38 protein-coding genes, 2 tRNA genes and 1 pseudogene (1 of these 41 running past the window's edge) are annotated in these 42,367 nt (G+C 41.0%); 22 read left to right on the top strand and 19 right to left on the bottom strand.

All coding sequences use genetic code 11. The annotated features are described in order from the left end of the window. Positions 1 to 48: 48 nt before the first annotated feature. The 3 genes from PJ15_RS08415 (at position 49) to PJ15_RS08405 (ending at position 913) form a co-directional block, all read left to right on the top strand. A tRNA-Asp gene (locus tag PJ15_RS08415) sits at positions 49 to 125 on the top strand. 140 nt (positions 126 to 265) lie between these two features. Beyond that, positions 266 to 341 (top strand) — tRNA-Val (locus PJ15_RS08410). An 89-nt stretch (positions 342 to 430) separates the two neighbouring features. Beyond that, positions 431 to 913 (top strand): DUF2750 domain-containing protein, encoded by a 483-nt coding sequence (locus tag PJ15_RS08405; protein WP_004775348.1) that lies wholly within the window; start codon positions 431 to 433, stop codon positions 911 to 913. Positions 914 to 933: 20 nt separating this feature from the next. Here PJ15_RS08405 and PJ15_RS08400 read toward each other — a convergent pair whose 3' ends face one another. The 4 genes from PJ15_RS08400 to yccS all read right to left on the bottom strand — a co-directional run bounded on the left by PJ15_RS08400 (position 934) and on the right by yccS (position 7,389). Further along, positions 934 to 1,719 (bottom strand): YdcF family protein, encoded by a 786-nt coding sequence (locus PJ15_RS08400; RefSeq protein ID WP_047429759.1) that lies wholly within the window; start codon positions 1,717 to 1,719, stop codon positions 934 to 936. A 130-nt stretch (positions 1,720 to 1,849) separates the two neighbouring features. Continuing rightward, complete coding sequence (locus PJ15_RS08395) at positions 1,850 to 4,393, bottom strand: PepSY domain-containing protein (protein ID WP_047429756.1); 2,544 nt, start codon at positions 4,391 to 4,393, stop codon at positions 1,850 to 1,852. Between the two features lie 158 nt (positions 4,394 to 4,551). Beyond that, complete coding sequence (locus tag PJ15_RS08390; protein WP_005259343.1) at positions 4,552 to 5,136, bottom strand: YcxB family protein; 585 nt, start codon at positions 5,134 to 5,136, stop codon at positions 4,552 to 4,554. A gap of 78 nt (positions 5,137 to 5,214) precedes the next feature. After that, positions 5,215 to 7,389 carry a YccS family putative transporter gene (yccS, locus tag PJ15_RS08385; RefSeq protein WP_004775341.1) on the bottom strand — a complete coding sequence of 725 codons (2,175 nt, stop codon included), beginning with the start codon at positions 7,387 to 7,389 and terminating at the stop codon, positions 5,215 to 5,217. A gap of 143 nt (positions 7,390 to 7,532) precedes the next feature. On the opposite strand from yccS, the gene PJ15_RS08380 reads away from it, so the two are divergent. Continuing rightward, the gene (locus tag PJ15_RS08380) at positions 7,533 to 8,747 is read left to right on the top strand and encodes a multidrug effflux MFS transporter (protein ID WP_032811056.1); all 1,215 of its coding nucleotides are present in this window, start codon (positions 7,533 to 7,535) and stop codon (positions 8,745 to 8,747) included. A gap of 26 nt (positions 8,748 to 8,773) precedes the next feature. Here PJ15_RS08380 and PJ15_RS08375 read toward each other — a convergent pair whose 3' ends face one another. Beyond that, on the bottom strand, positions 8,774 to 9,478 hold the full coding sequence (locus tag PJ15_RS08375; RefSeq protein WP_047429753.1) for a nitroreductase: 705 nt from the start codon (positions 9,476 to 9,478) through the stop codon (positions 8,774 to 8,776). A gap of 425 nt (positions 9,479 to 9,903) precedes the next feature. Here PJ15_RS08375 and PJ15_RS08370 point away from each other — a divergent pair. From PJ15_RS08370 to PJ15_RS08345, 6 genes and pseudogenes are all read left to right on the top strand, one after another. Continuing rightward, positions 9,904 to 10,335, top strand: a pseudogene (locus tag PJ15_RS08370) (hypothetical protein); the annotation flags it as partial. A 237-nt stretch (positions 10,336 to 10,572) separates the two neighbouring features. Beyond that, positions 10,573 to 11,808: a sodium/glutamate symporter gene (gene gltS / locus PJ15_RS08365; protein WP_004775335.1), complete on the top strand. Its 1,236-nt coding sequence runs from the start codon at positions 10,573 to 10,575 to the stop codon at positions 11,806 to 11,808. Positions 11,809 to 11,902: 94 nt separating this feature from the next. Beyond that, on the top strand, positions 11,903 to 13,384 hold the full coding sequence (locus PJ15_RS08360; RefSeq protein ID WP_004775334.1) for an alanine/glycine:cation symporter family protein: 1,482 nt from the start codon (positions 11,903 to 11,905) through the stop codon (positions 13,382 to 13,384). Positions 13,385 to 13,543: 159 nt separating this feature from the next. Further along, entirely contained in the window at positions 13,544 to 14,524 is a 981-nt protein-coding gene (locus PJ15_RS08355) for a patatin-like phospholipase family protein (protein ID WP_047429769.1), read from the top strand. A 228-nt stretch (positions 14,525 to 14,752) separates the two neighbouring features. Then, complete coding sequence (gene sbmA, locus PJ15_RS08350) at positions 14,753 to 15,946, top strand: peptide antibiotic transporter SbmA (RefSeq protein WP_004775330.1); 1,194 nt, start codon at positions 14,753 to 14,755, stop codon at positions 15,944 to 15,946. Between the two features lie 215 nt (positions 15,947 to 16,161). After that, positions 16,162 to 18,213: a M13 family metallopeptidase gene (locus PJ15_RS08345; protein WP_047429747.1), complete on the top strand. Its 2,052-nt coding sequence runs from the start codon at positions 16,162 to 16,164 to the stop codon at positions 18,211 to 18,213. Positions 18,214 to 18,268: 55 nt separating this feature from the next. Here PJ15_RS08345 and PJ15_RS08340 read toward each other — a convergent pair whose 3' ends face one another. Beyond that, the gene (locus PJ15_RS08340) at positions 18,269 to 18,784 is read right to left on the bottom strand and encodes a chromate transporter (RefSeq protein WP_004775328.1); all 516 of its coding nucleotides are present in this window, start codon (positions 18,782 to 18,784) and stop codon (positions 18,269 to 18,271) included. After that, positions 18,781 to 19,353: a chromate transporter gene (locus PJ15_RS08335; protein WP_004775326.1), complete on the bottom strand. Its 573-nt coding sequence runs from the start codon at positions 19,351 to 19,353 to the stop codon at positions 18,781 to 18,783. The genes PJ15_RS08340 and PJ15_RS08335 overlap by 4 nt, the downstream gene beginning before the upstream one ends. A gap of 100 nt (positions 19,354 to 19,453) precedes the next feature. Here PJ15_RS08335 and PJ15_RS08330 point away from each other — a divergent pair, with 100 nt between their 5' ends. Beyond that, complete coding sequence (locus PJ15_RS08330; protein WP_047429744.1) at positions 19,454 to 20,353, top strand: LysR family transcriptional regulator; 900 nt, start codon at positions 19,454 to 19,456, stop codon at positions 20,351 to 20,353. A gap of 13 nt (positions 20,354 to 20,366) precedes the next feature. Here PJ15_RS08330 and PJ15_RS08325 read toward each other — a convergent pair whose 3' ends face one another. Further along, complete coding sequence (locus tag PJ15_RS08325; protein WP_047429742.1) at positions 20,367 to 21,116, bottom strand: DUF4850 domain-containing protein; 750 nt, start codon at positions 21,114 to 21,116, stop codon at positions 20,367 to 20,369. Positions 21,117 to 21,245: 129 nt separating this feature from the next. Here PJ15_RS08325 and PJ15_RS08320 point away from each other — a divergent pair, with 129 nt between their 5' ends. The 3 genes from PJ15_RS08320 (at position 21,246) to PJ15_RS18205 (ending at position 24,365) form a co-directional block, all read left to right on the top strand. Beyond that, positions 21,246 to 22,016 (top strand): hypothetical protein, encoded by a 771-nt coding sequence (locus PJ15_RS08320; protein WP_047429738.1) that lies wholly within the window; start codon positions 21,246 to 21,248, stop codon positions 22,014 to 22,016. Positions 22,017 to 22,169: 153 nt separating this feature from the next. Then, entirely contained in the window at positions 22,170 to 22,691 is a 522-nt protein-coding gene (locus PJ15_RS08315; RefSeq protein WP_047429735.1) for a hypothetical protein, read from the top strand. 270 nt (positions 22,692 to 22,961) lie between these two features. Next, positions 22,962 to 24,365 carry a putative phage abortive infection protein gene (locus PJ15_RS18205; protein WP_171248579.1) on the top strand — a complete coding sequence of 468 codons (1,404 nt, stop codon included), beginning with the start codon at positions 22,962 to 22,964 and terminating at the stop codon, positions 24,363 to 24,365. Positions 24,366 to 24,447: 82 nt separating this feature from the next. On the opposite strand, the gene PJ15_RS08305 is transcribed toward PJ15_RS18205, so the two are convergent. The 3 genes from PJ15_RS08305 to PJ15_RS08300 form a co-directional block, all read right to left on the bottom strand. Then, positions 24,448 to 24,927: a hypothetical protein gene (locus PJ15_RS08305; protein WP_047429732.1), complete on the bottom strand. Its 480-nt coding sequence runs from the start codon at positions 24,925 to 24,927 to the stop codon at positions 24,448 to 24,450. A 111-nt stretch (positions 24,928 to 25,038) separates the two neighbouring features. Further along, entirely contained in the window at positions 25,039 to 25,128 is a 90-nt protein-coding gene (locus PJ15_RS18350; protein ID WP_081402763.1) for a hypothetical protein, read from the bottom strand. Between the two features lie 6 nt (positions 25,129 to 25,134). After that, positions 25,135 to 26,001 carry a metal-dependent hydrolase gene (locus PJ15_RS08300; protein ID WP_047429730.1) on the bottom strand — a complete coding sequence of 289 codons (867 nt, stop codon included), beginning with the start codon at positions 25,999 to 26,001 and terminating at the stop codon, positions 25,135 to 25,137. A gap of 111 nt (positions 26,002 to 26,112) precedes the next feature. On the opposite strand from PJ15_RS08300, the gene PJ15_RS08295 reads away from it, so the two are divergent. Beyond that, positions 26,113 to 26,733 carry a TetR/AcrR family transcriptional regulator gene (locus PJ15_RS08295; protein WP_047429727.1) on the top strand — a complete coding sequence of 207 codons (621 nt, stop codon included), beginning with the start codon at positions 26,113 to 26,115 and terminating at the stop codon, positions 26,731 to 26,733. A 43-nt stretch (positions 26,734 to 26,776) separates the two neighbouring features. On the opposite strand, the gene gatB is transcribed toward PJ15_RS08295, so the two are convergent. Genes gatB through gatC form a run of 3 tightly spaced genes read right to left on the bottom strand, consistent with a single transcriptional unit; the run spans position 26,777 to position 30,095 of the window. Next, the gene (gene gatB, locus PJ15_RS08290; RefSeq protein WP_023271527.1) at positions 26,777 to 28,246 is read right to left on the bottom strand and encodes an Asp-tRNA(Asn)/Glu-tRNA(Gln) amidotransferase subunit GatB; all 1,470 of its coding nucleotides are present in this window, start codon (positions 28,244 to 28,246) and stop codon (positions 26,777 to 26,779) included. Then, entirely contained in the window at positions 28,246 to 29,724 is a 1,479-nt protein-coding gene (gene gatA, locus PJ15_RS08285; protein ID WP_047429722.1) for an Asp-tRNA(Asn)/Glu-tRNA(Gln) amidotransferase subunit GatA, read from the bottom strand. Before gatA ends, gatB begins: the two co-directional genes overlap by 1 nt. A gap of 53 nt (positions 29,725 to 29,777) precedes the next feature. Continuing rightward, positions 29,778 to 30,095, bottom strand: coding sequence for an Asp-tRNA(Asn)/Glu-tRNA(Gln) amidotransferase subunit GatC (gene gatC / locus PJ15_RS08280; protein ID WP_004652310.1), 318 nt, complete (start codon positions 30,093 to 30,095; stop codon positions 29,778 to 29,780). Between the two features lie 132 nt (positions 30,096 to 30,227). Between gatC and PJ15_RS08275 the strand changes: the two genes are divergently transcribed. From PJ15_RS08275 to PJ15_RS18820, 6 genes are all read left to right on the top strand, one after another. Then, positions 30,228 to 31,268 carry a rod shape-determining protein gene (locus PJ15_RS08275; protein WP_004775309.1) on the top strand — a complete coding sequence of 347 codons (1,041 nt, stop codon included), beginning with the start codon at positions 30,228 to 30,230 and terminating at the stop codon, positions 31,266 to 31,268. 17 nt (positions 31,269 to 31,285) lie between these two features. Then, positions 31,286 to 32,143, top strand: a complete 858-nt coding sequence (gene mreC, locus PJ15_RS08270; RefSeq protein ID WP_004775307.1) for a rod shape-determining protein MreC — start codon at positions 31,286 to 31,288, stop codon at positions 32,141 to 32,143. Beyond that, positions 32,130 to 32,621 (top strand): rod shape-determining protein MreD, encoded by a 492-nt coding sequence (mreD, locus tag PJ15_RS08265; protein WP_005259310.1) that lies wholly within the window; start codon positions 32,130 to 32,132, stop codon positions 32,619 to 32,621. Before mreC ends, mreD begins: the two co-directional genes overlap by 14 nt. Next, positions 32,609 to 33,169 (top strand): Maf-like protein, encoded by a 561-nt coding sequence (locus tag PJ15_RS08260; protein WP_047429719.1) that lies wholly within the window; start codon positions 32,609 to 32,611, stop codon positions 33,167 to 33,169. Before mreD ends, PJ15_RS08260 begins: the two co-directional genes overlap by 13 nt. Before the next feature lie 63 nt (positions 33,170 to 33,232). Continuing rightward, on the top strand, positions 33,233 to 34,687 hold the full coding sequence (rng, locus tag PJ15_RS08255) for a ribonuclease G (RefSeq protein ID WP_004775302.1): 1,455 nt from the start codon (positions 33,233 to 33,235) through the stop codon (positions 34,685 to 34,687). 135 nt (positions 34,688 to 34,822) lie between these two features. Continuing rightward, positions 34,823 to 34,996 (top strand): PA1571 family protein, encoded by a 174-nt coding sequence (locus PJ15_RS18820; protein ID WP_004775299.1) that lies wholly within the window; start codon positions 34,823 to 34,825, stop codon positions 34,994 to 34,996. A gap of 35 nt (positions 34,997 to 35,031) precedes the next feature. On the opposite strand, the gene PJ15_RS08250 is transcribed toward PJ15_RS18820, so the two are convergent. Continuing rightward, positions 35,032 to 36,420, bottom strand: coding sequence for a WS/DGAT/MGAT family O-acyltransferase (locus PJ15_RS08250; RefSeq protein ID WP_004775297.1), 1,389 nt, complete (start codon positions 36,418 to 36,420; stop codon positions 35,032 to 35,034). 181 nt (positions 36,421 to 36,601) lie between these two features. Continuing rightward, positions 36,602 to 37,222 carry a phosphoadenosine phosphosulfate reductase family protein gene (locus PJ15_RS08245; protein ID WP_005259304.1) on the bottom strand — a complete coding sequence of 207 codons (621 nt, stop codon included), beginning with the start codon at positions 37,220 to 37,222 and terminating at the stop codon, positions 36,602 to 36,604. A gap of 208 nt (positions 37,223 to 37,430) precedes the next feature. On the opposite strand from PJ15_RS08245, the gene thrH reads away from it, so the two are divergent. Further along, positions 37,431 to 38,048 (top strand): bifunctional phosphoserine phosphatase/homoserine phosphotransferase ThrH, encoded by a 618-nt coding sequence (gene thrH / locus PJ15_RS08240; RefSeq protein WP_004652299.1) that lies wholly within the window; start codon positions 37,431 to 37,433, stop codon positions 38,046 to 38,048. An 80-nt stretch (positions 38,049 to 38,128) separates the two neighbouring features. Here thrH and PJ15_RS08235 read toward each other — a convergent pair whose 3' ends face one another. The 3 genes from PJ15_RS08235 to PJ15_RS08225 all read right to left on the bottom strand — a co-directional run. Continuing rightward, on the bottom strand, positions 38,129 to 39,358 hold the full coding sequence (locus PJ15_RS08235; protein ID WP_047429716.1) for an OmpP1/FadL family transporter: 1,230 nt from the start codon (positions 39,356 to 39,358) through the stop codon (positions 38,129 to 38,131). 254 nt (positions 39,359 to 39,612) lie between these two features. Beyond that, the gene (locus tag PJ15_RS08230; RefSeq protein WP_005288703.1) at positions 39,613 to 41,142 is read right to left on the bottom strand and encodes a hypothetical protein; all 1,530 of its coding nucleotides are present in this window, start codon (positions 41,140 to 41,142) and stop codon (positions 39,613 to 39,615) included. 526 nt (positions 41,143 to 41,668) lie between these two features. Continuing rightward, positions 41,669 to 42,367: the final stretch of a coniferyl aldehyde dehydrogenase gene (locus tag PJ15_RS08225; protein WP_047429710.1), read on the bottom strand. It continues 762 nt past the right edge of the window; only the last 699 of its 1,461 coding nucleotides appear in the window; the start codon falls outside the window, past its right edge; it ends in the stop codon at positions 41,669 to 41,671.

Genomic DNA, 42,367 nt, shown 5'->3' with positions numbered 1-42,367 from the left:
CGCCCACCATAATTTGTGACATTTACTTCTTTATGGAAGTAATACAGTGCAGCGGTAGTTCAGTTGGTTAGAATATCGGCCTGTCACGCCGAGGGTCGCGGGTTCGAGCCCCGTCCGCTGCGCCATTCTCTTGATATCGGTTTAAGAGAATGTTTGTTTTAAACAAGTATTTGTATACTTGATCTCTGATACGAGATGCCATTAGAAAAATCAAAGATTTTTCTCTTGCGCTCAGACAAAGCTTCGCTTTGTTGATCCTCGCTCAGGGCGCTTAGCTCAGTTGGTAGAGCGTCTGCCTTACAAGCAGAATGTCGGCGGTTCGATCCCGTCAGCGCCCACCATATTTCTTCCCCAATCTCATATCATTGTAATCAATACAAAGTTATTTTATGATTAGCATCAATATAATGATTCTAATATGAAGTACTTTATGAGAAATCCTTATCAACGCAAGGCTGCGTCGAAATCTCAAGCTACACCTGCCAATTCTTCGCTCAAAGACACCTATCGTCAATTTATTCAAAATATTATTATGCAACGTCACGTGATCGCGCTCTATCATGACGGCTGGGCTTTATGTTCAACACCATCGGGTCAGCATGCGTTATCTGTATGGCAAAATAAAAGCTTGGCGAAATTATTGATTAAAGACAATTGGGCGCAATACGAAATTCAGGAAGTACCCTTATTGGCTTTTATTGAGAAGATGATTCCCTTTCTAAAAGAAAATAACACGATTTTATCTTTGGATTTAACACCTGAAGGGAATAACCTGCTGGTTACCCCTGATGCTTTATTATTAGATATTAAGAATTTTTTATACCAGATTTACTTACAACGACCAGATGTGTTTGCTGAGTTAAAGCTTCCGTTGCCTCGAGATATTCGTTTGCATAACTCAGCTTCATCATAATTTGAACAGAAAAACCTTAATCAATATTCATTCAGCAACCAGCCGCTGGCATAAGCAAAATATTCTCTTAACCAAGCGTTATAGCGTGTAGCTAAAGGCGTGGTTGCACCGAGCAAGATAATATCTCGGTAGCCTTGTTTCTTGGAAATTGCAGCAGCTCTTAAGGTGTGGAAATCACTGGTCACAATTGCAATCGGTTGCTGGATATTGATGTGTTTGGCTTGTAATAAACCTTGACTGTTTTTCAGATTGAGTTCAGTACTGGTACTTTTATCTTCCAGAATGATTTGTGACACAGGAATATTATATTGCTTCTGTAGATAACGAGACATCACCACGGCTTCGCTATCTGTTTCACCATAGTCAATCCCGCCTGTCAGTACCAGTTTCGCATCTGGCTGAGCTAGGGCAACAGGAGCCGCACGGTCTAAACGTTTTGCTAGCGTCGCCGACGGTTCTCCATTTTCTACACCGCTACCCAAAACAATAATCGCCTTTACAGGTAAAACATGTTGTGTTTTTGCATTGTTGTCAGCAAGATAATCAAAGAAATAGCCTAAGCTAATTAACCATGCCCAAAAACAGAGCCAGCCAAAACGCCAGATTGAATGCAAACGGAAGTGGTAGAAAAAGAAACGCTCAATATGATAATAGAAGTAAGAATATAGGCAGAAAAATAATCCAAGCAGGAGAGGGAGTACTGTACCAATATGAATCTTTTTAAATGCGATGAGAATAGCGCCATCTAAAAATAAAACTGAACCAATAAGGGCGAGAAAAACACGAACCCATGAACTTATTTGCATAATCTTAATCGTAGTCGATTTGAACCGTGCTAAGTGTATGCAAAATTAAAAGAAAGGCAAACTCTCCGATTGTCTTAGGAAAATAAAAAAAACGAGTGACTGGCACTCGTTTTTTTAGGAAAGATGAATATTAGTAAACGTCGCGGCGATAACGACCTGCTTGTCGTAATTCATCCAACCTTGCTTCACCGAGAATATCCGTTAAAGCTTGGTCTACACCTGAGGCCATACCTTCAATACTACCGCAGACATAAATCACGGCACCTTGCTGAACCCACTTCAGCAGTTCTTCTGCATTGTTACGCATGACATCCTGTACATAGATACGCTGCTGCTGATCTCTTGAAAAAGCGAGATCAACTCGTTGCAATGTGCCCATGTTTTTCCACGCTTCAATCGTTTCCTGATAGAAGAAATCATGTTCGCGTTGGCGTTCACCAAAAATGAGCCAGTTGGCCGTGTAATTTTGTCGGTTACGCTGCTGTAAAAGGCTCATTAAACCTGCGATACCAGTACCATTACCAATACAGATAATTGGACGGTTATCATCGATTAGATGGAACGACTCATTGGTGCGGATACGTAATGCAATCGGTTGTTTAAGTGGCGCATATTCGGTTAACCAGCCAGAACCTAAACCGAGCTGATTATTTTCATCACGGTTTTGACGTACCACCAGTCTTAATAGCTGTTGAGCAGGAATACTGGCAATTGAATATTCACGCGTTGGCAATGTTGGAAGCTGAGCTAATAATTCTTCTAAAGTATTGAAAGGTTTAACTTCAACACGTAGATTTTTATCCCAAAGTGCCTGTTCAATAGTCTGATTGAGAGATTGCACAACAGTTTGTGCTGCAATCTGGTGTTGAGCCAAAAAGTTTTGGATTTCTGCTTGGCTATTTGCTGGCTGAATCTCGGCAATATCTCCCGCATGCCACGTCATATCCGAAGCTGTGGTCAGTTCAATATTATAAGCCGCTTGGCCTACACTATTTGGGTTGAGTAGAGTGCGTTCGCTTAATGTCCATTGATCGAAGACTTTTTCGATATTCATGGCATGTAATTCATGCTTGGTCACGACTGAAAGTGCTTCATTCCAGCGCTGAATATCATTGGCATTGGCGTTATCTACTTTGATGAGGTCGAAGAGCGGTTGTGCCTTAGATTGTTTTAACCATGCATCAACTGCATAACCAAAGCTGCAATAACTTTCTGGATATTCCTTTGAGCCAAGCGCAAGCACTGCATATTGCATGTGACTTAAATCAAGACTTTGCTGCATCAGCTTTTTGCTAAAACTAGAGGCGAGGTCTGGTGCATCACCAGTACCATAGGTACTGATCACGAATAAAACCTGTGGTGCCTGTAGCAGATCTTGTTCAGTAAGCTGTTGAATCGGTTTTACGGTGGTAGGCTGTTGTGCTTCTTGCAAGCTTGTCGCTGTACGCCACGCCAGTTGCTCTGCGACACCTGTTTGAGACGCGTAAGTAATCAGCCAAGGTTGTGCATTTGGATCAATCTGTTGAGTACCAAGTGATTGACGTGCGGCTTGAGTGAGTTTCTTTTGTTTACGACGCTTTAAGTACAACATCCATCCAGTTACGAAAAACAGTGGCATGGTCAGTGACGCTAGCATTGCAATAAATTGATAGGTCGAACCAAAGAAACTACCGCGGTGTACAGGAAGCATACTGCTCATGATTTTTTCATTGAGCTTTTTGTCTTCATACAGTTCAAATTTTTCAAACTGCTTATCTTGGTAATTATAGACGGCCTGATTTCGTGCGCGCTCGTGTTGTGGGATGATATCCACAAAAGACACTTCGACTTTTGCATCATCACGCTTTGGAATATTTAGGGTCAACGTTGAATATTCCCGGCCAATTTGAGCATTCACACCTGTCCAAGTCTGGGTCAGGATGGTATTAACCTGCTGGGTCGATAAACCTTCTTCTTTATGCTTTCTATTTCTAGGTTCATTGTGCTGTTGGTTACGTTGTGGTTGTTCGACGCCCATGACTTTGAACATACCCGCACGCCACCAGTCGTACGACCAATATAAGCCTGTGCAGGCAAACAGTAGATAGAAGATAACCACCCATGTACCGACAACGGCATGTAAATCCCAGATAAAATTACGCCCTTTTAATTTGGGTTTGATAAAGAACCATTGTTTAAAAGTATGTTTCTTGGGAAAGCGTAAATAGAGGCCACTCAATACAAAGAAAATCAGCATCAGGGTAGAGGCGCCCGTAATTTGTGCACCAAACTCACCCGCAGTTAAATTTCGGTGTAAACGTTGGATAAATTGCAACGTATCACGACCTTTAATCTCGGGTAAGACTTCCGCTGTATATGGGTTGACCATCATGTTATAGCCGCGACGTGCACCTTCTTTTTTAATATTCACGGTGGAAGAGGCGGCGGGATCAGAAGCGATTGTAATACTGTTGATTTCGATTTCTGGTTGTTTTTGGTTGAAATGTTGATAAAGCTGGGCAGGTGTTAATTTGGGTGATTGAGCCACTTCAACAACATAGCTGTCCTGATTAATCCATTTGAGAATTTGTGGTTCATAAGAGTAAATCGCCCCCGTTACGCCCATTAAAGAGAGTATAAGCCCCGCGGTGATCCCTAAAAACCAGTGAATCTGGAAGAAAACTTTTTTAAACATGGTCAAAAAATGTAAATAGAGTGGAATTCATGTAAAAAATTATAACTCAAGAATAAGAATACATTGTGGATTTTGCAGGTAATATTGATTTTGATTCTCATTTATTTTACGAGCAATAAAAAACCTCTCATTGCGAGAGGTTTTTGTTCATCCGTGTCTTAAATCGATTTAGGCGCACCTACAGTTTCATTTAAGTGCTTACGAACGGTATTGAAAGAAAAGTTCTTTGAATCCATACGTTTTGGCAAAATATAAGCACCTTGCTGTTCTTCACCTTTTGGTGTTTTTACCTTGAAATTTACAAGGATAAAGTCTGGTGAGCTATACCATTCATAAATATCTTTCCAGCCAATTGTCGCTGTGCCTTCTTGCAGGCCAACTTTTTGACGCATCACGATACCATGCGGTTGTACACCTAAACGTAAACCTTTAATTTCCTGAACAGGGAATTCAGTCATTTTACGTTTGACGTACCACTCCAGACCAAATTTCTTGATCAAATAAAAAAGAACCACACTCACAATCACTACCCAGCAAATCACGGTAGAGTAGGTTGAGTAATATTTAATAAGTCCTGCTGCAACTAAAGAAAGCACAACAAGTGCAATCATAATCATCCATGCTTTGCGGCTGAATTTGTTGGTACTACGCCAAATCATAAGTTGAGCTTGACGTTGTTCAGCTTCAGAAACTTCGTAAGGAACAGGTTGTAGCGTATAAGCGTATAGCGTTTTGGCGGTCATAGTGTAAAAAATGAGTTTAGAACTAGGTTAAGTTTAACACCTATTGGCATGCAAAGATATTATGCCAATGGCGAATGATTAGAGCGATGCATACTCTGTGCCGTCTTCATTTGGTTCATGACTCAGGCTTTGTTTCAGCATACTTAAACGGGTCAGTACACCGAGCATCAATGACAGTTGCTGCAAGATAATTAATGAATTTTGATCATTTTCTTCATTGCGGCTTAGACGGTCACGAATGGTTTGCATCATATTTTGTGCTGATAAATCAGGAACTTCATCTCTGAGTAATGCACCCTGAATATCATCCAGAGCCTGATCAAGTAGGGATAATACTTCCTGATCCTGAATTTTTTCACGGTGTGCCCCTAATGCCGCGATATAACTTAAAAAAGTATGGCTGAGACATAGAAACTCGAAGGCCAGACTTTTTTGGTTTACATCAATATTCGGTTCGGTGGCAATGGTTGAAATCAGCGAAGCCACCTCTGCATCAGTATTGTGGGCAGCGCGTCGGACAACACGATAATTCAGGGCATTATTACGGCCATGATGATATTGCTCGACAACTTCTGCAAGATATTTACATTGCGCCTGTAAAGAACGTCGGATCGAGCGGGGCAGTCTGCGGAATTTCCAGTCTGGCCAGATAAAACTGACACCAAACCAAGCCAGAGCACAACCAATCACCGTATCAATCAAGCGTGGAAAACCAGCTGCAAAGGCTGAGCCATCCAGATTAAAGTTAATTAAGGCTAAAATGGTGATAAAGGCAGTGGCTTGTGCATACTGTTTACTACGCAATTCTAAAAATAGCACACCGCTCAGCACCAGCATGACCAGTTGTCCTTCAATCGAAGGGATAAAATAGATAATCGCAAGACCGACAATAATACCGACCAAGGTGCCGACAATTCGCAAATACAAACGGCGTTTGGTGGCGTTAAAGTTGGGTTGGCAAACAAATAGTGCGGTTAACAGAATCCAGTAACCGTAGGCGATATCCGTCATCTGGATAAATAGATAGCCGATAAACAAGACAATCGATAAGCGGACAGCATGACGGAATAACACTGACTCAGGTGAGAGATGTTGTTTGACACGCACAATAATGTCATTCCAGCCTTTGAGATCGTCGTCTTTGAGCTGGCTTTCCGCATGCTGTGCATTGATTTTTTGCAGGTTCCGTTCAGTTTCCAGATTCTGTAATTGTGCATCAATTGATTTCAGGTTCTGATATAGCGCAAATAATGCATTAATCCGCACCTGATCATAATGTCCATCTTCGCGCAGTTTTTCCAACGACATCCGTAAATTTTCAAAACTATGCTTGAAGCGTTTGTTATGGACATAACGGGTACGACTGAGGATTGATTGAGACAAATCCTGACAGGCCTTGCCTTGAATGGAAAGAATGCGCTGGAAACGGAACAGAATATCGCTGTGCTGGAAGACTTTCGCCAGTTTCTGATAATCAATATGGGCAGAATCTGCACGCTCATGAATATCTTGAGCTACAAAATAATATTGCAGGCTACGCCGTGTGTCCTTTTGACCGCGGTCACCTTTGAGACGAGTTAACAGTGACATACGCAGATCATTAAAGATCGCCACAAGCTTGCCATTCTCCATGGCAATATCAATCATACTTTGTTGATAACTGGATGGAGTCATATCTACATCAAACAGGTTTGACTTGGCAAATAAGAAACTCCCCAGCGCAGAATAGGAAGCCGAAAGCTGATCCCGAACTTTCCGCACAGGGAAAAGTAGGAAGCTGATGGTGGAGAGTAAGCCATACCAAGCCGCACCTGCGACTAAAAGGGCGGGTTGAACATACCATTGCTCAAATAAATGCACCCCCAACATGGTATAGACGGAAGTGACCAGACAACCGTAAGCAATCGTGGCATAACGTCGTCCGAGTGAACCGAGTAAGATCCAGCCGATACATGAGGCAATTAATCCGATTGCAAAAGCAACAGGATAGGGGAATAACAGTTGAACCGATGCAGCAGTGATAAAAAATCCGATATAGGTATAAATCAAATTCATGATGCGCACAGAGAAGCGGTCATCAATATCACTAATCGCTGCAGCAACGACACCTAATGTTAAGGGAATCGTTGCAAGTTGATAATCTAATAAATAAGGAACAAAAGCTGTCCCTGTAAAGGCAATTAACATGCGCACGTTATACATAAACGTGGTGTTATAGGTTGTTTGTTTTAAACGTCCGAACCAAGGATTCAAGGGTTGTCCTTCTTGTATTCTACAATTGAATTTTCATCGTGACTGTTCACAGGGATAAAGTGTTCGCAGACGTTAATATTATGCACAAATCTGGTGGGGATGCTAAGCTTAGAATATTCCAAAATTTGTTAAAGTGGGGCAGTATGCAGGCCGAGCAAACCAATCAACGTCAATATTCAACAGCATGGATTATGTTGCTTGCTTTGTTAACTGCGTTAGGGCCGTTATCCATTGATATGTATTTACCTGCTTTGCCTCAAATGGCAGATGAATTCGGGGTAAGTACGCAAATGGTTGCCAATACCTTGCCTGCTTATTTCTTGGGTTTGGCAATTGGTCAGTTGATTTATGGCCCTGTCAGTGACCGGATTGGACGTAAAATCCCTCTTTATTTTGGCTTGGCGCTTTATGCCATCGCCAGTCTGGCTTGTGTCTTTGCAACCAATGAATGGGCCCTGATCGCAGCCCGTATTTTTCAAGCTTTAGGCGGCTGTGTCGGTGTCGTGATGGCACGCGCTGCAATCCGTGACCGTCTGGACATGCAAGGATCTGCACAAGCATTTTCCAGCATGATGATTGTGATGGGATTAGCCCCAATTCTTGCACCGATGTTTGGGGCATGGATTCTGAATTTCTTTCCGTGGCAAGCGATCTTTATTAGCTTGGCTATTATTGGCGTAATTTGCTGGTTCTGTGTGCATTTCTTCTTTAAAGAATCTTTGCCCGTTGAGCGTCGTTTAAAATTATCGGTCTATCAAGTCACAACATTATATGGGGCGATCTTAAAGGATGAGAGTTTCCGTGTGCCGATGTTTGCGGGATGTTTAACAGGCGCAGCCTTATTCTGTTATATCAGTTCTGCTTCAGCTGTCTTCATGGGGCAGTATGGTTTATCTCAGCAAAATTTCTCTTATGCTTTTGCCTTAAATGCGGCAGGCATCATGTTGATGTCGTCGATTAATAAACACTTGAATACCCGTATGGGCATTTTCCAGCGTTTAAAGCTGGGTGGTGCGATTCAGTGTTTTGGTGCGTTGATTGTGCTAGGGGCGGGCTTTATGGTGCATGCGCCATTATGGTTACTCATGTCTGGCTTGTTCTTGGTGGTGTCTGGCATCGGTTTAACGGGGCCGAATGCGATGGCTTTGGCAATGTCTCAACAAGGCGCGCGTGCAGGCACCGCCAGTGCGATTATGGGCAGTATGCAATTTGCTTGCGGTCTATTGGCGGGGATTATCCTGAATTTCCTGCTCTGGAAAGCGTCCTTGAATATGGGCATCATGATGCTGTTATTTACCAGCGCAGGTTTCTTGGCAATTTTAAAAGTGGGTAAGTTGCAAAGCAGTCGTTCTAGCTAAAGAACTACTGCTGCATTTCTAGTGGTTTAATCTAAAAAGACGGTGAAGTTTTCAACAGGCTCGCGTGGCGTAATGAAAGTATTCACAATATGGTCAGGATCTGCATAACCCAAAGCAATCGTGCATACCAGTTCTTCGTCTTCTGGCGCACCTAAAATATCTAAAACGATCGGGTGGAAATGATTCCATGCCGCTTGTGGGCAAGTATCCAGACCACGCGCTTTCGCAGCCACCATGACATTTTGAAGCATCATGGAAATATCCATTTTGGAACCAATACCCATTATTTTATTCACGGTAAAATACAAGGCAACTGGCGCATCAAATAGCTGAAAGTTACGCAATTGCTGCGCTGCCATTTTCTCTTTTTCACCTTTCTGGATGCCGAGCAAGCCATAAAGTCCCCAGCCATTGGCACGACGACGATCGATAAATGGTGAAATCCAGGTTTCAGGATAGTAGGCAAAAGTTTCCTGGTATTGGACAGCCAGCTCAGGCTTTTGCAAAAGTTCAATTTGTGCTGCACAAACACGGTCAATCATTTCGGCGCGTTTTTGCCCTGTCACCACATAGACTTTCCATGGCTGAACATTGGTGCCAGAAGGGGCACGACTGGCAACCGTCAAGATATCTTTAATGGTTTGGGGATCAACAGGGGTATCTAAAAACGCACGTACCGAGTGACGAGATGTAATGGCCTCGTCCACAAGGCGGACTTGTTCCGTGTTCATGAAAACTCCTCAACATTTTGATTTTTTAATGTCTGGAGACTATAAATCAATAAATGTTTTTTGTTGCCAGTTTTTCAGGTATAAATATAGGTTTGAGTAAAAAATATGCAAATAAATTAGCGGATTAACACTAATTGTTGTGAGTTTTCTATCTTTTGTCTGATTTGTGTGAAAAATAATTCTATTGGTAACATAATGAAATCGAAATAATATTTATGCATACTCAATGAAATCAATAAAACTCTTTAAATAAAAAGTACACACAATATTCGAAATTTATGCATAATACGCCCTTTTTAAAATTGATTAGGCTTTCCTTGCTGATCCGGTGAGGGGGAATTTTCTATTTAAAAGACAGCTTGAGTTTATCCAGTTCAATGTCTGTGGGAATTGTTGAAATATACACTATATACAAGGAGCTTCTCATGAGTTTATCTCTCATCCGTAAGCCGTTCGTAATGCAAGGTCTGGCAATTACTGTTGCAACCTTAATGATGAACAGTACACATGCTGCTTCAGAGCAAGAACAGATTCAGCGACTTCGTGATGAAGTGAAGGAATTAAGCGCTTTATTACAGCAATATGTTCCCCAAACAAAACAACAAAATGATACACCTCAAGTTGCCGTAGCTCCTGCTAGTACAGGGGTTACAACCCATAATCAAAATACTCCTGCTGTTGTCGCGGCCAATACCCCGAAAAAATCTCCATTAAGTTTTAGCGCTGCATCTGGTGCAGAAGTAAAGCTTTATGGTTTCTTGCGTGGTAATGCTTTGTATCAATCAAAAGGCGGCGATGGTATTTTTAACCGCATCAATAAGGTTGATCTGGAAGGCGCTGAAAAGAATAGCGATCGAGGGTAAAGATAATCGTGTAGGGGGCAATGGCTTGCTATAACTTCTAAGCCATTTATCCTGCAGATGAAAATCATCCGTGAAAACTGAATCACTATAATGTGTAAAAGGTTCTTATATCGGACTGTATGCTTTTTATAAAGTTGATTGAGTTTTCACTCATTTTGAGAGTTACTATTTTAGCAGTTTTGAGGTGGGGACAAGCCATCGAATGAACTGGTGAAATAAACGGAAGAAGATATGGAATTTACTTTTAATGGTTTTTATACCCTGATTTCAGCCGTTATCGTGTTGTTATTAGGGCGTTTGCTCGTTAATAAAATTGATTTTTTAAGACGCTATAACATTCCTGAGCCTGTTGCAGGTGGTCTTGTTGCTGCGGTAGTTTCGCTACTTGTGCATTCGCTTTGGGGTTATAGCATTGTCTTTAGTAGCGAGTTACAAACCAGTTTTATGTTGATCTTCTTTGCTTCTATTGGTTTAAGTGCCAATTTCATGAAGCTTAAAGAAGGCGGTATCGGGTTGGTGATCTTCCTGGTCTGCGTTGCATCATTTATCGTGGTTCAGAATGCTGTCGGTATGAGTTTGGCAACGATGCTGGGTATCGATCCGCTGGTTGGTCTGATTGCAGGTTCAATCACATTGACAGGTGGACACGGTACAGCAGGTGCATGGGGTGAGATTCTTGAAACGCAACATGGGATTCAAGGTGCTTTGGCGTTAGGTATGGCGAGTGCAACGTTTGGTCTGATTATCGGTGGTATTATCGGTGGTCCATTGGCTAAATTGTTGATTAACCGCTATAGCCTTGCTCAAGCACAGACACCAGCAGAGATCAAAAACCGCGATACGCATTTAGATCAGCATCCTGACGAACTGGCACCATTTGAAAATCCACATCAAGTCCGTTTAATCACTGCTGATAATGCCATTACTACTTTAGGTATGTTTGCTGCGTGTCTTGCATTTGCAGAGTTCATGACTGGCTTTAGTAAGGGGACATGGTTCGAGTTACCAACTTTCGTTTGGGCACTCGGCGGTGGTGTTATTTTACGTAATATCTTAGAAAGCGTATTAAAGATTGATATCTTTGATCGTGCGATTGATGTGTTTGGTAACGCGTCATTGTCACTTTATTTAGCAATGGCATTGCTTTCGCTTAAATTATGGCAGTTGGCAGATCTTGCTGGGCCGCTCGTCGTAATTTTAGGTGCGCAAACTATTACTATGGCATTGTATGCAGCATTCGTGACCTTCCGTGTCATGGGTAAAAACTACGACGCCGCTGTATTGGCAGCTGGTCACTGTGGTTTTGGTATGGGGGCAACACCAACAGCAGTTGCAAACATGCAGGCAATTACCAACATGTATGGACCATCTCATAAAGCGTTCCTGATTGTTCCGCTTTGTGGTGCGTTCTTCGTTGATTTAATTAACGCAACAGTAATTCAATTAATTTTGAAATTCTTTGCCTAAGTCGGATCAAAAGCCCCCAACGGGGCTTTTTTGATTCATCCATTGTTATCGTATATGTACGGATGTACATAAAATATTTAAAAGCGAATAAGTGATGAATGAAAAATTAAATGACACCCTGATGGCTTGGGTAAGTTTTTTCAATGATCCTTTATGGGACTTCCTCGTCGTTTTCCTTCTTGCAGTGGGTATCTTCTATACCGTTGCGACGAAAGCTGTACAGATTAGAATGTTCTTTCACAGTATCAAGGTGATGAAGGGCAGTCGTACTAAAGGTGAAGAGAAAGATTCACACGGACTTACACCCTTTCAGGCATTTGTAACGGGTTTAGCAAGCCGTGTTGGTGTAGGTAACATTGCGGGTGTTGCGATTGCGATTGCGATTGGTGGACCTGGCGCCGTGTTCTGGATGTGGTTTACTGCATTATTGGGTATGAGCTCAGCTTTTATTGAGTCTTCGCTTGCTCAGTTATTTAAAGTTAGAGATAGTAATAGCAAGCAGTTTCGGGGTGGACCAGCTTACTATATTACTCAAGGCTTACGCAGTAAAACCTTTGGTGTGATCTTCGCACTCGCACTGATCTTTACTTATGGTTTCGTATTCAACTCAGTTCAGATCAATGCGATTGCCAACGCTTCTTCACATGCATGGGGTTGGGACAAAGCCAATCTTGTTGCTCACTTAGGTGGTGTTGATCTTGAAATCTCATGGGTTGGTCTGGCACTTGTTGTTTTAGTGGCACTCGCAATTTTTGGTGGTATTAAACGTATCGCTAAATTTGCTGAAATGTTTGTTCCATTAAAAGCAGGTCTGTATTTAGCCGTTGCTTTGTATATTGCACTCAGCAACTACGAACTTCTTCCTGGCATTTTCAAATTGATCTTCACTGAAGCATTCCAGTTCAACGCCGCAGCGGGTGGTTTCTTCGGTGCCATGATTTCTATGGCAATGATGCAAGGGATCAAGCGTGGTTTGTTCTCAAACGAAGCAGGTATGGGTTCGGCTCCTAATGCTGCAGCAGCTTCTGATGTAAAACATCCCGTGAACCAAGGTTTGGTTCAAATGCTTGGTGTATTCGTAGATACCTTCATTGTATGTACAAGTACGGCAATCATTATCCTTGTTTCTGGTGTTTACCATGATGCAGGCTTCGTGGGTGTTGAATTAACTCAACGTGCTTTAGAGTCTCAAGTGGGCAGCTGGGGCGGTGACTTCCTTGCGATTCTCTTATTCTTGTTCTGTTATTCAGCCGTGTTAGGTAACTATGCTTATGCGGAAAGTAATGTGCAGTTCATCAATAACAATCCAAAAGTCATGTTCATCTTCCGAATTTTTGTGTTGGTGATGGTGTACTTTGGTGCAATTGGTAGCGTTCCGTTAGTTTGGTCAATGGCTGACTTGTTCATGGGGATCATGGCAACCATTAACTTGATCGCAATCTTATTGTTAACACCAATGGCGCGTACTTTATTGAAAGACTATACCTCACAGTTGAAGAAAGGCATTAAAGAGCCAGAATTCAAAATTGATAACTATCCAGAACTGAAGAAAAAAGTCGGTTCTGATATTTGGTAATTTGTTTTTAATAAGACATTGAATCAATGAAAAAAGTCCCTTTCGAGGGACTTTTTTTATGAAGTTTTTATGACAAATGCAAAGAAATTGATACATCTTTTCAAGTGTGCTGGCGCTAAAATCCGACACAGAAAAATAGTCAATATGGCAACACTGCGTATGAAACAGCTTAAATTATGGACGCTTGCGCTTTCAATGGTGACCTTGGCGGGTTGCCAAACGACAACTCATTTAAGTCCTGCTGTGGAAGATGCTCAAGCACATGCTGTTTCGCAACCATTTACCTATATTAAACAGCAACAAAAGCGCCCTGTAGTGGCACTGGTGCTTGGAAGTGGTGGGGCGCGTGGCTATGCTCATATTGGTGTGATCGAAGTTTTAGAACAGCAAGGCATTCGTCCTGATTTTATCGTGGGAACCAGCGCGGGTAGTATTGTGGGTTCAATCTATGCCAGTGGAAAAAGTGCAGCTGAATTACGTGATATTGCCTTGAAGCTAAAAGCCAATGATGTCCGTGATGTCAATCTGAGTCTGAAAGGCTTTTTTGATGGAAAAAAGGTTGAAGACTATATCAATCAGCAAGTTCACAATACGCCCTTACAAAAGCTGAAAATTCCGCTCTATGTGGTCGCGACAGAGTTAAAAGATGGTACGAAAACCGTATTTAACTATGGCAATACAGGGCAGGCGGTTCGTGCTTCTGCTTCGATTCCAAGTATGTTTGTGCCGACTATGATTCATGATGTGGAATATGTTGATGGTGGTCTGGTCAGTCCTGTACCTGTACAGGTGGCGCGCGAATTGGGCGCAGATGTAGTGATTGCAGTAGACATTCTGGCTCAGCCGATCCATACCGAAACCACCAATGTATGGGGCTTGTTTAACCAGAATATCAATATCATGCAAGGTCGTCTGGCTGAAGAAGAGCTCAAAGAAGCAGATATTGTGATTCAACCTGATCTACGTGAGAAAGCGCATATTTTTGATGTGAAAGGTCGAGAGTCAACCATGCAGGCAGGGATTGATGCAGCCAATGAAAAACTGGCGGATATTCAATGGGCCATTCAAAGTAAAACAGTTTTTTCAAAGACCGATCAGCAAAATATGGCGGTACAGCAAAACCGTTCTTTATCAAGATAACTTGATATTCTTCATATTTATACATGGGCTTAAGTCGTTGAGTCCATTTACTAAAATGAATTTTCTATAAGAATAAGTTATAAATATTCTACAAAATGCTATTAAAAAGTGCAGAAAAATAGTAAATAACTACAAATCATAAAACTTTTCTATCAGATAGTTTTAAGTTTTGAGTCATAGGATGACGCATTAAAGTTAATTGCAGCACAACAAGGATTGTTAAACACGATGTTTAAGTCTTTTTTTCCTAATCCACGATTGTTTTTTATTTCAGTGATTGTGTGGTTATCTCTCAATATGTTGCTCTGGTATACCGGTGGGCATAGTTGGGGAGAGTATCTTGGTTTTCCTAAAGGCTATGCCGATGCTGAACTACCGATTGATGTCAGCCGGTTTTGGACACCTTCATTTATCTGGTTTTATTGCTGGTTCTTTACTGCTACAGCGCTATTCGCTGGGTTCTGGCGTTTGATGTCAGATAATAAATGGCAAAAATGGTCGATCTGGGGTTCCGCCTTTATCCTGTTTAATATCTGGTTTGCAGTACAAGCAAACGTCGCGATTAATGCATGGTACGTACCCTTCTGGGATTTAGTGCAGAGTATGCTCTCTGCAAAAGGTGGGGATGTCATGGGACTCTATAAAGAGCTAACAGTCTTTTTATGGATTGCCATGGTCTATGTCACTTTGGGAACACTAAATGTATTTTTTACCAGCCATTATGTATTCCGCTGGCGTACAGCAATGAATGAATACTATGTTGAGAACTGGGAAAAACTCAGACATATTGAAGGTGCATCGCAACGTGTACAGGAAGACACCATGCGCTTTGCCACGATTGTTGAAGATTTAGGAGTAGAGTTTATTAAAGCGATTATGACTTTAATTGCATTTTTACCTTTACTTTTTGTCTTATCCAATCATGTGCCAGCATTACCTTTGATTGGTGAAGTTAAATATTCATTGGTCTGGGCTGCTGTGGTCTGGGCAGTTTTTGGAACGATACTTTTAATGGTTGTGGGGATAAAATTGCCAGGTCTCCAGTTCAACAACCAGAAAGTTGAGGCAGCTTACCGTAAAGAATTGGTCTATGGTGAAGATCACGTTGAATACGCTCAGCCAGCAAAATTAAAAGCGTTATTTGCCCAAGTAAGAAAAAACTATTTCCGTCTCTATTTTCATTATTCTTATTTCAATATGACGGCAAATTGGTATGGGCAACTCGATATTTTATATAAGCTGGTAGTGTTATTTCCATCCATTTCAGCGGGCTTGTTAACACTTGGTTTGTTCCAGCAAATTGTGAATGTTTTTAGTAATGTACGGGATTCTTTCCAATATCTGATTACTTCTTGGAAAACCATTATCGAGCTACTCTCTATTCATAAACGTCTTAAAGCTTTTGAAAAAATCTTGGATTAGTTCAGTCATTTGTATAGCAAAGCCTTAGTTCAACACTAGGGCTTTTTTTATGGGCGATGATTTTTTGTGTATTAGTTTTTATGTGAAAAGTGAATATATATTGCAGGGAAAATGACTTTATTCAGCAAAAGTGTTTCACTATAGTCTGTTGATAAAATTAATGATCTCTCATTTTTCTCTTGTATCGCTTAGAACTTAAATAAACAGGATAAATCATGAAACCTTTATTGCTTAAAAGTGCCTTGGCCTTTGCGCTGACTGCGACAACAATAAATGTCTGGGCAGCTCAAGCTATTCAATCCGCCCAAACTCAAAAAATCTCAGGTATTGATCAACAGTATATTGATCAGAATGGCAGTGCAAATAATGATTTTTATGATTATGTGAATGGAACATGGCTGAAACAAACTGAAATTCCAGCGGACAAGGCACGTTGGGGCGCATTCAATGAGTTACATGAATTATCAACCAATCAATTACATCGCATCGTTGAAGACTTGGCTGCACAAAAATGGGCGGCAGGCAGCGTAGAGCAAAAGATTGCCAGTCTGTATGCCAGTTTTATGGATGAAAAAGCGATTGAGGCGAAGGGCATTCAATCTTTACAGCCAGAGTTGGCACGGGTCGATGCACTTCAAAGCAAACAAGGTTTTGCCCAATTAATGGGACATTTTTCTCGAATTGGCGTCAGAACGCCGTTTGATATCAGTATTGGACAGGATATGAAGCGCTCTGATGTGATGATTGCGGGATTGGTGCAACGTCGACTGGGGTTGCCTGATCGTGACTACTATTTAAAAGACGATCAGAAGTTTGTAGAAACGCGTGCAAAATATCTCAAGCATATTGAACGTATGCTGCAATTATCAGGTGATCAGCAAGCGGCTCAACATGCAAAAGAAATTTTAACGCTTGAAACTGAACTGGCGAAGATTCAGTGGAGTAATGTTCAGAATCGTGATTTATCCAAGCGTTATAATATTTATAAAACCAAAGATCTAAAAAAATTGACGTCGACATTTGACTGGAACACTTATCTCAGTTCGGTTGGGGTGAAGGATAAAATTCAGACCATTCAGGTGAATCAGTTAAGTTATTTTCAATCCCTTGATCCAGTGATTGATCGAACTCCTTTAAACGTTTGGAAGGCTTATTTTAAATGGAATCTCATTAGTAGTTTTGCGCCTTACCTGAATAAAGCTTTTGTCGATGAAAGCTTTGCCTTCTACGGTAAGACCTTACGTGATGTTGCCGAACAGGAAGTGCGCTGGAAACGTGGTGTACAAACTGTGAATGGGGTATTGGGCGATGGTCTAGGCAAAATCTATGTGGAAAAACATTTTTCTGCAGATAAAAAACAGCGCATGGATACATTGGTTCAGAACCTGATACAGGCTTATGATCAAAGCATTAGTCAATTGGACTGGATGAGTCCTGAAACTAAAGTACAGGCCAAAAAGAAATTATCCAGTTTGTCGATTAAAGTCGGTTATCCGAAGAAATGGCGTGATTACTCAGCACTAGATATTAAAGAGGGTGATTTGATTGGTAACGTGATGCGTGCCAGCGAGTTTGAGCATCAAGATGATTTAGATAAACTAGGTAAGCCAGTGGATCGTGATGAATGGTTTATGACACCGCAGACGGTGAATGCCTATTACAATCCATCATCTAATGAAATCGTATTCCCGGCCGCCATTTTACAACCGCCATTTTTTAATATCGATGCCGATGATGCGGTTAATTATGGTGGCATCGGCAGTGTCATTGGACATGAGATTAGCCATGGTTTTGATGATCAAGGTAGTCAGTTTGATGAATTGGGCAATATGCGTAATTGGTGGACTGCTCAAGATCACAAGCGCTTTAAGGCCAAAACACAGGCTTTGGTGGCGCAGTACAATGCCTATGAACCGATTGCAGGATATCACGTCAATGGTGAACTGACTTTGGGTGAAAATATTGCAGATAATTCTGGACTATCGATTGCCTACAAAGCCTATCAAATTTCATTGGCAGGCAAGTCAGCACCTGTTATTGACGGTCGGACCGGTGAACAGCGTTTCTACATGGGCTGGGCACAGGTCTGGCGTGCCAAGACCCGAGAAGCTCAAGCGATTGTATATTTAAAAACAGATCCACATTCGCCAGATAAAGTTCGGGCCAATGGCGCTTTAGTCAATCAAGCACCGTTCTATGATGCATTCAAGATTAAGGAAGGGGACAAAATGTATTTGGCGCCTGAAAAACGGGTCAGCATCTGGTAATTCGAGATTCAATAAAAAACCTGCATCAAGCAGGTTTTTTATTGATGTTTAAAGCTTAAAGGAAGGCGATTCCCAGTCCAGCACCCGCAGCCATGACCCAGAGCGGATGAATCTTTTTAAACATGCCGAGGATTGCAGTGACAATCACGATCATCACCAGCAGCAGGTTTTGTGCAGATGCATCGGCAATCAACCATGCACTGACCAGCACTAAACCTACAGTAATCGGTTTCAGGGCTTTTTCAAAACGAGCGCGTAGTGGATTGGCTTTAAAACGTTCCCAGAATTTAAGCGCGTAAATGGTAATGATGGATGAGGGGCCAAATTTCGCTAGTGACGTAACCAGTAGTCCTGCTGGGCCTGCGACATGCCAACCCACCAAAGGCACAATCATCATATTCGGGCCAGGAGCCGCTTGGGCCATCGCAAACAGTGAACTAAATTGCTCGGCAGTGAGCCATTGATGGACGGTAACAACTTGATGCTGCATCTCAGGCAGAATGGCGTTACCACCACCAAAAGCCAGTAATGAAAGCTGAGTAAAAACAATGGCAAGGGTGAGTAAGATCATGATTTTTTCACTCCTAAAACCAGCATGTTAATTGCGAGTAGAATGGCTAAAGTCAGTGCCAGTGGTAGCTTGATCCAGATCATAAAGACGAAGGTCAATCCAATGGTAAAGATGGTCAGGTAACTTTTTAAGATCGGTCTGAGCATCTTCAATCCTGTTGCAAACAGTAAGCCTGCCGCCGCTGCCGCTAGACCTTGAATCATATGTTTGACTGCTGGGAGATACTGAAAATACTCATACACCTGATAGATAATCAGTACGATTGCGGTTGGTGCGGAGATCAAGCCAAGTACTGAGCTGATTGCGCCTTTAACACCTTCGAATTCCATGCCAATCGCAACGGCCATATTGATGATGTTGCCGCCGGGCAATAATTGGCAGACGCCTAACAAGTCGGTAAATTTGCCTTCATCTATCCATTTGTGTTCTTCAACGATGATGCGATGAGCCAAGGGTAAAACCCCACCAAAACCCATCAATCCCAACTTCATAAATCCCGTGAATAATGCCTTACAATCAGGAGCAGTTGTGATGGGCTCATTCTGTATTGATAGGGCTTGGGCTTTCATTGGATAACCTTTCTGTTCAACTTCGTGAGCTATAGCATGAAAGATTTATGGTATATTCACAAATGCTATTTTTGCTGTTAGATATACTTTTAAGGTATGTATGATTGATATCCATAAACTGAACGCATTCGTTGCTGTAGTTGAGGAAAGTAATATTTCCAAAGCTGCTGTTCGACTACACATGCAACAGCCACCTTTGACCCGACTGATCAAAAGTCTGGAAGAGGAGTTGGATACAACATTGCTTAAACGTTTGCCGCGTGGGGTTGAAGTCACAGAAGCGGGGAAGGCTTTATATCAGGAAGCCATCACGATTCTGGCACATGCCCAATCTATTCCGAAACGGGTAAAAAATATTGCACAAGGTCTGGAAGGACAGATCAATATCGGTTTTACCAATTCGGCTGGTTTACATCCATTTCTGCCTGCCTTATTGCGTGAGTTTCGAGAGAAGTTTCCAGCCGTTGCCATTCATCTGGAAGAAAAAAGCAGCAGCTCCTTAACCGATGCAGTGATTAATCAAGAACTGGATATTGTGTTTTTACGCAAGCCCGCGCCGATTCGTATTGGACTGCAAAGTCTGCATGTGCTGGATGAACCATTAATTGTGGCATTACCCAGTAATCATCCTCTAGCCGTTGAAGAGGGGCCAATTCGACTGCTAGACCTCGAGCCTTATGAGTTTGTATTGTATCGCCGTATTGCTGGACAGGACCTGTTTGATAATATTTTGGCGAACTGCTATCAGGCTGGTTTTAATCCCAATATTGTGCAGGAAGCACCGCGCTTAACTTCAAGTCTTAATTTGATTGCTGCGGGGATCGGCATTTCCATTGTGCCCGCTTCAATTCAGGATTTTTGGAACAAGCAAATTGTCTATCGCAGTCTGGAAGCGAAAAAACCCTGTATTGCACCCATTTATGCGATTTTTCGAAATAAAGAAAATAATGTTCGGGTCGAGCATTTCCTGAATCTGCTCAGAGCCAGCCAGTCTGCTTAAACATAATCTCAGGCTAATGGGTAAAATGATAAAAATTTAAAATCGTCCCAACCAAAGGCTGTTGGGATTTATCTAGCGTTACTTTAATGATCCTGAAGTTAAAGTCGCCATCATCGATATATTTAGCCACACCATGGGTTTTGTTATTCAGCTTTGGAATCTGATAACTAAAGAAGGCCACTTGTTTGGAAGGGTGTACAACGTTGACTAATTTCTTTGGATCTTTATATCCACCATATTCATTTTCAATACTTTGTTTTAGCAAGTTTGGAAAATAAAGGGTGGCATAGGGCATACCACAGCCAACACAAACAGATGAATCATAGAGTTCAATGGCCTGTTTCTGATTTGGACTCATGAGTAATGCTGAGCCTGTGCCATTTGCCCCTGCATGCGCTTCTACATCGCGCCAGTCTCTAGGTAAAAGAACAAGACCAATTTCAGGCAATGCAACCAGTTTAAGTTGCTTGGCCTGATCGGCAGCTAATTTAAAATTGAAATGACAACTTTTTGCCGTACAGGTTTTAAAATCTTTTAATAGACCATCATCGACAGGATTTGGCGCGGTAATACCATAGAACGGTACACGAACGTCATTGGCAAAGGAGACTTCACCCAATGCATAGATTTGATTTTCAGTTTGACGTTGTTGTGCTGTATTTGAGAATTGAGGAAAATTTGGTTTGAAATCGTGAATCTCAGCATGCGTCACCGAAGCGAAGATCAAGAATGCAAAAGCAAAAGTGGTAAGGAATATTTTCATTTTTAATGGCGTGTTTTAAGTTTCGCTTTAAATTAACATATTTCGGATGATGAAGATTTATCACCAGATCAAACTCAAGCAATTGTAAAATCATTGGATAAATCGATAAAAATAGCCTAAGGAAATGCCATGTTTAAAAATAACAATAGATTGAGTCGAGTCATTTTCACTGCGGTGTTGAGTTACATGAGTGTCTCTACTTTTGCTGCGCCATTACAGATTCTGGAGTTTAAAAAAGCACAACTGAGCCAGTCAGAACAAAAACAACTTTGTGACCAAGTCAAAGACCTTTGTACTCAGCAAGCAAAGTGGCTGAGCTTAAAAATACCTCCTCAAGATGTATGGTTATTATCTGAGGGAAATATTGTCCAGTTTAATCACTCAAATTCTGGCTTTAAATTATTGAAGCAATGGCATATTCCATTAGTACCTGACGAGGAGATAGCAAGATCGGGGCAATATATTTTTCCTAAATTGTTTCCAATGGATCAAAACCGTTATGCCGTTGCAGTGATTGATACCTTTTCAGAAATGTATTCGGGTGGTGGGGCGGGGATTGAGCGTGCCAGCTTTTATGAATTAAAGGATTCAGGCAAAACCCATCGCTTTATTGAAAATTATCCTTTTAGTTTTAATCGCATGATTCGGGCCTGTTTCTCGGAACAGGATTATGAGAATTCCAAAGGCAACTGTCATGATGAAGATGGGTTGAGTCTGGATATCCGTCCGATCAAACCAATGTTATGGCAATTTCGTTATCGTTACAGTCTAAATGTATCACCTGCATCAGATTCGGGTGAGAAATCGTTTAAAGGCAGTCGCAACCTGAATATTGATTTAAATAAAGTGCCGAAGCAGCCGAATATTCCCGCATCATGGGATTATGCAGGTATGGAATAAATGCGCATTCAGGAATATAGGATTGTTTTAGAGGATCATTTTACACTTTGCCAAAGCTTTAAAGGCTTGGGCTTACGTAATTTACAGCGTCATAACAGATGATTTGCCTTGTACATGGTACAAAGGGAAAGATTGCAATTTGGAACTGTGCTTATGTCTCGTGTTTATACTTCTGCCCGCCGTAAATTTTCTCATTTGAGTCGTTCTGTGTTCATGGCTGCGGCTGTGTTGGGTACAACCCAAGTAGCAATGGCAGGGCCAACAGTTGATCAACTGAGTGACTGTTTGGTGAAAGCGACCACCGCAGCGGATAAAACCACAGTTTTGCAATGGACGTATAGTGCCTTGGCTGCACATCCTGATTTAAAGGCGTTTAGTAATGTCACACCTGAGCAGAAAACCCAGTTGGATCAGAAGCTGGCACAGGTGTTACAGCGTGTGATTGTGGAGCAGTGTTCGACGCAGACCAAAGCGGTGATTCAAGCTGAAGGGATTCAAGCAGTTGGCGAGGCTTTTCAGCAGTTAGGTCAGAGTGCAGGGCAGGATATTGTTAAAGATCCTGCGGTCAGACAGCAGTTGCAAAGCACCTTGCGTTATATTGATTTAAATAAATTAGTGACGACCTTTTTAACGCCTGATATCTGGAATAAGTTGGGTGTGTTAAGAGGTCAGTGATGAGTTTTAGTACTTTTTAAACGTAATTAGATAAGACATCGTTTAGATAAGACATCGTAAAGTTATTACTAATATTGTTTAGATAAGTTGGTAATGACTTTTCAATGTTTGATATTTGGATTTATGGTTAAGGTGAACTAGATATTAATATTTATCAGTGATATATTTTTTATATTTTCTTGACAAAGTCGACAGAAAATGAGCACTTGTGGTAGATAATTTTTTATTTAAATGTATAATTTTAGGGTCTCTAGTGTATCAAAAAATGAAATGAATTTTAGAAATATAAAATTTAAAAGTCACGTTAGCTATATTTTATTGGGTGTCGGATTTTTATATGGTTTTTATAGGCTGATTAATGATGTTTATTTAAGATTTTATGAAAATGTTTTGTTGGCACAAAATTCAAAAAATGAATTTATTAATGAAAAATCAATGACACTTCCCTATATTAGTAATGAATATATTTCTAATTGGGGGGCTTTTGGTGATTTTATTGGGGGTACTTTAAATCCTATTTTAACTTTTTTGAGTGTTTGTCTGATTTTGTATACAGTTTATCAAAATAAAAAATCTTTAGATTTTAATTCTGAAGAGCTTGCATTAAGTCGTAAAGCACAACAAGACTCTGCAACTTCACAAGAATTGATTCAGAAAACACAAAATCTTCAGCAATTTGATAGTCTATTTTTTAGTTTGTTAAATCAGTTTAAACATCAGCAAGATGAATTATTCTCTTTGAATGAAAATGATGAGAGTAAAGTTGATAAAATTTATAATTCTATTTTTGTAATAAATTGTGATTTGGAATTAGAGGATAAAAGATATCAGCTTTTGCAGAATCAAGAGTTGAATCAATATTTTATTTGTTTGTTTCAATTGTTTAAGCTAATAAATACAAAAATTAATAGATCAACGAATAAAACTGAAAAAATTCAAGAGTGGGGTGATTATGCCTTAGAGAAACAATACACAAATATTCTAAGGTCCTTAATTCCGTTGAAATTACAACAATTACTTTTTTTAAATGCTTATACTGAATTTGATGAATATAGATGGTATTTATCCTATTATAATTTTTTAGAGCATATGCCCTTCAAGAATTTAGCACATGATGATGCATTGTGTATTGATTTGATAGTAGCTTCAAAATTTTATAAGTTGGATGGGGGAACTCTCCATGGAGATTTTCAAGTATTTGGAAAGTCAATATATTTTGAGGGTTTATTAAGCCATAGCTGTTATTTAGATTTCCTTCAATCTGATGAATTATTTTTTAGTTCTTGGGAGCTTATTGAAGCTAAAATTTTTAATTTTAAGAAAGCAATTTGTTTTTTTGATAAAAAAAATGATTTTTCTTTAAATACAAAATTATCATACACCTATTTTGTTGTTAATAGATATCCTGATGGGTTAAGATTTTTTGATTATAAGATTGATTGTAGTAGTTTAAATGCTGCTATAGAAAATAGTAATGGATTTGTTGGTTTGAAAGATATAGTTTTTACAGATAAAGGGTTTTTCTTTAGTTTTAATAGCTGTTTTTATGAATTTTATTGTTTTGATGATATGTCCGTATTAAAGTATACCGAAGATATGAAGCGAACAAATCGAGGGGATTTTATTACAATTAAAAAATTTGACTCTTCTAGTATTTTTGTTAATTTACAATAAAAAAACCCGCTTTAAAGCGGGTTTTTTTGAAGTTAGTTCAATTTAACCAATCAATTTCTTCATTAATTTGATATTTCTTCAGTTATAACTCACAAGCCTTACCTTGATATTCGTAGCGATTAACCTTGTAGGCTTGACCATTCCAGCGTAAAACTTCAAAACAGAAACCAGGCCCACCATTCTCAATATCAGGCCAGCCATCTGTTCCTTTGGTTTTTAAAAACTCAGGCATACCTGCTTCTTTTAAAATGGTTTTCCATTGACCATTTTTCTGTTGCGCTACAACATAGTAACCAACCCCGGTATTGCCATAGCACATGGTGCCGTAATCTGAAACGATTGCATCTTTCAGCCCATCACCATTTAAATCGGCATAAGTTGTAATTTCACCGACTGAACAATCACTTTTCCAGCCTTTTTTACTTTTTGTAAAACCTGCTGCTTTAAAAATGGCCTCAGCATCGGCTTTAGGCGCTTGAGGTGTTTGTGCAAAATTAGAATTGCTGATTAAAAGTAAACAAGCACTCAGGAGTAATTTATTTTTCATAAGTTGAACGATCATGTCAGTTTTAGTTTAAAAATTTATTGTGTGGGTATTTTATCCTATAAAAAGCAGAAAACCCGCTCTAAAGCAGGTTTTCTTTTCGCAATCAGATGAGTTTAACTGATCAATTCATTCATTCATTTGTGTAGGGTGAGCTTTACCCTGAGATGCTTTCATCATTTGACCTAGAAGCTTGTTAAAAGCTTTTTTCTTTCTCAAAAGTAATTAGCTCTTAAGTACACTTTTTAAAATGCCATTTTCACCAAATAATTTTTCTCGATATTCTGCTTCGAGTTGATCCGTTTGCATGTGTAGGGGATTGAAATCTCTATCTCGTACATCCAACATCTCAATCATTGCTTTTGTGATAATTCCTATACGATTGATTCCTCCAAAGCCCAGATATACACCGTCTTTGAGTTCCCGAACAGAAAATTTAATATCACTGCGTTTTAATATTTTGATCCAGTAATGAAAAAGTACTGGGGAAAGAAGTTTAGTAACTCGGGTTAGAGCCATCCTTCTGTTTTTAGCTGTATTACCACCTATGGCATCCAATACATCAAATGCAACAGATTTATGTTCTAGTTCTTCCAGTGCGTGCCATTCCCAAAGGTTTCTACTTTCTTGCGTCGTTCTCTGCTTAATTAATGGATCAGTTAATAATAATCGTGCAAGTGTTGCCGTATAGTGTTCCATCACCACGGTTGCAGCCAATTGCTCAACTTTGGGGAGTTTGCGAAATTCATCTAGTTTTGCTTTGGTTTTAGCTTCTATCTCCGCAACTTCAGGATACTCCGACTGGATAAGATGCTCATTGAGAGACTGATGTTCACGACTATGAAAGGCTTCTTGGGCAATAAAATTGCGGATATCGTCTAGTAGTTTTTCATCTTTAATTTGATCACGGACATTTCGAATACTTTCGATAAAAAACATTTCCCCCGGCGGAAACATAGCTGAAAGAACCACAAATAATGAGGTAACAACGAGGTTATCTTCATAATAAAAAGAAAACTTTTTGCTTTTATCAAAAGGAATAATCACATTACGACGAACGATTCTCTGTAGAGATTGTGCAGCTATATTCATTTTCTTTTCCCTTATAGACAGATGGTAATTTGAACAATCTTGAGTTTGTATATAGAATCTATCAATGAATTTGTACGGAAAAAAGACGGATTTAATAAGGAGATTTTTATAATGGTAACTATAAGAAAACCAAAGCAAAGTAGATCAAAAAATACTTATGCCTCTATAGTTGATGCAGGATTTATATCAGTAAAAAATAATGGATTGGAGCACACAACAGTATTGAAAGTATGTGAGATCGCAGGCGTTGGTTCTGGAAGTTTTTATGAATATTTCAAAAACAAAGAAGCCTTGTTTGTCGAGATGCAACAACACTTTATTGCTGAGCTGGCTAAAGTGATTTACGACGTCATCCCCAAGATTCAAGAAATGGAAATTCCTGAAGCGATGAGATCCATTTTTTTGCATATTGGTGAGTTTTTAGCAAAAGATGAGAATAAATATTTTTATTGGCTTAGTGTTTCGAGCAAATATAGTACCGAAGCCAGCCATGTAAAAGCAGTGAAGGCTATCAATACCTTAGCGATTGAATATGCGGTTAAACATCCTGAAGTGCTCAGAATAAAAAATCTAAAATTGATGGTTTATGTTTTAATTAATTCCAGCGTTGCACTGACCATGAATTTCTTTTCATCTCAAAATATGGGTTTTACTTTTGAAGAATTAATTGATTGCTTAATTGATATCACAATGTCCTATATTGATGATGATCGTAATAAATTAAAAATATAAAAAACCCGCTTTAAAGCGGGTTTTCTTTTGAAATTAGATTGTATTAACCAATCAATTTCTTCATGAGTTCATTCACTTGAGCTGGGTTGGCTTTACCTTTTGCCGCTTTCATGACTTGACCAACCAGACCGTTAAAGGCTTTTTCTTTACCAGATTTGTACTCTTCAACCATTTTTTCATTGGCTGCAAGCACGTCTTTGATAATTGCTTCAATCGCACCTGTATCGGTTTCTTGCTTCAAGCCTTTCTCAGCAATAATGTCATCCGCAGATTTTCCTTCTGCTTCCCACATAAAGCCAAACACTTGCTTCGCAATTTTGCCGTTAATGGTATTGTCGACAATACGCGCGATCATGCCGCCCAATTGCTCAGCTGAAACAGGAGAGTCTGCCAATTCTAGGCCTGCTTTGTTTAAAGCACCTGAAAATTCACCCATCACCCAGTTTGCTGAGACTTTACCTTGTTTCGCACCACCAGCAGCAGCCACAACCGCTTCGTAGAAGTCCGCCATTTCGCGTGACAGCGTCAATACATGCGCATCGTACTCAGTCACAGCAAAGTCAGCGATAAAGCGTGCACGACGCGCTTTAGGCAGTTCTGGAAGGGCAGCACGTGCCGCTTCGATCTGTGCGTCGGCAATGATTACTGGCAATAAATCTGGATCTGGGAAGTAGCGATAGTCGTTCGCTTCTTCTTTCGAGCGCATTGAACGGGTTTCCATCTTGTTCGGATCGAACAAACGGGTTTCCTGATCAATCTCACCGCCGTATTCCAGAATTTCCATTTGGCGCTCAATTTCAACATTGATCGCTTGCTCAATGAAACGGAATGAGTTGAGGTTTTTCAACTCGCAACGGGTACCGAACGGCTGACCCGGACGACGGAGTGATACGTTACAGTCGGCACGGAAAGAACCTTCTGCCATGTTACCGTCAGAAATCCCTAACCAACGCACTAAGGTGTGAATTGACTTGATATAGGCAACCGCTTCTTCAACTGAACGCATATCTGGCTCAGATACGATTTCAAGCAATGGTGTGCCCGCACGGTTTAAGTCGATACCCGACATGCCTTCGAACTGGTCATGGATTGATTTACCCGCATCTTCTTCAAGATGGGCACGAGTCACGCCAATACGCTTCACAGTGCCATCTTCAAGCTGAATGTCGATATGACCCAAGCCAACAATCGGATTGTCCATCTGGCTGATCTGGTAGCCTTTTGGCGAATCTGGGTAGAAGTAGTTCTTACGTGCAAACACAGACGCTTGGTCGATATAGGCATCAATCCCCAAACCAAAGCGAATCGCAAGATCAACCACTTCTGCATTTAATACAGGCAATACGCCCGGCATGGCTAAATCGACAAGGCTGGCTTGTGTATTTGGGTCTTGACCAAATTCAGTTGATGAACCTGAAAAGATTTTAGACTTGGTCGCCAACTGCGTGTGGATCTCGATCCCGATAACGACTTCCCAACCGTCAATTAGCTTTAACTTTTGAGCTTCAGTCATTATGCATTCTCCTCAGCAATTGCCGCACGTTTGGTATGCCAGTCTGTATTTTGTTGATATTGATGCACAATCGAAAGCAATTGTGATTCTGACCAGTAGTTACCAATCAACTGTAAGCCCACAGGCAAGCTGTCTTTATCAAAACCAACAGGTGCGTTGATGGCTGGTAGGCCTGCCAAGTTCACAGCAAGCGTATAGATATCACCTAAATACATTTCAGTCGGGCTGAGGTTGGCACCGATTTTGTAGGCAGTGGTTGGTGCTGATGGCGCAGCAATCACGTCAACATTTTCAAATGCTTTCAAGAAATCTTGCTGAATCAAACGACGAACTTTTTGTGCTTTGACGTAGTATGCATCGTAATAACCCGCAGAAAGGGCATAAGTCCCGATCAGGATACGACGTTGTACTTCTGCACCAAAACCTTCTGAACGTGAACGTTTGTACAAGTCCATCAAGTCCACAGGATTTTCACAACGGTAGCCATAACGAACGCCGTCAAAACGTGACAAGTTTGAAGATGCTTCTGCAGGAGCGATCAAGTAGTAAGTTGGTACATAGGCTTCAGTCATGTTGAGATCAACCTCAACCAAGGTTGCGCCCATCTCTTCAAGCTTTTTCAATGACTCTTCAACGCGTGCTTTCACATCTGCATCTAAACCAGCAACATTGAAGTACTGTTTTGGAATACCAATGCGTAAACCTTTCACTGCCGTGCCGTTTAGGTTGGCAACATAGTCATCCACTTCTTTATTGATCGAAGTAGAGTCTTTGGCATCATGACCCGCAATCACATTCATTAAGTATGCACAGTCTTCCGCCGAGCGCGCCATTGGGCCACCTTGATCGAGAGAGGATGCATACGCAATCATACCGAAGCGAGACACACGACCATAGGTCGGTTTTAAGCCGGTTAAGCCACAGAATGAAGCAGGTTGACGAATTGAGCCGCCTGTATCTGTACCTGTCGCAATCGGTGCGAGATCAGCCGCAACTGCTGCTGCAGAACCACCCGATGAGCCACCCGGAACGTGATCCAGTGCCCACGGATTCGAAGTTGCGCCGACATAAGAATTTTCAGAGGTTGAACCCATGGCGAATTCATCCATGTTCACTTTACCTAAGGTCACGAGACCCGCAGCTTTGGCTTTCGCAACAACTGTTGCATCGTAAGGTGAAATGAAATTATCCAGCATTTTTGAACCGGCAGTGGTTTTAATGCCTTGGGTACAAAAAATATCTTTATGTGCAAGTGGAATACCTGCCAACGCGTGTGCATTGCCTGACTTAAGTGCAGCATCTGCGGCATCTGCTTCAGCAAGTGCCTGTTCTGCGGTTACAGTCACATAACTTTTTACTTTTGGGTCAATGTGAGCAATACGCTTTAAATAATGTTCAGTCAATTCGCGTGATGAAAATTGGGCTGTTTTTAAGCCTTCAGAGAGTTCACGGATTGATAAGCGATGTAAATCTGTCATATGAAAAATTTCTTTACATTCTAAATATAAAATATTGACTAATCGAATAAAACTTATTCAATTACGCGAGGTACGAGGTATAAACCTGCTTCTGTAGCAGGTGCGACCGCTTGATATTCATCACGATGGTTGCTTTCAGTCACAACGTCAGCGCGTAAAGGTTGCGGGTTGTCAAATGGACTCTTTAAAGGCTCAACATCATCGGTATTAATGCCTTTCAAGCTTTCCATCATGCCAAGGATTTTATTTAAACTTTGAGCATATTCAGCAGATTGCGTGTCATTGAGAGATAAACGGGCAAGGTGTGCAATTTGCGATACCGTTTGCGCATTTAAGTCTGTTGTCTGCTGAGCATCTGATGATGTAGACATAACTTTACCTAATTCAGTAATAAAAATTTCAAAATATCGTGCGTTATAATAAGCGATTGACTTGTTCAAATCATCACATTTAGTTAAAGTTGCCACCTTGTATTCACACAAAGTTTAATTGAGAACGCCCCCGTGATTCTAAAACGACTAATTGGCTTGTTTTCGCCGGATTTAGCCATTGATTTAGGTACTGCAAATACACTTATTTATGCACCAGGCCGTGGCATTATATTAAATGAACCAACTGTTGTGGCAATTCGTCACAGTGGTTCGCAAAAAATTGTTGCCGCTGTAGGTCTTGATGCTAAACAAATGTTAGGCCGTACACCAGCGAATATTTCAGCGATTCGTCCAATGAAAGACGGTGTCATTGCTGACTTTGAAGTAACTGAGACCATGTTGAATCAGTTTATTGGCAAAGTGCATGAGAAGCGTTTATTCCCACCAGCGCCACGTGTTGTGGTGTGTGTACCATGTAAATCAACCTTGGTTGAGCGTCGTGCAATTCGTGAGGCTGTATTCAATGCAGGCGCACGTGATGTCCGCTTGATCGAAGAGCCGATGGCGGCTGCAATTGGCGCAGGTATGCCAGTTGAGCAAGCTTGTGGTTCGATGGTTGTAGATGTGGGCGGTGGTACGACTGAAATCGCAATCATTTCATTACAAGGTTGTGTATACGCAGATTCATTACGTATCGGTGGTGATGTATTTGATGAACAGATCATCAACTACGTTCGTAAAGCGCACGGTTGTGTGATCGGGGAAACCACAGCTGAAGTGATCAAGAAAGAAGTGGGTATGGCTGTTGCTGATGGCAAAACCCTCGAAATCGAAGTTCGCGGACGTAATCTGGCTGAGGGTGTACCTCGCGCGATTACCGTGACTTCTGATGAAATCACTCAAGCCATTGCTGATCCATTACAAAGCATCGTGAGTGCGGTGAAATCTGCACTTGAACAAACCCCACCTGAATTATCTTCTGATATTGCAGAGCGTGGTATTGTCTTGACAGGTGGTGGTGCATTACTACGTAACCTCGATAAATTGCTTGCTCAAGAAACAGGTTTACCTGTGATTGTTGCGGATGATCCTTTAACTTGCGTCACTCGTGGTGGCGGTAAAGTCTTAGAGTTCTTTGACAATCCAAACCATGACATGCTTTTCGTTGGTTAAATCATAAGGACTAGGCGGTGCAACCGAATCTTTTTTCAAGACAACCGCCATCTTTTCGCTCATTTGTCATTGCGGTCATTACATGTTTGGTGGTGCTTTTCTTTGATTGGCGCATGCCCTATGTAATTCAACCAGCAAGGGATGTCTTGTATGCCGCGTATAATCCAATTTATGCGCTGGCAAGCTATCCTGTACTGTCGCGAGAATGGCTTAACCAACAAACCAAATCTGAAGCCCAATTGCGTCGTGAAAATACGGCCATGCAGGCTGAACTTCTTCAGGCACAAGTCCGTCTACAAAAACTTTCAGAACTTTCTGCGGAAAATAACCGTTTGAGAGGACTGTTGGATACGCCATTGATTATTGATGGCCGTATGCAGATTGCTGAAGTGATTGGAACAGATGCTGACCCATTGCGACATATTATTATCATTAACCGTGGTTCCGTGGATCATTTAAGAACAGGTCAAACTGTGCTGGATGATAAGGGGATTATGGGGCAGATTATTAATGTCTATCCACATAGTTCACGGATTATGCTGCTATCTGATAAGGAACATTCATTGTCGGTGCGTTTAGAGCGTACGGGAATGCGTGCCATTGTCACGGGTACAGGCGATTTGGGGCAACTCAAAATGGAATATGTCCCGACCAGCGCCAATATTCAGGTTGGGGATAAAGTATTTAGTTCCGGACTCGGTGAACATTTTCCAGCAGGTTATTTAGTGGGTACGGTATCAAAAGTCAGTCGACATACGTCGGGTGAGTTTGCTGAAATTGACGTGGCTCCAGCTGCCCAACTGGCAAGTGGTCATCATGTGGTCGTATTATTCTCTGAATCTTTAGCGCAGGAGCAACCTTATGCCGATCGCTAAACTGAACTATGAGAAACGTAAAGATCCATTGTTGATGATCATCCTGTCCATTGTTATCGGCTCAGTGTTGATGGTCTATCCGATGCCTTATGAGGCTTCTGGATGGCGCCCGTCGATGATGTTGATGATTATGCTGTTCTGGATTCTATATCAGCCTGTCTGGTGTGGAGTCTGGTTTGCCTTTGGTATGGGACTTTTTGTCGACTTATTACTCGATGCGCCTTTTGGCTTAAATGCACTGAGCTTTGTACTGATTGCCTTTGCGACACGTTATTTGATTCGTGAACGTCGCATTCTGACGTTTGGGAACTCATGGGTGATTGCAGTGATTGCCATTGTTGCGCATATTACCTTCCTATGGATTAGCCAGACCATTGCGGGAACTCACTTTTCGATTGCCCGTCACTGGCAACCTGTGGTGACAGGTGTGTTAGCATGGCCCTTGGTTTATTATTGTTTACATAAATGGCGCATATAATTCTTGCATCAAGCTCGCCTCGTCGGCAGGAGCTATTAACGCAACTGGGGCTAGATTTTGAAATCTACAGCCCAGATGTTGACGAGGCTGTGCAAGAAGGGGAAGCGGTTGAACACTATGTTGAGCGTCTGGCCAGAGCCAAAGCTCAAGTTGTTTTAGCTCAATTCCCTGATGCAATCGTGATTACGGCTGATACCAGTTTAAGTTTTGCTGGCAAGATTATTGGAAAACCAGAATCAAAGCAGCATGCCTTTGAAATCTGGTCAGCACTTTCCGGACAATGGCATGATGTCTATTCTGGTCTATGTGTTGCGACTTCTGCACAGATGCTCAGCACTGCTGTACGCACTCAGGTTGAGTTTCAGCAACTGAGTCATGCAGAAATGGAAAAGTACTGGGCGACTGGCGAGCCGATAGGAAAAGCTGGCGCCTATGCGATACAGGGAATTGCTGCACAATATATTCCTCAAATTCGGGGCAGCTACAGTAATGTAGTGGGTTTGCCTCTATACGAGACAGCACAGTTATTAGAAAGAGTTAAAGCCTAAGTATTGGAATACTGGGGATAACACTTTCGGATATAAGAATTTTTATAAAGTTTTGAGTTTGTTATGGCAGAAGAGTTGCTGATTAACGTCACGCCGATGGAATGTCGTGTGGCATTGATTGAAAATGGTACAGTCAATGAACTATTCGTTGAGCGTACTGTTAAACGTGGGTTGGTGGGTAATATCTACAAAGGTAAAGTTGTGCGTGTACTTCCGGGTATGCAAGCGGCCTTTGTTGATATTGGTTTGTCTCGAACCGCTTTTTTGCATATTAACGATATGGTGTGGTCGCGTTCGCAACCTACGCCAAATGTCTTTGAGTTATTACATCCCGGGCAAATGCTGACGGTTCAGGTCATGAAAGACATGCTGGGAACCAAAGGTGCCCGTTTAAGTACTGATCTTTCCATTCCTTCGCGTTATCTGGTGTTGATGCCCTATGGTAATCATATTGGTGTGTCTCAGCGTATCGAATCTGAAGAAGAGCGTGACCGCTTACGTGGCATTATTGAAGGCATTCAGGCTGAGCATCATTTGCCGGGCAGTGTGATTGTACGTACTGCCGCAGAAGGGGTGGATGAAGCAGCGATTGCGCAAGACATGTGCTATCTCAGCAAATTATGGGAATTTATCCAGCGTAAACAAAAAGAAGCGGCGACGGCTGAACTGATTTTTGAAGAATTACCTTTACCGCAACGCATTGTGCGTGATCTGGCAAGTGATGAAACGGCGAAAATTTATGTCGATTCACGGGAAATTCACGGCAAACTGAGTGAGTTTGTGGATGAGTTTGTGCCGACCATTCAAAACCGTTTGATTCATTATCCGGGCGAGAAGCCGTTATTTGATTTATATAACGTCGAAGAAGATATTCAAAAAGCACTGCAAACCCGTGTAGCACTTAAGTCTGGTGGCTATCTGATGATAGACCAGACCGAGGCCATGACCACCATTGATGTAAACACAGGTTCTTATGTCGGCGGGCGTAGCTTAGAAGACACGGTATTTAAAACCAATATGGAAGCCACACAAGTGATTGCAAGACAACTTCGTCTGCGTAATCTGGGCGGCATTATCATTATTGATTTTATCGACATGCAAGAAGCTGAGCATCGAGAGGAAGTAATGCGTCAGTTTGAACGCATGCTTGAGCGCGATCATGCCAAGACTAAAATTACGCAGGTTTCCGAGCTTGGTTTAGTGGAAATGACGCGTAAACGTACACGCGAATCTTTGGAACATTTGCTTTGTGAATCGTGCCCAACCTGCCAAGGACGGGGTTATGTGAAGACGGCAGAGACAGTATGTTACGAGATATTTCGAGAAATCTTACGTTATGCCCGTGCATTTGATTCCAAGGGTGGCTTTACTGTCGTTGCCCACCCAGCGGTCATTGATCGGCTATTAACAGCAGAAGCCCCAGCTGTCGCGGATTTAGAACATTTTATTAATCGTGTGATTAAATTCCAAGTGGAAAATCTGTATACGCAAGAGCAATACGATATCATTTTAACCTAAAGTTGTAACAAGATTTCGCTTAAGCCTTGTTACAACTGAAATTTTACTTTCTATCATGAATTTTAAATACTAGAACCATAGAATGAGCCATAGGTACTTTTGGGTACCTTAGCAAATAATATGAGGTATATAATTATGAATGTGAGTGAAAGATTAGTGAACCACGGTTTCAAACATGTTTTAGACAGTAACCCTGTAAACACATGCTATATGGTAGACAGTCAAGGTAAAGAAGTTCAGATCACCACCGCGATGATTCGTTCAGCCTGCCATCAGCTTTTGCAGCGTTGCCGCACAATTAAAAAGTAAGGGGCTAACGAAAGCCCCTTAATTTATTCTGGGATTTAATTCGCCGCTTTCTGCGGTTGAGGCAAGTCTTGAATCGCTTGTTCAAAACGTTGAATTTCTTCTTCTAAATGAGTCAGTAAATTCTGCATTTTCGGTAGTGCATTACGACATGCAATCAAACCGACTTCCAGCTTATCCAAGTAACTTGTCATGGTGATATTCAGCGCCTGACCATCCATCACAATCGATGCAGGATAGAGTGCATCTAGTTTGGCACCATTCCAATACAGTGGCTCACGCGGGCCGGGTACATTTGAAATCACAAGGTTAAACGCTTGACGCTTAGGCAACATGCCAGATGCAATGTTTAAACCAGCAGGACCATACACCACCGCGCTATAGTTCAAGATTTCGTTGGCGGTCATACGACTAAAGCGTTGTTTTGAGTTCTGTACGCTACGACGAATAATTTCCAAACGCTCAATCGGGTCTTCGATATGGGTCGCAAGATTTGCCAGAATCATGGTGATACGGTTGCTGACATCAGAATCATCCGTACGTAAAGACGCAGGCACCATCGCAATCAGTGGCTTTTTAGGCAAGCTATTGTGACTGAGCAGATATTCACGTAATGCGCCCGAGCAGACTGCCAAAATTACATCATTCAGGGTCACACCCAAAGATTTGGCAATACGACGGAAACGTTCCAGTTCAAATGATTGTGCTGCAAAACGACGTGAAGAACTCACGCGTTGATTTAGGATAGATGGCGGTGCCTGAAAGGTCGATACATAGTCTGGATTTCTACCCATCTCTTTAAAGATAGTTTGTGACAGTTCCTGCATGACCTTTGGAGCCACTTCAAGCTGGGATTTAATCCCTTCCATCACGCCTTTAATTTTGCTCACCGTCGGTGGCTTAGGCGCTTTTAAACGTTTAGTTCTTTTGCCTTCTACACACCATAACGGCACAACATGCTTTTCATTTGGATCATGAGAAAGTGATTTTTCAATCAGGCGCATTCCCGCAACGCCGTCTACCATCGCATGATGGATTTTGAAATACATGGCAAAACGGTTGCCTTCAATACCCTCGATAATGTCACATGTCCAGAGTGGTTTGGCCCGATCAATCAAGGAACTATGCTGCTGAGAGATATACACCAAAAGTTCACGAATACGCCCTGGATTAGGTAAAGCGATATGACGGAAATGATGGTCAATATCAAACTCGCTATCTTCACCCCAAAACAAACCATTCAACTGATTGTTAAATGGCGGGACAGGAATACTTTTAGATTGACGAATTTCGTTAACTAGATCATGCACAAATGTAGGTGAAGCATTCTCTGGAAGCTCGAATAAAAACAAGCCACCTACATGCATAGGCTGTTGTCTTTTCTCTAGCGAGAGAAAAATAAAATCAATGGGGTGTAGTGGGCGCATAGCAGATCTAGCCTCTCATCGCATTTTTTATAAGATACTCTATGAGCTCTTATTAGTATTATTGAACCGTTCTGCGAAGTATATACTGTTTGTTCTGGTTAAAATATGACTTTGTACAGACGAGTCAGGAAAAATAAAACCACTGATGAATCAGTGGTTTTATTTTAATGCGGCGCTGAAATCAGTGATTTAAGTGCAAACCACATTCGCGATGCTCTTCACCTTTTGTCGGATCAAAGTAATCTTCGTTGTCTGGTAAATTATGTTTTTGCATATATTCCCAAAGGTCTTTTGAAGTCCATTTTAATAATGGGGCAACCTTGATCAGGCCATCTGGATTAATGCTGACAGGATCCATTTCTGCACGTACAGCGGTATCTGTAGCACGTAAAGCGGTAAACCAGACTTTAGGAGCAGTTTCACGGATTGCACGTTCAAACGGCTCTAATTTTACTTCAGCAGTAAAGGCTTCGTGTTTTGGATCATCGAGTGCAGGAACAGGACCTTCCAGTGCCTCACGATGTGCACGTGAACGTTTTGGTAAATAGGTAAGAAGGTTCAAATTCAGTAACTTGGTAATTTCATCCACATATTTATAGGTGGTTTCGGTATTGTAACCATTATCCATCCAAACCACCTGAATATCAGGTTTGACGCGGGTCAACATATGCAAAATGACAGCTTCAAATGGACGGAAATTCGTTGTCACAATGGCCTTTTCATTTAAGCTTAATGCCCATTCAATTAGTTTTTCAGCATCATTGCCAAATTCTGTATTGATTTGATCCAAATTTAAAGTCATAACACGTTGCCTTTTATGCTCATCGGTCTTCGTCGTTTACACGACATACTGCCTCATATAGTAATGCAATTATGTCTGATCGGATATGTTCGCCAAGGAAATTCTTATTCAAAAAATCTATGGTTAGACCATGAAAAAAGGGCAATTGTTGAGCACATCTCCATGTTAAACTAGCGCAATTTTTAACACATAGGATAGTTGAATAAGCATGGAAATCGTATGCCTAGATCTTGAAGGGGTTTTAGTTCCAGAAATCTGGATTAACTTTGCAAAAAAAACAGGGATTAAAGAACTTGAGGCAACGACTCGCGATATTCCCGATTACGATGTGTTGATGACTCAACGTTTGAATATCTTAAAACAGCATGGTTTGGGCTTAAATGATATTCAGGCCGTGATTGCAGATATGGGGCCTTTTGAAGGTGCGAAAGAGTTTGTGGAATGGGTACGTACACATTTTCAACTGATCATTTTATCTGATACTTTCTATGAGTTTGCTCATCCACTCATGAAACAATTGGGATGGCCAACGATTTTCTGTCATAAGCTTGAGACAGATGAAAATGGCATGATTACCGCGTATAAATTACGTCAGCCAGATCAAAAGCGCCAAGCAGTCAAAGCATTACATGGCTTAAACTTCCGTGTCATTGCGGCAGGTGATTCTTATAACGATACCACCATGCTGGGTGAAGCCGATCATGGTTTCTTATTCGATGCACCAGCCAATGTGATTGCCGAGTTTCCACAGTTCCCACCATTGCATGGCTATGAAGCATTAAAACAGGCGATTCGTTCAGTATCACAACGTGATATTCCTGAATAATGAATCCATCTGATTGCTGATTTTTTAAAACTCCAAAATAATAAAAGGCGCTTAAAGCGCCTTTTATTATAGGTTAATCATTAGAACTTATAGCCAATTTTTAAGCCATATGCGATTGCATCATTATTCTCAAATTCAGCCACATAACCCGGTGTATTAAATTGAGAACCTGATTGCGCTTTTGCATCACCGAGCCAGAAGTATTTCACACCACCCGCAATAAAGGTAGACGGTGTAGGACTATATTGAACACCTACGCCGACGTTCCAGTAACCTTCAGTTGGGCCTAATGTGGTGACAGGGTTACCAGCACCAGAGTCCCAACCCACAGATAGATTACCTGCCCATTGGTCATTGATTTTACGACCTACACCCGCAGTAATTGAGTATTGATCTTCGGTATAAGCGACTAGATCGAAACCGTCTTTTTTACCTGTATTTTTGATGATAAATGGTAGAACTGACCCTTCACCAAATTTATATGGACGAATGGCAAAGTCTTTCCAGTTCACCCAACGGAAGTTAGCAAATGCAATCGTATTCTCCATGATTCCAGTTTGAAAATCGAGGTTAACTGATTGAGGTGTGGTGATTTCCGTTTGACCTTCAGCGTTATTAATCTGGGTGAAACCTGCGTTAAGCTCAGGGTATGGTGTCATACCCGCTGAGCCATGCTTTTCATAAGCATTCATTTCATGCTTGATTTTGGCACGATACGTTACAGAGGCTTTAAGTGCAATCTCAGGGATTTGATATGCCACACCTGCTAACCAGCCAACAGCTTCGTCCCTACCTGTTTTAAAATCATAACCGTTATAGGCACTATAGCTTTGGCCACGTAATAACACAGTACTGTCTAAGGTTTGATAAACCGCACCTGCATATAGGTTCCAGTTCTGGTTCGGCTGGTAACCGAATAACAGGTTTAAGTTTTCAGTATCCACAGTAACGGATGTGCCACCTTTAAATGGGACAGGGCGGCTTTCGATAAAGTTACTATGACCTGTATATTCTGCATCGGCGCCATAAGGCTGGTCATAAATCAAACCAATTGAAAATTTATCTGTGGCTTGAATTTTTAAGGCAGCATTCGGCGAGTAGTAATGGTTCGCCATATTGCCTGTATTGTTTTGTGATATGTCTTTACCTGATACATTTGGATCAAGAATCGTAATACCCGCTTCAAAATAATTGTCTGGTTGGAGGAACGCTGCAATTGATTGGCCTGAGCGATCCAATGCTGCGGCAAATGTTGTCGTTGTTGGAACTAAGCTAAGTAGAAGAGCCGTTTGAATAGCATTCAGCTTCATTAATATGTTCTCTCAAATCACTTTGTAACAGAATGGCGCGAAAAGTATCATAATTTTTAGAGGCTTAAATATTTTACAAATGTCCATAAATGAACTGGCAAGGTCACCAAAAATACTTGAGCATTCAAGTTTTATATAGGTGGATTGTGTGTGAGAAATGAGCAGAGGGATTTATCTATTATTTTGATTTTATTTATTAAAGTTGTATAAAAAAAAGGCCATCCTGAGATGACCTTTTGATTTAAATTATTTGATTAGAATTTATAACCAATTTTTAAACCATATGCGATTGCATTGTTGTCTTCAAACTTAGCTACATAGTCATCGCTACCTGCTTGAGCACCAGTTTGCGCTTTAGCATCGCCTAACCAGAAATATTTTACGCCACCCGCGATAAAGGTTGCGGGAGTCGGGCTGTATTGTAAGCCTACACCCACGTTCCAGTAACCTTCAGTTGGACCAAGTGTCGTAACAGGGTTACCTGCACCAGAGTCCCAACCTACAGAAACGTTACCAGCCCATTGCTCGCTAAGTTTACGACCAACACCAGCGTTTACAGACCATTGGTCATCAGAATATTCAACAAGGTTGAAACCATTTTGTTTCCCAGGGACTAAACCAGCACCACCCAATACTTTCGATAATTCTCCAAATTTATAAGGTTGGATTGAGAAATCTTTCCAGTTCACCCAGCGAATATTTGCAAATGCAACTGTATTGGCCATGATGCCTGTTTGGAAATCAAGGTTTACCGATTGAGGAGTTGTGATTTTCGTTTTCTTATCAGCATTTAAACCTGCAAGTTTACTTGGATCAACACCTAGACCTGCAAGTACATCAGTTAAACCAGGGAAGCCTAATAATGAAAGATCCTCTCTGATTTTTACATCGTGATCAATTTCCGAGCGATAAGTTAAAGATGCTTTAAGTGCAATTTCTGGAATCTGATAAGCAGCACCTGCTAACCAGCCCACACCAGTTGTTTCTTTAATATCAGCATCATATCCATTATAAACACTATATGCTTCACCACGTAGTTTTACACTACCTTTTACTGTTTGAAGTACAGGACCTGCATAGAAATTAAGGTTATTATTTGGTTGGAACCCGAACACCATTGAGAGGTTTTGAGTGTCAACTTGAACTTCTGTATTATTGGAACCAGTACTTGAGCCAAGGTAACCCTTAGCTGCATTTAATGCGGCTTGAGTTTGCTGTAACTTTTGTAATCCACCTGCGACTGTAGCGTTACCGCCTTGAGCAACTTGTTGTAGTGCACCTAAAACTTCTTGTTGGGTTGGATTTGCTGGATCTCCACCAGTAGCTCCAGTAACCGCTTGTAGTGCTGGTCCAAATGATGAACCAGCCGCTTGAATTAATTGGTTAATTGATCTGGTTGATAAATCATTTAAAGATTTTTGATTCAAAACACCGTCATTTGGATTTGATACAAAAACATTGTCGCCACTATATTTTGCATCGGCGCCAAATGGTTGATCATATAATAAACCGAAAGAAATATTATCAGTCAGTTGAAGTTTTAAAGCTGCGCTAGGGAACATGTAATCGTCGCCCATATCGCCAATTTTACGTGTAGTTGACGATGTACCAGCTTCTTGACCTTTCACTGTTGGGTCTAAAACTGAGATACCCGCTTCAAAATAGTTACCCGGTTGTAAAAATGCAGACATAGATTGACCTGAACGGTCCAACGCTGCTGCAAAAACTCCTGTTGCAGGTAGCGTTGCTAAAATCATGGCAGTGCTAAGATGTTTTAATTTCATTGTAAATCTTTCCTTGAACTTCAAGATTCTTTAGTGTTAAGAAGCTATGATCTGACAACAAAAAAGTTATCTATTGTGATTGGCTATAACTTCATGTAACAAAAATACCATAATTAAAATAAGAGTAAATGTTCTAAATGAACTAAGCAGTATTAACAGAAAGATGAAAGTAGACAAAAATAAATCTTAAAAAATTTATATACATATGTGTTTTTATTTGTAAAATAATGATAAATATAAATTATTATTCTAAAATAATAATCATTTCTTTTTGCAATTTTGAAAAAAAAGTTTTTTATTTGGTCAAAGATTTTTTGTAAAAAATAGGATTTATTTCTTCATAATTTATGTTTTAGGTGTTTTTTAAGTCAATTCACAACATTTGAATGATTTTATTCTAAGAACGAGAGTGACTATACATCTTCTATCTCATCAATTTTACTTGAAGGTAAAAGAAGAAGGGGGAGATAAAAAGCATCCCATCACAAGATGCTTTTCAATATACCGTGCTTGTATTGCATTTTACTTATTTGATATTCGGATCGCCTTGTTTTAAGAAGAAACGTAATGCAAGTTTTTGTACCCAAGTGCCATAGGGTGGATAGAACAGTTGGGTCGGGAAGAAGCGATGACGGGCAAAGACGGTTTTTGCGTGTGAGAGTTCTCTAAAGCCTTCTTCGCCGTGATAAGTCCCCATGCCTGAGTTACCAATACCACCGAAAGGCGCATCATGATTGACCACATGCCAGCCCCAGTCATTGATGGTGACACCACCAGAGTGAGTCTGTTTTAAGATGTACTCTCGCTCGCTCGCATCATGGCTAAAACAATATAAAGCCAGCGGTCGTTCACCTTCTCGAATATATCGAATGGCTTCATCTAAACTATCGTAAGGGACAACAGGCAGTACAGGCCCAAATAATTCTTCTTTTAAAATACGCATATCTGGTGTGCAATTCAGTACCAGATGAACAGGCATACGACGAGCATCTTTATCACGATCATATTCGCCGCAAGCAATAATTTGGGCGCCTTTAGCTTTGGCGTCATCTAGTATTTCTAATAAACGCTTGAGATGGCGATCATTCACAATCGATGTGTAGTTTGAATTGTTACTGATGTTCGCTCCATACATGCTGGTGAAGCTAGATTGGCATTCCGTGACGAATGCATCAATTTGTTCTTTTGGGACTAAAGCATAGTCTGGCGCAACACAGATTTGCCC

The organism is Acinetobacter sp. neg1, from assembly GCF_000788125.1.
In the GTDB taxonomy this organism is placed as follows: domain Bacteria; phylum Pseudomonadota; class Gammaproteobacteria; order Pseudomonadales; family Moraxellaceae; genus Acinetobacter; species Acinetobacter vivianii.
The sequence above is the reverse complement of the archived record's forward strand: the minus strand, read 5'-3'. Positions and strand labels throughout refer to the sequence as shown.

Bases quoted from the DNA above. Each gene is read 5' to 3' on its own strand.
- PJ15_RS08405 (WP_004775348.1), top strand. From the start codon at position 431: ATGAGAAATCCTTATCAACGCAAGGCTGCGTCGAAATCTCAAGCTACA.
- PJ15_RS08355 (WP_047429769.1), top strand. From the start codon at position 13,544: ATGAAACAGCTTAAATTATGGACGCTTGCGCTTTCAATGGTGACCTTG.
- PJ15_RS08340 (WP_004775328.1), bottom strand. From the start codon at position 18,784: ATGATCTTACTCACCCTTGCCATTGTTTTTACTCAGCTTTCATTACTG.
- rng (WP_004775302.1), top strand. From the start codon at position 33,233: ATGGCAGAAGAGTTGCTGATTAACGTCACGCCGATGGAATGTCGTGTG.
- PJ15_RS18820 (WP_004775299.1), top strand. From the start codon at position 34,823: ATGAATGTGAGTGAAAGATTAGTGAACCACGGTTTCAAACATGTTTTA.
- mreD (WP_005259310.1), top strand. From the start codon at position 32,130: ATGCCGATCGCTAAACTGAACTATGAGAAACGTAAAGATCCATTGTTG.
- PJ15_RS08375 (WP_047429753.1), bottom strand. From the start codon at position 9,478: ATGAACACGGAACAAGTCCGCCTTGTGGACGAGGCCATTACATCTCGT.
- PJ15_RS08250 (WP_004775297.1), bottom strand. From the start codon at position 36,420: ATGCGCCCACTACACCCCATTGATTTTATTTTTCTCTCGCTAGAGAAA.
- gatB (WP_023271527.1), bottom strand. From the start codon at position 28,246: ATGACTGAAGCTCAAAAGTTAAAGCTAATTGACGGTTGGGAAGTCGTT.
- PJ15_RS08260 (WP_047429719.1), top strand. From the start codon at position 32,609: ATGGCGCATATAATTCTTGCATCAAGCTCGCCTCGTCGGCAGGAGCTA.
- PJ15_RS08245 (WP_005259304.1), bottom strand. From the start codon at position 37,222: ATGACTTTAAATTTGGATCAAATCAATACAGAATTTGGCAATGATGCT.
- PJ15_RS08390 (WP_005259343.1), bottom strand. From the start codon at position 5,136: ATGACCGCCAAAACGCTATACGCTTATACGCTACAACCTGTTCCTTAC.
- gltS (WP_004775335.1), top strand. From the start codon at position 10,573: ATGGAATTTACTTTTAATGGTTTTTATACCCTGATTTCAGCCGTTATC.
- PJ15_RS08325 (WP_047429742.1), bottom strand. From the start codon at position 21,116: ATGAAAATATTCCTTACCACTTTTGCTTTTGCATTCTTGATCTTCGCT.
- thrH (WP_004652299.1), top strand. From the start codon at position 37,431: ATGGAAATCGTATGCCTAGATCTTGAAGGGGTTTTAGTTCCAGAAATC.
- PJ15_RS08335 (WP_004775326.1), bottom strand. From the start codon at position 19,353: ATGAAAGCCCAAGCCCTATCAATACAGAATGAGCCCATCACAACTGCT.
- PJ15_RS08295 (WP_047429727.1), top strand. From the start codon at position 26,113: ATGGTAACTATAAGAAAACCAAAGCAAAGTAGATCAAAAAATACTTAT.
- PJ15_RS08345 (WP_047429747.1), top strand. From the start codon at position 16,162: ATGAAACCTTTATTGCTTAAAAGTGCCTTGGCCTTTGCGCTGACTGCG.
- PJ15_RS08400 (WP_047429759.1), bottom strand. From the start codon at position 1,719: ATGCAAATAAGTTCATGGGTTCGTGTTTTTCTCGCCCTTATTGGTTCA.
- PJ15_RS08380 (WP_032811056.1), top strand. From the start codon at position 7,533: ATGCAGGCCGAGCAAACCAATCAACGTCAATATTCAACAGCATGGATT.
- PJ15_RS08395 (WP_047429756.1), bottom strand. From the start codon at position 4,393: ATGTTTAAAAAAGTTTTCTTCCAGATTCACTGGTTTTTAGGGATCACC.
- PJ15_RS08315 (WP_047429735.1), top strand. From the start codon at position 22,170: ATGTCTCGTGTTTATACTTCTGCCCGCCGTAAATTTTCTCATTTGAGT.
- PJ15_RS08320 (WP_047429738.1), top strand. From the start codon at position 21,246: ATGTTTAAAAATAACAATAGATTGAGTCGAGTCATTTTCACTGCGGTG.
- gatA (WP_047429722.1), bottom strand. From the start codon at position 29,724: ATGACAGATTTACATCGCTTATCAATCCGTGAACTCTCTGAAGGCTTA.
- PJ15_RS08305 (WP_047429732.1), bottom strand. From the start codon at position 24,927: ATGATCGTTCAACTTATGAAAAATAAATTACTCCTGAGTGCTTGTTTA.
- PJ15_RS08330 (WP_047429744.1), top strand. From the start codon at position 19,454: ATGATTGATATCCATAAACTGAACGCATTCGTTGCTGTAGTTGAGGAA.
- sbmA (WP_004775330.1), top strand. From the start codon at position 14,753: ATGTTTAAGTCTTTTTTTCCTAATCCACGATTGTTTTTTATTTCAGTG.
- PJ15_RS18205 (WP_171248579.1), top strand. From the start codon at position 22,962: ATGAATTTTAGAAATATAAAATTTAAAAGTCACGTTAGCTATATTTTA.
- PJ15_RS08300 (WP_047429730.1), bottom strand. From the start codon at position 26,001: ATGAATATAGCTGCACAATCTCTACAGAGAATCGTTCGTCGTAATGTG.
- PJ15_RS08235 (WP_047429716.1), bottom strand. From the start codon at position 39,358: ATGAAGCTGAATGCTATTCAAACGGCTCTTCTACTTAGCTTAGTTCCA.
- PJ15_RS08230 (WP_005288703.1), bottom strand. From the start codon at position 41,142: ATGAAATTAAAACATCTTAGCACTGCCATGATTTTAGCAACGCTACCT.
- gatC (WP_004652310.1), bottom strand. From the start codon at position 30,095: ATGTCTACATCATCAGATGCTCAGCAGACAACAGACTTAAATGCGCAA.
- PJ15_RS08360 (WP_004775334.1), top strand. From the start codon at position 11,903: ATGAATGAAAAATTAAATGACACCCTGATGGCTTGGGTAAGTTTTTTC.